Origin of the sequence: Lujinxingia vulgaris (assembly GCF_007997005.1) — a bacterium.
Lineage (GTDB): Bacteria > Myxococcota_A > Bradymonadia > Bradymonadales > Bradymonadaceae > Lujinxingia.
On record NZ_VOSL01000014.1, the window covers coordinates 1 to 57,671 of the forward strand.

Here is a 57,671-nt window from a genome sequence, read left to right on the forward strand (position 1 = left end):
CACGCCCCCCAGCGCCCTCACGAACCTCCCCACCCCCGCAAACCCCAACGCCCCACAACCACACAACCCCACAACCACACAACCACAACCCGCACACCCGAATCGCTCCAAAGCCCCCACCCAACACCGCGCGCCCCCAAAAAACCATGCCCCACCCCACCTGCCGCCCCATCTTCCTGATGAGCCCCCCCACCCGCGCCTGGCATCTTAAAGGTCGCGCCAACTTCCGCTCCGCCTCCGCCACCGAGGTCGACGCCTCACAGGCCCGCGCCGAATGGAGCGCCCTGGCCGACGCCATCGTCGAGGCCGGTGGCGAGGTCGTGGTGATGCCGCCACAAGACGACGCACTCACCGGGCTGATTTACACCGCCGAGAGCGGCGAGCTCTTTCGCGATGAGCAGGGCGACCTGCGCTTTTTGTTGCCGACGATGGCCTCGCCGCACCGCCGGCCCGAGGCGGATCTCATTGAGCGTTTTATCCACGATACCTTTGATCTTCAGACCCACCGCGTCCAGCACACCTGGGAGGCCCAGGGCGACGCCATCCGCGCCGCCCACGGCGACCAGATCGTGCACACCTATGGCGAGGGCCCCTACCAGCGCACCACCCAGGCGGCCTACGCCGAGGTCGCCCCCCGGCTTAGCCCCCAGCACATCCAGGTGGGCTTTAAGGCCGACCCCTGGTTCCACGGCAACACCTTTCTGCAGTTCTTCCGCCGCCGCACCGACACCATCGGGCTTGTCTGCCCCGACGCCCTGCTCGATGGCGAGCTGGAGCGTCTTGAAGCCTTCCTCGGCCCCGACATCGAGCTTGTCTTCATCAGCCCCGAGGAGAGCCGCGGCTACGACACCAACGCCCTCCAGGTCTGCGACACCGTCATCGCCCCCACCTCCTTCTCCCCAACCGCTCGCCGGGCCACTGACGCCCTCGACCTGCAGGTCAAGACGCTTCCCCTCGACGAGCTCTTTGCCAAGGGCGGCGGCGCCCCAGTCTGCCTCACCAACCGCCTCTGGGGCCTGGACATCGCCGAGGTCCCCCACGAGGTGCGCTGGTCGCTTCACCCCTCGATTGAGGCGCATACCGAGCTCTGAGCTTCGCGATGTGAGGTGCGTTGTGCGGAGCGTGGGGGTTCGCGCTCTGTGGTTAGGTGGTTAAGGGGTTGGGTGGTTGTGGGGCGCTTCGCTTCGCGGCGATGGTCGATTCGTGAGGGCGTTGGGGGGCACGCTTCTGTGGTTGGGTGGTTGGGTGGTTGGGTGGTTATGGGGCGCTTCGCTTCGCGACGATGGTCGATTCGTGAGGGCGTTGGGGGGCACGAGATCGAGCCCGAGATCGAGATCGAGCCCGAGATCGAGATCGAGCCCGAGATCGAGATCGAGCCCGAGATCGAGATCGAGCCCGAGATCGAGATCGAGCCCGAGATCGAGATCGAGCCCGAGCACAACCACCAGCCCCCGCCACGCCATCATCCCCCCCCTCAACCCGCGCCCCTCCCAACGCCCACACGAACCTCCCCACTCCGCAAACCCCAACGCCCCACAACCACACAACCACACAACCACCTAACCACAAACCGCACGCCCCCCAACCCGAGTCGCCCCGGCACGCTCCGCACCTCCCGCTTGAAGCCCTCCTCTCCGCGCCAACAATTTGGCATCTGGCCCGCACACAAGGCGTCAAAGCCCGAGTTGTGCCCGCGCCGCTCCGCCCAGGTCGTCTCGTCGTCGTAGGAAGTCCCGTGACCCCACACACCGCCCCCGATCCCCGCTTTCCTCTCTACCATCCGGGCAACGAGCGCGACGGCTGCGGCGTGGGTTTTATCGCCGACACCCGCGGCGCCCCCCGCCACGATCTGCTGCGCATGGCCACCGACGCCCTGGCCAACCTCACCCACCGCGGGGCGGTGGATGCCGACACGCGCACCGGCGACGGCGCCGGCGTGCTCTTTGCGCTGCCCACCACCTTCTTCGCCAACCTGAGCGACGAGCTCCGGCTGCCCCGCAAGGGTGGCCCCATCGGCGTGGGTGTGTTTTTTCTGCCTCGCCACGCTCCGGATGAGCAGCACCAGATCCGCAGGCTTATCGCCGGCATCCTCCACGAGCGCGGTTTTTCAGACCACGCCTGGCGCCCCCTCCCCACGCGCCCCGCCGTACTCGGCCTGAAAGCTGCGGCGACCATGCCCCGCATCGAGCAGCTGATCGTGCCCTTCGACGCCGACATCGCACCGCGGGTCGCTGATCAGAGGCTCTACGCCCTGCGCCGCACCATCGAGTCGCGTCTGCACCGCGCGCGCCTCACCGCTTACATCGCGTCGATGTCGGCGAGTACCATTGTCTACAAAGGCCTGATGATGGGCGACGCCCTGGCCGACTTTTACCCCGATCTTCAGCGCGATCTGCCCACCAATTTTGCGCTTTTTCACCAGCGTTTTTCGACCAACACCTTTCCCTCCTGGTCGCTGGCGCAGCCCTTTCGGATGCTCGCGCATAATGGCGAGATCAACACGATTCTGGGCAACGCCAACGGCACGCGACTGCGCCAGGCCGACCTGCAAGCCGAGCTCTGGGACGAGGTCATCGACGATCTCAAACCGGTGTTGCAGCCCGGTTTTAGCGACTCGGCGCACCTCGACAACGTCGCCGAGCTCTTGACCCTCTCGGGCCGCTCGCCATTGCACACGCTCACCATGCTCGTGCCCCAGGCCTGGGAGCACGATGCAAACCTCAGCCCCGAGGTGCGCGCCTTTTTCGACTACCACGCAAGCCTCAACGAACCCTGGGACGGCCCGGCGGCCATCGCCTACGCCGACGGCCGCTTTGTGGGCGCGCACCTCGACCGCAACGGCCTGCGCCCGCTGCGCGTTTTGCGCACCCACGACGAGCTCCTCTACGCCTGCAGCGAGGTCGGCGTGCTCAACCTCCCCGAAGAGCGCATCGCCCGGCGATCGCGCCTGGGCCCCGGCCATATGATCGCCGTCGACCTCCAGGAGGGCCGCGTGCTCACCGGCGACACCATCAAACCCGCACTCGCCAGCCAACGGCCCTACCAGCGGTGGCTCGACGAAAACCTCGTGCGCATCCCCCACCGGCCCGTGGCCAGCGACATCGCCCCGGAGCTCGACGACGAGCGACGCCTGCGCCTGCAGACCTGCTTCGCCTACAGCCGCGAAGAGTTGAAATTTACGCTGGAGCCCATGGCCACCGAGGGCAAAGAGGCCATCACCTCGATGGGCGACGACACCCCCATCGCCGCGCTCTCGCTGCAGCAACGCCCGCTGGCGCATTTCTTCAAACAGCGCTTTGCCCAGGTCACCAACCCGCCGATTGACCCCATCCGCGAGCGCCACAACATGTCGCTGAGCGTGCACCTGGGCCGCCGCCGAAACTGGCTCACCGAGACCCCCGAGCACGCGCGCCAGGTCGCCCTCGACGCCCCGGTGCTGACCGCCGCCGAGATGCGGGCGCTCCACGACGCGCTGCCGCCTGAGCGCATCGCCACCCTCGACGCCACCTTCCCGGTCACGCAAGGCCCCGCGGGCCTCAAAAGCGCGCTGGACCGCCTCTCCGAGGAGGCCCTCAAAGCCATCGAGGCCGGCGCCGAGATCCTCATCGTCTCCGACCGCCAGGTCTCCCCCGAGCGCGCCCCCATTCCCATGCTGCTGGCCGTCGGCGCGCTGGGCACCGATCTGCTCAAAACGCACCTTCGCCTGCGCGCCTCGCTCATCGTCGAGAGCGCCGAGCCCCGCGACTCCCACTTCATCGCCACCCTGCTCGGCTTTGGCGCCAGCGCCGTCTTTCCCTACCTGGCCCTCGACACCCTGCTGGCCGACCTGGAGCTCGAAACCTCCCCGGCCGAGCGCATCGAGAACTTTCTAAAGTCTCAGCATAAGGGCCTTTTGAAGATCATGAGCAAGATGGGCATCAGCGTGCTCGGAAGCTACCGCGGCGCCCAGATCTTTGAGGCCATCGGCCTTGGCCCCGACGTCATCGAGCGCGCCTTCCCCAACACCCCCTCCCCCGTCGGCGGCCTCACCCTCGAGGATCTGGCCGAAGACGCGCTCATCCGCCACGCCCGCGCATTTGAGCCCGATGAGCCCGACACCCTGGTCGACCTGGGCCTTCTGCGCTTTCGCCGCAGCGGCGAAACCCACGCCTGGAGCCCGCAGCATCTGGGCGCGATGAACCGCCTGCGCAAACACAAACCCGGCGCCTACCCGAAATTCTCAGCCGCCTCCGCCGACCTCGCCCCTCTGCAGCTTCGCGACCTGCTGCAACCCTCCGCCCTGCGCCCGGCCGTCCCCCTTGATGAGGTCGAACCCACCGACGCCATCTGCCGCCGCTTTACCACCGCGGCCATGTCGCTCGGCTCCCTCTCGCCAGAGGCCCACCGCGCCCTGGCCATCGCCATGAACCGCCTCGGCGCCCGCAGCAACACCGGCGAAGGCGGCGAAGACCCCGAGCGCTACACCCTGGATGCGCGGGGCGACGACGCCAACGCCCGCATCAAGCAGATCGCCTCGGGCCGCTTCGGCGTCACCCCCCTTTATCTGGTCAAAGCCCGTGAGCTCGAGATCAAGATGGCCCAGGGCGCCAAACCCGGCGAGGGCGGCCAGCTCCCCGGCCACAAGGTCACCGACTACATCGCGTTTTTGCGCCACGCCACCCCCGGCGTCACGCTGATCTCTCCGCCGCCCCACCACGATATCTACTCCATCGAAGACCTGGCGCAGCTCATCTACGACCTCAAAGCCATCAACCCCGAGGCCGAGGTCTGCGTCAAACTCGTCGCCACCTCCGGCGTGGGCACCATCGCCGCCGGCGTCGCCAAGGCCCGGGCCGACACCATCCTCATCAGCGGCCACGACGGCGGCACCGGCGCCTCCCCCATCACGTCTGTGAAAAACGCCGGCATCCCCTGGGAGATTGGCCTGGCCGAAACCCAGCAGACCCTGCGCCTGAACGGCCTGCGCGAGCGCGTCAAACTCCGCGTCGACGGCGGCCTCAAAACCGGCCGCGACATCATTATCGCCGCCATGCTCGGCGCCGAGGAGTTCAACTTCGGCACCGCCGCGCTCGTCGCGCTGGGCTGCCGCTACGTCCGCCAATGCCACCTCGACACCTGCCCGGTCGGCATCGCCACCCAGCGCGAAGACCTGCGCGAAAAATTCGAGGGCGACCCCGACATGATCGTCACCTACTTCCAGAGCGTGGCCCGGGAAGTCCGCGAGCTCTTAAGCCAGCTCGGCGCCCCGAGCCTCGACGCCATCATCGGCCGCAGCGACCTCCTCAAACACCTCCCCCACCCCGAGCACCCCCGCGCCCACCGCCTCGATCTCTCGCCGCTGATGGTCGCCCCCGCCCCCCGCCACGGCGCCACCTTCCACACCTGGCCCGGCCCCACCCGGCTCCCCTCGCCGCTCAACGAGCGCATCGCCCGCGACTGCGCCGAAGCGCTCTCCACCGGCCAATCCCTGCGCCTCGACTACCCCATCGCCAACACCGACCGCACCACCGGCGCCCGAATAAGCGGACTCATCGCCCTGCAGGAGCGCGACGCGCCACTCCCCGAAGCCACCTTCGATCTTCATTTCAAAGGCACCGCCGGCCAGTCTTTTGGCGCCTTCCTCAACCACGGCGTCGCGCTGACCCTGCGCGGCGCCGCCAACGACTATGTGGCCAAAGGCATGGGCGGCGGCCGCATCGTCATCACCCCCGACGCCGACCTCACCCCCGAGACATGCCACCACACCCTGGCCGGCAACACCCTGCTCTACGGCGCCACCGCCGGAGAACTCTTCATCGCCGGCGTCACCGGCGAACGCTTCGCCGTCCGCAACAGCGGCGCCTTAAGCGTCACCCACGGCGCCGGCGACTACGCCTGCGAATACATGACCGGCGGCATCTGCGTCTTCCTCGGCCCCGTCGGCCACCACTTCGCCGCCGGCATGACCGGCGGTTTAGCGTTCGTCCACGACCCCCACGACCGCCTCCCCACCCGCACCCAGGCCTCCGACGTGGAGTTGTCGCGACCCGCCGTGGAAGATCACGACACCACCGAGCTGCACCGCCTGATCACGCGCCACTTTGAGCTCACAAAAAGCCCGATCGCCGAGGCGATCCTCGACAATTGGCCGGAGAAGGTTGGGGAGTTTTATAAGGTCACACCACGGGCCCTGTTGGCGCTCCGAAAAGGCTCGAAGTCGGCATGATCGCTTCGATCGCCGGGCCATATGAGGTGCGCGTTTTGTGGTTAGGTGGTTGTGGGGTCAGGTGGTTGTGGGGCGCCGGGGTTCACGAAGTTGGTCGATTCGTGTGGACGGCTGGAGTGGCGCAGGTTTGTTTTTTTGCGAGCCCCCAAACCCGAGCGCATCCAGGGCGGGGATAGCAAGGAGGCTGGGATGAAGCTGTAGCAGCGCTACCGCGAATCCCTGACGACGCAGCCAGCGTCGTCCTGGGGCGCTCGGCGAGGAGGCCACTACTTCGCCGCCGGATATGACCGGCGGTTTAGCGTTCGTCCACGACCCCCACGACCGCCTCCCCACCCGCACGCAGGCCTCCGACGTGGAGCTCTCGCGACCCGCCGTGGAAGATCACGACACCACCGAGCTGCACCGCCTGATCGCGCGCCACTTTGAGCTCACAAAAAGCCCGATCGCCGAGGCGATCCTCGACAATTGGCCCGAGAAGGTTGGGGAGTTTTATAAGGTCACGCCACGGGCCCTGTTGGCGCTCCGAAAAGGCTCGAAGTCGGCATGATCGCTTCGATCGCCGGGCCATATGAGGTGCGCGTTTTGTGGTTAGGTGGTTGTGGGGTCAGGTGGTTGTGGGGCGCCGGGGTTCACGAAGTTGGTCGATTCGTGTGGACGGCTGGAGTGGCGCAGGTTTGTTTTTTTGCGAGCCCCCAAACCCGAGCGCATCCAGGGCGGGGATAGCAAGGAGGCTGGGATGAAGCTGTAGCAGCGCTACCGCGAATCCCTGACGACGCAGCTAGCGTCGTCCTGGGGCGCTCGGCGAGGAGGCCACTACTTCGCCGCCGGATATGACCGGCGGTTTAGCGTTCGTCCACGACCCCCACGACCGCCTCCCCACCCGCACCCAGGCCTCCGACGTGGAGCTGTCCCGCGCCGCCGTGGAAGATCACGACACCTCCGAGCTGCACCGCCTGATCACGCGCCACTTTGAGCTCACAAAAAGCCCGATCGCCGAGGCGATCCTGGCCGATTGGCCCGAGAAGATTGGGGAGTTTTATAAGGTCACACCACGGGCCCTGTTGGCGCTCAAGAAGGCGGAGGGGGTGGCGTAAAAGGGGCTTGCGGGCGTTGGGGGGCGCGCGTTTTGTGGTTAGGTGGTTGGGTGGTTAGGTGGTTGTGGGGCGCTGTGGTTCACCACGTCTCTCAATTCGTGTGAGCGGCTGGAGTTGCGCAGGTCGGCCCCCCGCGAGCCACCCAACCCGAGCGCATCCAGGGCGGCGATTGGCAAGGAGCCAGGAGGAGCGTGTAGCAGCGCTACCGCGACGACGCAGCGACGCAGCCAGCGTCGTCCTGGGGCGCTTGGCGAGGAGGCCACCACTTCGCCGCCGGATATAACCGGCGGTTTAGCGTTCGTCTACGACCCCCACGACCGCCTACCCACCCGCACGCAGTCCTCCGACGTCGAGCTCACTCGACCCGGCGTTGATGACCACGACACCACCGAGCTGCACCGCCTGATCACGCGCCACTTTGAGCTCACAAAAAGCCCGATCGCCGAGGCGATCCTGGCCGATTGGCCGGAGAAGGTTGGGGAGTTTTATAAGGTGACGCCACGGGCCCTGTTGGCGCTCCGAAAAGGCTCGAAGTCGGCATGATCGCTTCGATCGCCGGGCCATATGAGGTGCGCGTTTTGTGGTTAGGTGGTTGTGGGGTCAGGTGGTTGTGGGGCGCCGGGGTTCACGAAGTTGGTCGATTCGTGTGGACGGCTGGAGTAGCACAAGGCAGCGCAGCTCCAGGATGCCTGGTATTGACGAAGCCCGGGCGCTCACGGAAGCTGCCAGTGAATCCATTTCGAGGCCGTCACCACCATCGACCCTCCCCCCTCTACCGCTCGCCCTCGTTAAACAGGTGATCTCGTGAGCTTCGCAAGCCCCATAAAACAACTCAGGATTGCGGGTTTCAAGTCCATCCAACTCATGGACGATTTGAACCTCCGATCTATTAATATCCTCATCGGCGCGAACGGCGCCGGAAAAAGCAATCTTGTGAGCTTCTTTCACATGCTTACCGAAATGATGGAAGGGCGCCTTCAATCCTGGACGCGTAAGCAAGGCTCTGCGGACCGCATTGTTACCTTCGGCGTGAAAGAAACGGCGCACATTTTCGCCTCTGTCAGGTTCGACAGAAACGGCTATGACTTCACGCTGGCACCGACGGTCGATGGTGGGTTTGTCATTCAGGAAGAGAAGACATTTTTCGATGGTAATCTGGGCCCAATTAAAAAATCACTTGGCTCAGGACACAACGAAGTGTGGCTCCCAAAACACTATAAAAAACTCTCCGAACAGCAGAACATTGTAACTCACTGCTACGAATCCATCTCCAACTGGAAAATCTTCCACTTCCACGACACCAGCGACACCGCCGGCGTCAAGCGTCTGGGCTCGCTGCACGACAACGAATACCTGCGCCCGGACGCCTCCAACCTCGCGGCATTCCTCTACCGGCTCAAACACGAACATGAGGCGACCTACGAGCAGATCCGCAAGACGGTGAGCCTGGCGATCCCCTTCTTCGACGATTTCGTGCTCAAGCCCCAGGCCCTCCCCACCGAGGAGGAGCAGATTCGGCTGCTCTGGCGCCAGAAAGACAGCGACTACCCCTTCTGGCCCAGCCAGCTCTCGGATGGCTCCATTCGTTTCATCTGCCTGGCCACCGCGCTGCTGCAGCCCGAGCCGCCCTCGACAATTATCATCGATGAACCGGAGTTGGGGCTTCATCCCTACGCCATCACCCTCCTGGGCTCGCTGATCCGCTCAGCCTCAAAGCGCATGCAGCTCATCGTGTCGACGCAGTCGGTACCGCTCGTTAACGAGTTCTCCATCGAAGACCTGATCATCGTGGAGCGCGAGAATGGCGCATCGGTCTTTCGCCGCCACGACGAAAAAGACTTTGAACTCTGGCTGGAGGAGTACACGGTCGGCGAGTTGTGGGAGAAGAATGTGCTTGGGGGTAGGCCGGGGCCTAATAAAAAGGCAGGTCAATGATACGAGTCTGTGTGATCTGTGAAGGGCCGACCGAAGAGACTTTCGTCAACGAAGTCTTGGACGCTCATTTTACACCTCGAGAAATCTACCTGTCCGCCCGTATTATCGGGAAACCCGGTCACAAAGGCGGTCGCGTCGGTATCCAACGCCTCATAAACGATGTTCGAGCCGTCCTTGGTGATCCCTCCATCTATTGTACAACCCTCTTCGACTTCTACGGTCTCACCGCCGACTTTCCTGGCAAACAGTACGCAAGCACCTTGCCTACCCCAGCTGGCCGCTCGGCGCGCCTTCTCGACGCGCTAACACAATCATTGCGCGCGCAGTTTAGCGATCAGGCGCTACGACGTTTCATCCCCTATGTGCAAATGCACGAGTTTGAAGGGCTTCTCTTCAGCGACCCCGTCGCGCTTGCCCGTGGAATCCACCAGCCCCAACTCGCCAACGCCTTCCACGGCATTCGAGACGCCTTCGCCACTCCCGAAGACATCAACGACTCACCACAGACTGCCCCCTCCAAACGTCTGGCCGACCTCTACCCCCCCTACGACAAAGTCTTGTTCGGCTCTCTTGCCGCGCTAGAAATTGGTCTGCACGCCATTCGCGCCGAGTGCCCGCTCTTCGATGGTTGGCTCAGCACGCTCGAAGCACTGGGCCCCTCCGAAGCGTGAGTGGCGAGTATTGCCAACAGATCGGCGACTCAGACCCCTTACCTCTCGTTTTACCCAGGTAAATCGGCGACTCAGACCCCTTACCTCCCAATTTACTCAGGTAAATCGGCGACTCAGACCCCTTACCTCTCGTTCTACTCAGGTAAATCGGCGACTCAGACCCCTTACCTCTCGTTCTACTCAGGTAAATCGGCGACTCAGACCCCTTACCTCCCGATTTACTCAGGTAAATCGGCGACTCAGACCCCTTACCTCCCAATTTGCTCAGGTAAATCGGCGACTCAGACCCCTTACCTCTCGTTTTACCCGAACAAATCGCCAACATGTCTCCCCGCACGCCCCCCAACGCACTCACGAATCGCCCCACCCCGCGTCCCTCCCACGCCCCACAACCACACAACCACACAACCACCTAACCACAACCCGCACACCCCCCAACGCGCTCAAAAAAAGAGCCCTCCGAACTCACCGAAGGGCTTCAATCTACACGCAGCTTTTCAACACCTTACTCGCCAACCGGCTCTACCACCGGCGTCGGCTGCACCGGCGGCGCATCGTTCAAGATCACGTCGCCCGACTCAGGCGCCTCGGTATCCGTGCTATCCGAGCCACCCGGGCGCCCCGGACCTTTGTAAATCGCGGTGACCGGCAACATCAGCTGCCGCAGGCTCTCATTCTCATTGAGCGAGAGCGCCCCCTCCACAAACTGGCGCGCGGCGACATAGGCGCGGCGAGCCTCGTCGCGGGCCGCGAAGAGCTTCTGCATGGCGAGCACCGCGTCGGAGTTCTCGGCGTTGGCGGCCTTGCGGGCCTGCACGAACCCGTCATAGGCCGCCTGCGCATCGACCACCACCGCGTGGTCCGCGCCCAGGGCGTCGTTGGCGTAGGTCAGCGCCCCCTCCATCACCGCCCGCGAGCGGTCCAGGCCCAGGGCCCGAAAGCCCGAGGGCGGAAGCGGCATCCCCCGATCCAGCCGATCCTTCAGGCGCGCGGCGTTCACCGACACGTCGGCCACCGCCCCGTAGTAGTTCGACTGCGCCGTGGCGTAGAGACGCTCATACGCCCCATCCATCGCTACATCGGCCTCCGCCACGGCCTCGGCCGCCCGCGCCGCCTCCTCGCCCTCCGCCAGCGCCTCAGCCACCGCCGCGCTGTAGGGCAAAAGCGCCTCGTCGAGCAGATCCGCCGCCAGCACCAGCGCCTGCTGCCCGCGCGCATGCGCGGTCTTGGGCGCCATCGCCCGAATCTGGTCCGCAGCCCGCTCCATCCACGCCTTCAACGTCACATCAAAATGGGTCTCCGACATCGTTTAACTCCTTCTTCAGAAGCTCCGCCCATCCCCCGAGCGCGCCACGCAAGCCTCGCTGCACCATTGCAGACGTCCGCCAGTCGCGCGCCGGATTACCAGCAGCGGTGTCTCCCCCCGGGGGAGACGGTGTGTTTACGAATGTCTTGGTTTTGCCACGATCGGAGTGGGTGGGCAAGGGGTGGGGAGCGCGTAAGGGTTATTCGGGAGGCAGGATCACGCGGGTGACCTGGATGTCGATCGCGCCTTTACCCGTGCTCGGGTCTTTATTAAAGAATTTTAATATACAAAATCGTTCCAAAACCCATCATTCACCACCAAAACCTAACGCATACTTACACTTATACAACGAAGAAACCTCCTTCTTTGACAACACACCTTCAATTTCACACAGAGGAACGACAACATAATCATACAACCAACGACGAAAACATTCACTCATCATCTTCTCCCAATCCTCCAAAACACATACATTCCATTGCGCATGTCCCACAGCAATTCTAAAACCATTATCTGCCAAGTCTACGACAACAACGCGAGCCCCTACCAAACTGACCGATGATGGCCACGATAATACTTCGGCCGCCCATGTCGAAGACAAAGCTCGTGCCACCATAGGAAAGCCAGTCGCCGCATTAGGATGTCTATGCAATTCCATCTCTTCACTATCCAAAACCTTCATCAACTCAGTTTCTAACAAGTCTTTTGCTTCAGACATTCGCTCAAATTCCTCCATAAAATGGTAACTATTCATAAGTGCTATTAAAGATGACGCCCATGTAAAAAACCATTCAGGACGCTGAAGTTCAGCAGTCAACAACACATCCAAGCATGCTTCACCTTCATTCTGACCAAAAGACTTCTCCTTCTTCCATATCCAACCGCCCATTAAATCATATGAAGGCATCACCCTCCCACCATTCCAGCCCAAGTCAACCTCTCGGTCTAAATAATCACAAAAAGCAAACACTTCAACAGAAAACGGAAGCCCTCTTTTATCTAAACCACTATCAACTTTCGCCAAGAAAATACCAAGGCGCCGTTTTAGATCTTTTGCCACACCTTCCCTAGCTTTCACAAAATCCACAAAAACAAACCTTGAGCCTTTTAAATCGTCTTTTGGATTAGCCTTAATATCATCAATAAGACTCAAAAACTCAATTTCCTTAACCATATTCAACGGGACACTCAAAGAGAAATAGCGATCAAAGTATGCAGGTTCAGACACAGAGTTAAATGGCTTAATAACGTTAAGGGTTACGAAGTTTTCGGATATTCTTGGCCATGGAAATAGCGTTCGCAACAACCTTCCTTCACGTGGAGAAAACCTCTCATCAACATCTTCACACTCTTTTTTCCAAACGTCCATTATATCCTTCCTTTCTTTTCCAGAATGTTGAGCGCAATTAAAATTTATATACTCGCCTATTCCTGAAACATATTGATAAAAGTCAGGGGTTAGAAGCCGTAGGGATTCAATTACCCACAAATCGATACAATCTACCTCTCCTTTCATAATTTCCAGTGAAAATATCAATGAATTGTATACTCTTTTAATTGTACGAATATCGCGAAGAAGGGAAGACATACCTGCCTGCCAAAACACCTCGAACCTTTCTTCCGAATAACCAATCGACACTAGTGACAAGTCTAAACCCCACAAAAGTTGTTTCATATATTGCTTTCTTCCATCTTCTAACGGCTTGGGAACTCTAAATGCAACTTGAACAATCTTTTCAAGAAAGTTTTCCGCCTTTGCCCCATGTAAGCTAGCAATAGCGTGCTGAACCTGCTTTTCATCACAAGACAACACAAATATAGTGTATGGAAAATCAGCAACAGCCTTAACCATTTGCAAGATGGCGACAATCTCACCTGGCATTAATCTATCCAGATCATCAATTATTATAATAAGTCGCATGCGGCGAAAAATAATTTCATTTTTTATTTCATGTTTTACATCAACCAAGCTAGCATTACTATGACGACCTAACATACCTCCAAACAAGTTAAGCAAACCTGTTGCAATTTTCGGGTAGCCCGCAAGTCCGAACATTGAATCAGCAGGACTTAACAGCTTGGCATACTGCTCGAGGCGATTTGCAAACGTACGACTTACACTCCATGAGTGAGCAGCACGAATCTCGGAAGCCAATGTTTCAAAAAATGCGACGATCAAATCTTGCCGTTCCGAAAAAAGCCATGGCTTAAACTCAAATATAATTGGATCATTGTAATAATCTGGAAGATAAGGGTTTTCTATTTTCCTGTTGCGGTTTTCATTAAGAAAAAAATTTATGTCATCGCGAACAAAATTTAACAGCGTCGACTTACCAACCCCCCATTCGCCATAAATACCAACTACAAAAGATTTTTTCGCGTGAACATTTAATAATCGCCGCGCAATTTCTCTTGCAAGCGGACGGCGATTTAATAAATCTTTGTTCGCAACCTCATCCTCTTCAAACATTAACTGGCGAGTCTCCACATTACACTCCTAAATCAGGCTAAAACCAAACCTTAGCAACATAAACTTACAAATGACCACACAACCATTGGCCCGCTGTTTCGAAAAAATCCCCTTACCAAAACTACACTTTATTGTCTTATACAACCCAACTCTTCCTATTTACCTCATCCACTCCATCCACCACCACCCCGGCCGCCGCCAACGCTTCCAACGACGCCTCGATCGAGGCGTTCCGGGACTTCACATGGCCGCCTTTGGTGAAGTGCTCTTAAAACGCCCCGGTGCTCAGGCCCGGCTTCTCTTTGACCAGCGATTTGATAACCTCGTGCCTGGCGAGCTCGGCTTTGGGCCAGGTGCGCTCGTGGAGCACCACCACGCTCTCGGCCTCGTCCGCGTCGTCGTCGATCTTCGTGTCCATCGCATTCTGCATGGCGGAGCCCGTGCCCTCCGGGTTCTGATACTCCGGACGCAACCAACGGATCAGGCCGCGCGCCTCCTCTTCGGCCCGCTCACGGTTGAGATCGACCAGGCGCTGCAAAATCTCTTCGTCGTCCAGATCGTGCGGCCAGCCATACGCGTCGGCCACGGCCCGGTCGAGTGCCTCGCTATGATCTGGGAGATGCTGAAGGTTGTACGGCATGGTGCTCCCCGGGTACGGCGCGTGGGTGACAGTTACGTACGTTTACCATAGCACCCCCGCCCTTTCGATTCGCTTTTGTTCGGGAGCACGATCAAAAGCCCTCATCCCACCCTGCCCGGAGCAGCCCTCGGAAGGCCGCGTTCACGCTTTTACTCAGGTAAGTCGACGGCTCAGCCCACTTATCCCCGGTTTTACGCGAGTAAATCGACGACTCAGCCTCCCCCCGCACACTAAAAAACCCGAGCGCATCCAGGGCGGCGACTGGCAAGGAGGCTGGGATGAAGCTGTAGCAGCGCTACCGCGAATCCCAGACGACACAGCCAGCGTCGTCCCGGGGCGCTCGGCTCTCACTTCGCCTCAACCGGCAAATGCAACCTCAAGCCCACATGATGCGCCGGCATCCAGGCCGGCCGGTCGTGTTGCAGCACGGCCTGGTAGAAATACCCGATCTCAAAGTGTTCGCCGGCATAGTACGCGCCGAGGGTGGCGCCGGGCACCACCCCGCGGCGCTCCACCCCGACGCCCAGGCCCAGCTCCAGGGTCAGCCCCCCGAAGGGGCCCATCCCCGAGAGGCGGCCGCGTCCGTAGAGCGTGCCCCCCTCGATCCGCTCCCAGTTTGAGGGCACCACGAGGGTAACATCGACGCCGACGCCAGCCCGAACCATGGCGTTCATGCGGGCGAAGGGAAAGCGCGACTCACGGGCATACATATACCCCGCGCCCAGCCCGATGCGGTCATTGAGGCCGTACTCCAGGCGCAAGCCGGGGACATGCACCCGCGTGTTGACCGTGGTCTCGCGCAACGCCGAGGGCGCCAGAAACTGCTCCTGGGCGCTCGCCAGGGTCGTCGTCATCATCACCGACCCCATCACCACCAGCGCCACCGCCACGTTCGAACTGCTTGCCATGCCATACTCCTCAATCACAAACACCACGGGCACCCACAAGGGGTGCCCCTACGATTGCGCACACGCAGCCGCGCCCCCCCAACGTGCTCACGAATCGACCCACACCGCAAACCCCGGCGTCCCACAACCACCTGACCACACAACCACATAACCACAAAGCACACCCCCAAACGCCCTCACGAACCGCACGCCCCCCAACCCGAGCGCATCCAGGGCGGCGACTGGCAAGGAGGCTGGGATGAAGCTGTAGCAGCGCTACCGCGAATCCCAGACGACACAGCCAGCGTCGTCCTGGGGCGATCGGCACCCCCGAGCGCATCCAGGGCGACGATTGGCAAGGAGGCTGGGATGAAGCTGTAGCAGCGCTACCGCGAATCCCAGACGACACAGCCAGCGTCGTCCTGGGGCGCTCGGCATCAGAAGAACAGAGTAAACTCCGTCACCTCCCGAATCTCTACCCCCTGACTTCCCGCCACGTTCCCAAAGGTGCCTTCGACCATGTAGATCCGGCCCTCCTCCACGTTGAACACCGTCGTCGCGTCCACCTCGGATTTCATCGTCGGCGAGGCGGCGCCAACCATGGCCATGTCCTGGTCAAACTCGTCGTCGAAGAAGTCGTCGTCGCCGCCGAAGTCATCGCCGAAATCATCGCCAAAGCCATCGTCGCTCTCGTCGAGGGCCCGGCCGGTGGCGACGGTGCCGTCGATCATCTGCTGGCTGTCGACGGCGAGCTTGATGCGCAGGGTGCCACACGAGCTCATCTCGCACTGCTGTTTGGGACCGGCGGTGGTCTTGACGGTGCCGGCGGGGAAGTCGGTCTCAAACACATCGCCGGCGGCGACGGCGCCCTGGGGAAGCTCCAGGAGGCTGAGCACCTGAACGGGCAGCACGTCGAGGTGCTGCACCGGGCGCTCCTGCTCCTCGGTACGGGTGCGCCGGGTGGGCGCGACCTGGCGGGTGCCCCCCTGCAGGCTCACGCGGCCGGTTCTGGGGTCGATGCTGGCCGACGCGCTCACCTCCTCGCCGCCGGCGCTGGCCGAAGAACTCATCGAGATGCCGTTTTCGCCCACCTCGTAGCGCAGCACCGCGGTCGGGCCCTCTTCGGTGATCTCGACCACCACGCGCTCAAAGAACTCCAGGCGACCGCTGCGATCCATATACGCCCGCAGGGTGCGCACCTCGGCGGGCAGGTCGTCGAGGCTCGTCGCCCCGCCCCACTGGCCGCGCATCTCCATCGCGTCCACATGAAACGCCAGCTCGTAGCGCCCATCCGGCGCCATGCCCACCACCTCCATGCGGATGGTGGTGCTCATCTCAACGCGATCTTTGAAGAGCGACGAGTCGCCCCCGCCCATCATCTGGCCCATCATGGCGCCCATCTGGCCGCCCACCTTCATCTCAATATCGCTCGTGGCGTTGTACTGAAGCTCCAGCTCCTCGCCGGCCTCAAGCTCCCACTCCCAACGCTCGGCCTGCCCGCGGGCCTGGTCGGGTGCGGGCTCCGAGCGCTCTTCCATAGCATCGACGTCAACCTCTTCGACCTCGACCTCCGCCGCGACCTGCTGCTCCTCGGCCTCCACCGGGGCCGTCGAGGCCTGCTGCGCCTCGCCAGTCGCTTCGGCCTGCGCCGGGCGCTCCTGGGGCGCTTCGGTGACGTAGACATAGGTGGGGGTGCAGCCGCTCACTCCAAAAATTGCAGCGAGGATCAGGGTCTTCTTCCAGCTCATAAAACGCTCTCTTGGATTAGGTGCAACATTGTCGTGACGCGTCGTTGGCGACGCATTGCATTTGGGTGGCTCTTGTACGGAGGCTCCCCCACCAACATTCAAAATGGGGCGGGCTCGGGGTTGTATGGGTGGCTCGTACTCACACTCAGGCACAAGCCTGACCCCGGGTTTGATCTTGAACCAGCCCCCCCCGAACCCAACCGCATCCAGGGCGGCGCCTGGCAAGGAGCCAGGACGAAGCTGTAGCAGCGCTACTGCGAGGACGCAGCGACGCAGCCAGCGTCGTCCCGGGGCGGTCGGCACCGGCTCAATGCGGAAACAGCGGGATATGCAAACGCAAGCCAACGTTGTGCGTACTCATCCACCCCGGCCGATAACTCTGCAGCACCGCCTGATAAAAATACCCGATCTCAAACTGCTTCCCGGCGTAATACGCCCCGATGGTCGCGCCCGGCACCACCCCCCGGCTCTCGATGCCCCCGCCCAGCCCCAGCTCCAGGGTCACGCCCCCGGAGGGCCCCACGCCGGACACGCGTCCGCGGCCGTAGAGGGTGATGGCCTCCAGTCCCCCCCAGTCCGAGGGCACCACAAAGCTTAAGTCAGCCCCGCCGCCCGCCCGAAAGAGGGTCTCCACGCCGGCGAACGCAAAGGTCGTCTCGTAGGCGTACATATAGCCCACACCCAGCCCCAGCACCTCCGAAAAGCCGTAATCAAAACGCAGCCCGGGCATATGCACCCGCTGGCTGGTCTTGGTCAGCTCAAACTCCTCCTTATTGACCACGCTCCCCTGTGCACTCGCCAGGCTCGCCAGCCCCATCACCGCACACATCGCCACCAGGGCCACTGCTGCTTTCGAATGACTCTTCATCCTTCCCTCCTGCACATCCTGTTCATCCACCACATCACGAATCCCTATCCCCAGACGCATACCACCCCACGCCCTCACAAATCGACCCACACCATCAACCCCAGCGCCCCACAACCACACAACCACCCAACCACCTAACCACAACCCGCATCCCCCCCAACGCCCGCACAAACCTCCCCACAACGCGCCCCTCCTAGTCCACCGAACTCCTCCCCACCGCCCCCCCACCATCCGGCTCTTCCTCAGACGTTGAAGCGTCGTCGCCAACATCCATCCTCTGCACCAGCCACCCCACCGGCCGTCCGTCCTGGGTGGCCAGCAGACGAATCTCCACATTCACCCCCTCAAACTGCGCCTCGATCACCGCCGGCTCATGGGTCTGGCGAAAATCCTCTAAAATCTCGCGGCGGCGCTCCCGCACCCAGCTTAAGGTCGCTTCGACCACCTCGTGATGCTCGACCGTCCAGGTCGAGGCGATCAGGTGGCTGTCCAGCCCCACGAGCATGCGCTCGCCAGGCAGACCCCAGATCAACCCGAGCACCAGCTGCTTTTGCTGGTTGATGCGCCCGCGCATCTCCGCCTGCAGCTCATCGCGGGCATCGAGCGCGGCGTTGAGCTGACGCGACACCACCCCCAGCTCATCGTTCTCCCGCATATCAAAACGCCTCCAGTGCTCGCCGACCAGGATCGCCTCGGCCACCTCGTTGAGCTCCTCCAGACGAAGCAGGATTTTCGACTGCAGCGCCCGCGCCAGAAAGACCATCGAGACCAGGGCGACGGTCACCAGCAGGCCCAGCCAGCCGGCGGTCTGCAGAGCGGTCATGCGCGCGTTGCGGTCGGCCTCGATGATCGCCTGGTGGTTGCGATCCAGAAGCTCAAAGGTCTGCTGACGGGCTTGAATGTAGGAGGGAAAGATCGCTTCGCTGAACGCGCGCAGCGGCTGCGCGTGGCGCTGCGAAAGCGTGGCGTTGCGCACCTCGACATAGCCGGCGTAGTTCGCGCGGACCTCTTCCAGAAGCTCCGCCTCCCCCTCGATGGTGGCGTTGGCCTCCGCCCGTCCCAGCGCCGCATAAAAGGTCTGATCGCTGAGCAGCAGCCCCTCCTCGATGTTCTCCCGGGTCAGCAGCGCGCTCATCGTCATCGTGTTCTGATGCTCCAGCGCCTCCATCATCTCGACCGAGGCGGTCACGCTGCGGAAGTTCTCGCTCAGGATGCGGTCGATGGCCTCGCTGATGCTGAAGAAGCCAAACGCCGCCCCCCCGGCGGTCAAGAGCACCAGCACGGCCATGTAGCCATAGCCCAGCAACAAACGTGTACGAAGTTTCATCATGGCATCAGCCCACTGCTCAAAAGGACCTTCGGGGGGAGGTGGCGCAGGCCGGCGTTTCCACCGGCGCGGCGCCCCCTGGGAGACGGGCTTACGCCAGCGACGCCAGGTTGCGAATCGAGTTCACCGAGCCCACCACCACCAGCACATCGCCGCTCTGCAGCGACTCGCCACCCATGGGGTTGGCAATCACCTGATCGCCGCGCTGAATCGCCATGATCGAGACGGCGTAGCGGTTGCGAATGTCGAGATCAGCGAGCGTCTTGCCCACAAAGGCTTCGGGGGCCTCGACCTCGGCCAGGTTGCTGTCGCCGAGCTCCACCTGCTCCAGGATGCTGGGCTGGCTTAAGCGCGCGGCCAGCCGGCGACCCATCTCTTCCTCGGGGTTAACGACCTCATCGGCGCCGATGGCCCGCAACACCCGCGCGTGCAGATCGCTCATGGCGCGCGCCACAATGCGCGGCACCCCGACCTGTTTGAGGAGCGCGGTGGTGAGCACAGACGCCTCGATCGAATGCGCGCCGATGGCGACCACCACACAGCTCATCGTCTCAAGCTGCAGCTCTTGCAAGGTGCGCTCATCGGTGGCGTCGGCGCGAATGGCCACGTCGGCATCCTGCGAGGCGTTCTCCACCAGCTCCGCGTCCAGGTCGATGGCCATCACCGACTCGCCCTGATGCGCCAGGTTGCGCGCCACGCTCATGCCAAACTGCCCCAGACCAATCACCGCAAACTGACTCATAACTGCTCACGTCTCCGCGCCCTCCATCGAGCGCGACCTCTCAAAAGTTGAACCCCTGCCACATCATGCGCATCCACCCGATCAACCCACCATGATGCGGGCCTCCGGGTACGAGAGACGGCTGGGCTGACCGCGCCCCAGCACCAGCGCCAGCGCCAGCGGACCGACGCGACCGATGAAAATCACCAGCACGATCAAGAGCTTACCGATGTCGTTGAGCTGGCTTGTCGCTCCCACCGAGAGCCCCACCGTCCCCAGCGCGCTGGCCGCCTCAAAGGCCAACATGTCGAAGGGGATCGACTGGGTCAACAGGAGCAAAAAGAGCAGCGTAAAGCCCAGCACCAGGCTGATCACGGTGATGCCCGCCGAGCGGTAGACGATCTCCTGGGGGATCTCGCGCCGAAAGAGCACCACCCGCGGCGTGCCGCTGGCGATGCCGCGCACCGCAAAGAGCAGCACCACAAGGGTGGTGAGCTTGATGCCCCCGGCGGTCGAGCCTGGCGCGCCGCCGATGAACATAAAGAAGATCATAAACCACTGCGTCGCCGGACTCAGGATCGTGGTGTCCACCGAGTTAAAGCCCGAGGAGCGCAGGGTCACGCTCTGCATCAGCGCGTTGAAGAAACGCTCGCGCCAGCTCATATCGGCCAGCACCCCGTTCCACTCGCAGACGAAGAAGAGCACCATCCCGGCCAGGATCAGCGCCACGGTGCCGATGCCGATCAGCCGGGCCTGCACATTGACTTTGCGGCGCTCCCCGCGCAGCCACTGCCAGGCCACCGCCAGCACCAGAAAGCCCACGCTCCCCAGGGTCACCAGCACCGAAAAGATCGTCAGCGCCAGCGGGTCGTCCTGGAACATCATCAAAGAGTCCGACTGCAGCGCAAACCCCGCATGGCAGAAGGCCGAGACCGCATGAAAGACGCCCATCCACAACGCTTCATCAAAGAGGTAGCCGTGGCGCATATACACCACGGTGAGCCCCGCCGCGCCCAGCCCCTCAATGGCCAGGGTCGAGCCCACAATAAACTTCGCCAGGCTGTACGCGCTCTGCGAGCCCGGCAGATCGAGCACCTCTTCCAGCGCCCGCTCCGCGCGCATCCCCAGCCGACTTCCCAGCAGAAGCGTCGCGAAGGTCGAGAGCACAAGAATGCCGATGCCCCCCATCTGAAAGAGCACCAGGATGACCACGTGCCCGAAGAAGGTGAACGCCTCCGGCGTATCCAGCACGATCAGCCCGGTGATGCAGGAGGCGCTCGTCGCTGTAAATAATGCATCGATCGGGCTCACCGGCACCCCGGTGGCCGAGGCCGCCGGCAGGCTCAACAAGAGCGTCCCGATGGCGGTAAGCGTGGCGAAGGTCGTCAGTACCAGCAGCGCCGGATACTCATAGAAGTAGTCGAGCACGTCGTTGAAGATCGGCTCGCGCGCCGAGAGCACAAAGAGCATCGCGAACTGATAAAGACCCAACAACAGCAGCAGCACCTGGGGGCTTCCCAGGAAAAACGCCATCAGGAAAAGGGGCACGAGAATCAGCAGTGTCCACAGCCGGCGCTCGCGCACCATCGTGCCCACCGCCGGCGCGGTCAGCGCGCTGACCACCAGCGCAAAAGCCATCGTGGCGATCACCACAAAGTCCTGCCCGCTGAGCTCAAAGCCCACCACCCCCACGTTGAGAATAAGCGAGACCCAGAGCAGGTGACGCACCCCGGCGCCGTTTTTGCGACTCCAGCGATCCAGCCGGCTCTCGCGCTGCTCCATCCCCACCGTCGCCCGCGAGCGCGGGCCGCTCAGCCGCAGCGGAAAGAGCGTCCAGGCCAACACCACCAGGTTCCAGATCATCGCCCCGGCCGGGATGATCGGGCTGACGGCCAGCGCCGCCATAAACACCCCGATGGAGAGCGAGCAGGTCAGCCCCACCAGCCACACCACCCGCGGGTGGTTACGCCCGTAGCCCCACAGCGCCAACAGCGTCGAGCCCAGGAGCACCATCGCGTAGAGCTGCCCCCACTCGGTGACCTCATCGGCCCCGCCGAAGTAGCCATTGGGCATATGCACAGCCAGCTGCGCAAAGGCCGAGAAGATGTTCGCCCCCATGAACCTCGCCGCAGCCAACCGCCGCTCAGCGCTCGTACCCAGATCCGCCATACGTCAAAACCACATGCAATAGACATCATCCCCGGCCCTCAGCCGGCCGGCTCCGGCCGCATAGTCATCCCCCCACCACCTAAATGCAACTTTTCCCGACGCCGCGCGGTTGGTATGAGTCTTGGTAAAGCTTGTCGCTGCCCGCGCCACGCAACGCTTCCAACCAGGGACCCCGCATGCAGGCCCTCGCCAACGCTCAAAAAGGCGACCTCCCGGCGCTCAAACCCGGCGATCTGGTCGCCGGCCGCTTCCGCATCGTCGAGATCATCGGCTCCGGGGGCTTCTCCGTCGTTTACCGCGCCCACCAGGAGGGCATGAACCGCTTTGTGGCGCTCAAGGTGCTCAAGCCGCGGGCCTCAGCCGACGCCAAGATCGTGGAGCGCTTTCGCCGCGAGGCTCTCTTCGCAAGCCAGCTTACCCACGCCAACACCATCACCCTCTTTGACTACGGCCAGACCGAAGAGGGCTTGTGCTACATCGCCATGGAGTTTCTGCGCGGGCGCGACTTAAGCGACGAGGTCCAGCACGGCCGCCCGATGGATCTCAAGCGGGTCTGGTCGATCCTCACCCAGGTCTGCCGCAGCCTGGCCGAAGCCCACCGCATGGGGCTGATCCACCGCGACTTAAAACCCGAAAACATCTTCCTGGTCGATCGCGACGGCCACGACCACGTCAAGGTCCTGGATTTTGGCGTCTCCAAAGCCTTGAGCGACTTTGGCGACGCCCGCGCAAGCTCGCTGGCCCCCCTCACCCAGGAGGGCACGGTCTTCGGCACGCCCCTCTACATGGCCCCCGAGCAGGCCATGGCCGAAGACATCAGCCCGGCGGTCGATGTCTACGCCCTGGGCCACATCGCCTTTGAAATGATCACCGGGCGCGCGGCCTACGACGGGCAATTGAGCCCGATGGACGTGATGCTCAAGCAGATCAACGATCCCCCCCTGGCGCTCCCCGCCCCCTTTGCCGATCTGCCCTTCTTTGAGCTGATCAAGAGCTGCACCCACAAAGATCCCTACCGACGCATCCGCAACGCCGGCGAGCTCTTAGCGGCGCTGATGGATGAGGCGTTTCTACCCTACATGGATCTTCGGGAGGTGCCGCCCGGGCTGCGTCAGTCCAGCCAGCCTCGCCCCCTGGTCGCGCTTCCGGCGGCCGGCGAGGAGCTGGAGCAACCGGGCCTGGCCGAAGAGGTCTACCGCTGGGAGCTCTCGGTTCTCTCCGAGATGTTGCGCGAGGTCCAGGAGAGCGCTCAGCTCCGCCTGGCGGTCATCCGCGGCAACCCCGGCACCGGGCGCAGCAACCTGCTGCGGGCCTTTCTGCGCCAGCAAAAAAACCAGCTCGGCGTGCGCCTGATCCACCGCGAGTCCAACCCCTCGGCCACCCACGCCACCGCCGGGCTGGAGACTGATCTGGCGCAGGTCTCCGGGCTGCGCCTGCGCGGCGAGGGCATCAAAGAGGTCAACCGCCTGCTGCGCGAACTTCACGGGGAGCAGGACGACGCCACCCTCACCGAGCTGATGCCGGTGCGCATCGACTCCAACCCCTTGAGCGAGCTCACCTCACTGCGCGACGCCTTCTTAAGCCGCATGGTCGAGCCCTTTCGGCGCGCCTCGCGCGTCGGCTCGCTGATCTGGGGCATCGAGAACTTAGAGACCCTCGATACCCTCACGCTGGCCTTTCTCGACCGCTTTCTACGCGAACTTCAGGTGCACCCGGCCCCCATCCTGGTGGTGGTCACCGTGCACCCCGACGCGTTGAGCCGCCGCCCGGGGATGATGCGCTACACCGACGCCATCGTGGAGGCCCCGGCGACCTATGCGCGCCAGCTGCGCCTGCTGGAGCCCGGTGCCCGCAAAGAAGGTCACGCCGAGTCGAGCGAGGTCTTGCAAGAGCTGGCCGACATCAGCTCCGGCGCCACCGTCGACGGCTCGTACCTGGGGAGCTCTCCGAGCCCCCTGCGAGCCTCCGAGGCCCGGGAGGCCACCGAGGCGCCCGCGCGCGGGACGGTGCCCACCGCCGATCCCACCGATGAGGAGATCGCCCGCTGGGCAGCGATGGCCGACGGTGCCCAGCCCCTGCTCCCCGAGCCGGATGCGCCCACCGACCCAACCTCCGACGCCTCGCCCCGCACCGAGTCCGACTCGCCCTTCACCGCCCCCGACGCCCCCGCCACCGGCTCACCCTCCAGCCAGGCCCCGGCCGAGATCCACCAGGCCTTCGACAGCGTGCTCGGCTACCTGGCGCAGCTCGACGAGCGCGCTGTCGAGCGTCCCCTCTGGGAGTTCATCTACCACCGGGTGCTCCCCTTTGAGACCACCCGCGTGATGGGCGTGATCCTGGAGCAGGCCGAGCGTTTTGGCATCATCCGGCTGAGCGACGACGCCATCGCGTTCAGCGACCAGGAGTACGCCCACAACCTGCGCCAGCTCTTCGCCGAGCGCGAAGACGCCATCGAGGCCCATCTCAACCTGGCAAAGCTCCTGCACGAGTTCGCGCCCCGGCCCACCCCGCGCGATCTTCGCCGCATTGTGCACCACGCCATCAAGGGCCACGACTTTGAGCGCGCCATCAGCCTTCTGGTCGAAGCTGGCGAGTCGGCCTACGAGGAGCTCGACCTGGACTCGGCGCGCGAGCACTTTTTGCAGTTCAAAGCCCTGCTCGACGACCTGGCCATGCGCTCCCCCACCCCGGCGGCGGCCTACGTGCCCCACCCCGGCGTGTGGCTGCGCCTTGGCGAGGTCCAGGGCGCGCTTGGCGAGCACGGCGCAGCCGAAGACGCGCTTCTGCGCGCGATCCGCGAGGCCCGCGATGAGGATCACACCCTGCGCGCCAACGCCCACAAACTGCTGGCAGACCTGGCCATGAGCCAGACCCGCTATGAAGACGCGTTGCATCACTACGAGGCGGCCCGCGACCTCTTTAAGAAGACCGCGCTGGCCCGCCCCTACGTCGCGACGCTTGCTGAGATCGGCCGCTGCGCCGTGCTGCTCGGGCGCCCCCGCCAGGCCGAGGGCATCCTGCTGCAGAGCATCGACAAGGCCGAGACGTTGCAGGACGACGCCCTGCGCGCCCGCCAGCACCGCTACATGGGTGATGTGCTCACCCGCCAGGGGCGTTTCTTAGAGGCCGTCGACCATCTCAAACGCGCCATGGAGATCTTCGACGACGACGATCACCCCCGCGACGTCGTCGCCTGCCTCCAGGAGCTCGGCCGCGCCCACTTCGCCGCCGGCCTCTTCGAGGCCTCCCGCGACAACTTCACGCGCGCGCTCGCCCTGACCTCCACGCATCACTTGCACGACGAGCACACCCCGCACGTCGGCCTGGCGCGCGCCCTTGCGGCCCTTGAGAGCCTGCAGCAAGCCGAGCTTCACCTGGTCGAAGCGATGAGCTTCTACGGCACCCGCAACGACGCGCTGCGCCGCGCCCGGGTGCAGTTTCACCTGGGCGATCTCTACCTGGCGATGGGCCGCCCCCAGATCGCCCACGAGCACTACGAGCACGTCTTCTACGTCGGCGAGGAGACCGGCCAGCGCGAGCTCGCGTTCAACGCGCTCGTGCGTCAGGCCTACGCCTGCTTCGATCAGGACGAAGACGCCGCGGCCTTCGAGGCCCTCTCCGACGCGGTCACCTTCGCCGACGAGGTCGTCGACGCCGAGCAGACCGCGGTGGCCCGCGCCCACATCATCTACCTGCAACTTCTGGCGAGCGGCTTTAACGCGCGCGGCGAGTTCTTCTCCTCGCTGCTGGTCGCCGGGCCCGGGGAGCGGGTGCGCGCCTCCAACGTGCTCTGCGACCTCTTCCGCGCCGACGTCGCGCTGGCCCGCGACGAGCTCAGCGAGGCCGCCACCCTCCTGGCTCGCGCTCGCCTCAACGCCGCCAGCCTCGGCAGCTACGGCGTCTTCATCGCCCTGGCCCGCCGCGAACACGAGCTCGGCCAGGTCCGCGGCCGCCTGGCCAACCCGCACATCGGCACGGGCTACGCCATCGGCTCCATCTTACCCCCCGAGGTCGGCCGCCGCCGCTTCACATCGACCCGCATCGGCGCCAGCAAGACCTGAGGCGTTCCGCCCAACCCACACGCCAACTCCCAACATCGCGAACCACCGGCGCCCCACCACAACACGCACACCCCCCAACGCCCTCACGAATCGACCCACATCGCGAACCTCGGTGCCCCACAACCACCCAACCACACAACCACCTGACCACAACACGCGCCCCCCCCAACCCACACGCCAACTCCCAACATCGCGAACCACCGGCGCCCCACCACAACACGCACACCCCCCAACGCCCTCACGAATCGACCCTCATCGCGAACTTCGGCGCCCCACAACCACCCAACCACACAACCACCTAACCACAACCCGCACACCCCCCAACGCCCTCACGAATCGACCCTCATCGCGAACTTCGGCGCCCCACAACCACCCAACCACACAACCACCTAACCACAACCCGCACACCCCCCAACGCCCGGAACAACTCCCAACATCGCGAACCCCCGGCGCCCCCCCTCACAAGATCCGCCGCGCCCCGGTGATCGCCCGAAAAATCGCCACCTCATTCATCACCGCCTCCTCCCCCACCGCCGCGATAAAAAGTCGTCGACCGCCGGCGCGAAACGCGCACACCGCCAGCTCCTCGCTCTCCAGAAGCGGGTTCTGGCGGCGCAGGGTTTCCAGGTGCGCCTGGCGATGCTCGGGCACCACCGCCATCGTCGGCGCCAGCCCGGCCAACGCCTGCATAAATGGCGTGGGGCAATCAGGAGAGGCCGCCACCATCATCCCCTGCTCATCAACCAGCACGCAGCAGCGAAGCGCGAAGTCGCGCACCACCTGGTCGAGCTGATAGCCCAGCGCCAGCTCCGGACGCTCGGCGCGCCGCCGGCGTCGCTCCGGCTGCTCGGCGGTCGAGATGTCGGGGCGATCGAGTTCTTCGAGGTTCATCATTGCGTCCTTCCCTGGTCGCAGGTTGGCCATCCACAGTCACGATCAAACGTGGGCCAAGCCTAGCAAGGGAAGAAAGGGACGCAATTTTTTGGGGCGTGGCAGGTAAGGTGACCGTCCCACAGACGGACATCAGCCAGTGTTCATGCGCTCTTCGTCCATCCCCGGGTCAGACATGAACGCGACGTCCACAAGCGGCGAAGACGTCGTGGCTGACGTGCCCCCCCTCAACGACCGCCGCAGCTCGGCGGCGACTCACGACGGGTTAACGCCCAAACGCCATCGCAACCCTGGACATCAACAACTTCCCCATAAACTTGAGCGAGTACGACGAAACGCTCGGTACATCGTCCGGGATCACCACCTCTTCAGACGCGAACTTCGTGCACATCCGCACATCCAGTGGCGGCGCATCGTCTTCAAAACGCGCGCGATAAAGTGACACCCAATGCCTCGAATCCGAGAAGTTCAGATACATCGGCGAGTTGCAACAACTCGCCACCATGCGCGACGTCGCGGAGTCGTCGCGAAGTTTGTAGTCCGTTAAATGAGGCGCTCCCTGACCTACCTCCATACGATCGTTGCGGTACATCACGTACTCGGTGCCCCCACCGTCCCTGGTGACCTTCCCGGCGCCGGGCAACGTCTCGATCTGGCGAGCGCCGGCCTGGCAGTCGTCGCAATAGCAAGACAAGCAGGCGATCGCCTTGCCGGTTAACTTCAACGTCACGCTCCCGCACGTGCACGAAACCTGGTTCACATCACTCTCCATCATCTCCACTCCTTCGACCCCATCTTCAAAACGCCGGGCGTCACAACCGACGCAACAGGCGTCGCTTCATACCACGGTCGTTTCACAACACGCGGGATCGACATCCGCCGCGCAAAAATATTGCCCCTCCCCCCAGAACCTGGCGCTCTCGTCAGGTTGACACTCAACACCCGCCAACACTGACCCGAGACACAGGAGAAGGCTCGACCCGAGGTTGAACACCCCCGTGGTTGTCCCTCGCTCTCAACACATCTCACATAAAAAAGAGCGCCGGCCCTCTTCGGACCGGCGCTCTTCTCACAACCTCACTTCGACGTTACACGCTCAGAAGTACCACCGCGCGTGCCCACCGAAGTTCACAAGGTGAATGTCTACATCCGGCACCACGTAGAGCCCCGGCCGCCACTCCAGCACCAGATCGATCGGCACCGGCTGGAAATGAAACTCCAGCCCCGCCACAAAGGCCGCACCCACTCCCAGCCCACCATCGCCAACGCCCAGCGCTCCGCCACCGCCGAAGTTCCACGCCAGCGTCAGCGCATCGGCCGACGCGATCGCCGGCATGTTGAACAAGAGATCCAACGAGGCGGCCACCCCGTCACATCCGCCCCAGCACCCCGCCGTCAGCTGGAAGGCCGTCGGCCCCGCGGGCAACTTCAGCGAGAGGCCGGAGGCCACCGTCGCCGAGCCAATCCCCACGCCCAGCCCGGTGTTGCGCTGCGCCCAGGCTTCCTGCTCTCCAAGCAGCGAGAAGGTCAACACCACCGCCGCAAACAAACCCATCCATCGCTTCATCATCTACTCCTTTACGTCAAACACATCGATACATCATCGACGAGCAAACCTCGTCCATTACCGCACAAAGTCAAACCGCACGTCGGACCCCGGGGTGAGCATCACCCTGCAAACATGCGGACTTCGCACGTCCCAGGGTCGAACATCAACCCGCGTTGATGCGCTCTTCCGACGACCGAGGGTCGGGCAACGTCCCGCTCCGATCAGCATCCAACGCCCGGCTCAGGAACGAAAAAGCCCGGGCGGACGCCCGGGCTTTTTTACAAACTTCGCCACGCTCTTCTACGCGCGACCTCGATGTGCCGACCTCCGCACAACATCGGCACATCAACCGTGTTGCATGCGCCTCAATGCACCGGCGTCGCCCCATCCCCCGCACCGGTGGGCGGGTTGAGCATGATATCCGGCGGCAAGAGCGGCTGCTTGAGCGCCTCCTGGAAGGCATCGCGATCATCGAGTCGCAGCGCGTGCGCGAGCACCTCGTCCATATGCTCCACCCAGACCACCTCAAGCTGCTTACGCACCTTCTTGGGCACCTCGGGCCAGTCGCGCTTGTTCTCCATCGGCGCGATGACTTTGCGGATGCCCCCGCGATGCGCGGCGATCACCTTCTCTTTGAGCCCGCCAATCGGCAGCACCCGACCGCGGAGCGTGATCTCACCGGTCATCGCCACATCATGCTGCACCGGGATGCGGGTCAGCGCGCTCACAATGCTCGTCGCCATCGTGATACCCGCCGAAGGGCCGTCTTTGGGCAGCGCACCTTCGGGGAAGTGAATGTGCAGGTCGACCTTCTGATGGAAGTCCGGGCTCAAACCTAAGTTCATCGCGCGGGAGCGCACGTAACTCATCGCCGCCTGCGCCGACTCCTGCATCACATCGCCGAGCTTACCGGTGATGATGAACTTGCCCTTACCGGGCATCACGGTGACCTCGCTGACCAGCATCACGCCGCCGTACTGCGTCCAGGCCACGCCGTTGGTCATGCCGACCTCGTCGCGCTCCTCGATCCGCCCCTGGGTGAACTTATGATGCCCCAGGTAATGCGTGACCGCGCGCGCGTTAACGTTAAAGGACTGGTCCTTGCCGCCCTCGACCACCTTGCGCGCGATCTTGCGGCAGACCGTGCCGATCTCCCGCTCCAGGTTACGAACCCCGGCCTCTCGCGTGTAATGGTTGATGATCTGGCTGATCGCGCTCTCGGTGAAGTGCACGTCGACATCGTCGATGCCGTTATTTTCCAGCTGCTTGGGCACCAGATAATGCCGCGAGATCTGCAACTTCTCGTAATCGGTGTAACCCGGGATCTGAATGATCTCCATACGGTCGCGAAGCGGCGCCGGGATCTGCCCCAGGTTGTTGGCCGTGCACAAAAACATGACGTCCGAAAGATCGTAGTCCAGATCCAGGTAGTGATCGTTGAAGGTCGCGTTCTGCTCCGGATCCAGCACCTCCAGCAGCGCGCTGGAAGGATCGCCGCGGAAGTCGGTCGACATCTTGTCGACCTCATCGAGCAAGAGCACCGGGTTGGAGCTTCCCGCCTTACGCAACGACTGAATGATCTTGCCCGGCAGCGCTCCGATGTAGGTGCGGCGGTGGCCGCGGATCTCGGCCTCATCGCGCACGCCACCCAGGCTCAGGCGCACAAACTTGCGGTTGATGGCCCTGGCGATCGAGCGCCCCAGCGAGGTCTTACCCACACCGGGCGGCCCCACCAGACACAGGATCGGACCGCGTGGCTTGCGGATCAGCGCCTTGACCGCCAGGTACTCCAGGATGCGGTCTTTGGGCTTCTCCAGCCCGTAGTGGTCCGCCTCCAGGGTCTCCTCGGCCACCTTCACGTCCAGGCGATCCTCAGTGTATTCGCCCCAGGGAAGGCTGAGCACCCAGTCGATGTAGTTGCGCACCACCGTGGCTTCGGCGCTCATCGGGCTCATCATCTTGAGCTTTTTGAGCTCCCGCTCCAACTTCTCCTGGGCCTCCTCGGAGATGTCTTTTTGCTGAATGCGCTCTTCGAGTTCATCGATCTCGTTTTTGAACTCGTTCTGATCGTTGGGATCTTTAGGCATCGCACCCTGCATGTCGTTGAGGTAGTAGTCGTTCTGCGTGCGCTCCATCTGCTTCTTCACACGCGAGCGGATCTTCTTTTCAACCTTCAACAGCTCAATTTCTTCCTGCATCAGCTCGTAGAGCTGGCGCAGACGCTCCGATACATCGAGCATCTCCAGGATGGACTGTTTGTCGCTGAGCTTCAGCGCCAGCTGCGCGGCGATGGTGTCCGCCAGCAGCGAGGGGTCTTTAACCCGCGCGATCTCCTCGATCATCTCCGAGGGGATGCGCTTGTTCAAATCCACGTACTCCGCAAAGGACGTACGCAAGGTCTGCAAGAGCGTCTGCAGCTCATCATCGAGTGGCGAGGTCTGATCGTCGAGCAGCGAGAAACGCACCTCAAAGAAGTCCTCATTCTCCAGATACGTCTCCAGCCGCACGCGCTGCTGACCGATCACCCGCACCTTCACCGTGCCATCGGGCAGGCGAAAGAGCTGGTCGATCGTCGCCAGCGTCGCCACCTCGTAGATGTCATCGGAGGTCGGCTCGTTGGTCTTGGCCTTCTTCTGCGCGGCGAGCACGATCTGACGATCGCGCTTCATCGCCTCATCGAGCGCGGCGATGCTCTTGTCGCGCCCCACAAAGAGCGGCACCTTCATCGCCGGAAACACCAGGATGTCGCGCAGGGGCAAAAGCGGAAGCGTGGCCTGAGACTCCTCGCCGGAACGCTGCTCATTGGAAGACGCCATATCGCTCTCGTGTGTGGTGCGTCAGTGCGGCCCGACCTCGGGCCCGACCGCTGCTTCTCTACATCCTACCCGCCCTCAACCCATGCCCACTCCGGCATGAGGTGCCGCCCTCTCAGGCGGACTCGGCCGTGGTGGGGTCGAGTTGAATCTGTGCGCCGCTGGCCCGGTTGACCATCTCATCGGTGATCTTGAGCTCTTTGATGTCTTCGCGATCGGGAAGATCGTACATCAGATCCATCATCAAGGTCTCGAGGATCGAGCGCAGCCCTCGCGCCCCGGTCTTATGCGCCAGAGCTGCTCGCGCCACCGAGCGCAGCGCGTCGGGCTCAAACTCCACCTGCACCCCGTCGATGCGGAAGAGCTTACGGTACTGCTTGACCAGCGCGTTCTTCGGCGAGGTGAGGATCTCGACGAGGGCCTCCTCATCGAGCTCTTCCAGGGTGGCGATCACCGGCACGCGTCCCACAAACTCGGGGATCAGGCCAAAGCGCATCAGATCTTCGGGCTGCAGCGTGGCGAAGAGCTCGCTGGCCGAGCGATCGTCGACCTTGCTGATATCGCCGCCAAAGCCCATGCGCTTGTCGCCCACACGCTGCGCGATGATCTGCTCCAGCCCCGAGAAAGCGCCGCCGCAGATAAAGAGAATGTTGGTGGTGTCGATCTGCAAAAAGTCTTGCTGCGGATGCTTGCGCCCACCCTTGGGCGGCACAGACGCCACCGTGCCCTCAATGATTTTCAAGAGCGCCTGCTGCACACCTTCGCCCGAGACATCCCGCGTGATCGAGGGGTTCTCGCCCTTGCGCGAGATTTTGTCGATCTCGTCGATGTAGATGATCCCGCGGCTGGCCTTCTCCACGTCGCCATCGGCGGCCTGAAGCAGGTTCACGATGATGTTCTCCACGTCCTCGCCAACATAGCCGGCCTCGGTGAGGCTGGTGGCGTCGGCGATGGTGAAGGGCACATCGAGGATGCGCGCCAGGGTCTGGGCCAGAAGCGTCTTACCGCTGCCGGTGGGGCCAATCAGCAGAATGTTCGACTTCTGCAGCTCCACCCCGTCGCTATCGACCACGCTGTCGATGCGCTTGTAGTGGTTGTGCACGGCCACCGCCAGGTTGCGCTTGGCCTTCTCCTGGCCGATCACATACTGATCGAGGATCTCCTTGATCTCGATGGGCTTGGGCACGTTGGCAATGCCACTGGTGCGGCTCTCTCGCTCGACCTCCTGGTCGATGATGTCGCCACATAGCCCGATGCACTCATCGCAGATGTAGACGGTGGGTCCGGCAATCAGCTTCTGCACGTCGCGCTGACTCTTCCCGCAGAACGAACAGCACAAGTTGGCGTGACCGCCGCTGCCTTTCTTCGCCATAGAGATATCCTGGTGTCACTGGTCATGCTGCGCCCTCTGGCTGTGAAGACCTTGTGCCTTCACGCTCGGGCCGCTTCTACCCTCGAAAAACGGTGGGTTTCAGGGAGTCATTCCCCGAAACCCACCGGGGCACGTCACGCATCCTATCGGGCGCGCCGTGCCAACTTCAACTTCTGCTCGCTGCCGCAGACGCCACCGCCTTACTTCTCGGGCTGGTCCTGCTTGGCCCGCGGGCTGATCACCTCATCGACCAATCCGTACTCCCGGGCGTCTTCGGCGCTCATGAAGAAGTCGCGATCGGTGTCCCGCTCAATATTCTCCAGGCTCTGGCCGGTGTGGCGAGCCAGGATGCCGTTGAGCGTCTCACGCAACTTCAAGATCTCACGGGCCTGGATGTCGATATCGGTGGCCTGACCACTCAAGCCGCCCATCAGCGGCTGGTGAATCAAGATCCGCGAGTTGGGCAGGCTAAAGCGCCGCCCCGGCTCGCCGGCCGCCAGCAGCACCGCCCCCATTGAGGCGGCCTGCCCCAGACAGATCGTGGTCACCGGCGCTTTGACGTACTGCATCGTATCATAGATCGCCAACCCCGCCGTCACACTCCCGCCCGGAGAGTTGATGTAGAGCGAGATCTCCTTGTCGGGATCATCGCTCTCCAGAAAGAGCAGCTGGGCGATGATGGAGTTGGCGATCTGATCGTTGACCTGAGTACCCAGAAAGATAATCCGGTCTTTGAGCAGTCGACTGAAGATGTCCCAACCGCGCTCTCCGCGGTGGGTTTGTTCGACGACGTTGGGGATAAAGGCCATGGCTCGCTCCTCGTGGTGTTGCTTAACGTTTCGACGCACACATCATTCGACAGCTCAACCGACAGGGGGCGCCGCCTATTCGCGACGCCCGCTGGCGACGCTTATTCGGAGGCTTCCGCGTCGTCGTCTTTCTTGGTGCTCTTCTTCTTGGTCGCCTTCTTCTTGGGCTTGGCCTCGGCCTCACCCTCTTCGGCGCCCTCATCATCCTTCTTGGTGCTCTTCTTCTTGGTCGCCTTCTTCTTGGGCTTGGCCTCGACCTCTTCGGCCGGCGCCGCCTCGGCGTCTTCCGCCTCTTCGGTGGGCCACTCCACGTCGACGATCTCGGCGTCAGCCAGCAACTTCGCGCGCACCTTCTCGAGCAGCGCGGAGGCCTGGGCCTGGCGGAAGCGATCCTGGTTCTGCATCACAAAGGCCCGGTACTGCTGGGCGTTGGCTCCAACCTCAGCACCGCGGCGCTCAAAGTAAGCGGAGAGATCCTCTTCTTCGACCTTGAGGTTCTCTTTGCGGGCGATCTCCATGAGCAAGAACTCACGCTTGATCTGCTCGACGACGTCTTCGCGGATGCTCTCGGCGATCGCCTCCACGCTCAGCCCGAACTGCGCCGGGTCGATGCCCTGCTGGGCGAACATCTGCAGACGCTGGCGCGCCGCCTGGGTGACCTGCTCGTCGAGGAAGCTCGGCGGCAGCTCAAAGGTGTTCTGCTCCAGAAGCGTCGTCATCATCGAGTCGATCGCCAGCTGCTCCGCTTCTTTCTGACGCTGCTCTTCAAGACGCGTGCGGATCGCCGAGCGCACCTCCAGCAGCGTCTCGCCCTGGCCGGTGGTCTTGGCAAACTCATCGTCGAGCTCCGGGAGCACCTTGCGCTCGACCTTGGTCACGGTCAGGCGGATCGGCAACTTCTGGCCGCGCAGCTCTTCGACCGGGAAGTCGTCCTGCGCGTCGATCTCCGAGTCGACCACCGCGTCAAAGCCCTGACCGGTGAGCGCATCTTCGATGCCCGGGAGGGTCTGACCCGAGCCGATCTCCACCTGCACGCCGCTGGAGCGCATGTCTTTAAGCTCAGGATGCTCGCCCACCGCCTCGAAGTCGACGGTGACGATATCACCGGTCTCAATGACCTCGCGGGTGACCACAGGCTCAAGCTTCGAGTTGTTCTGGCGCAGGTTCTCAAGCTCGGCGTCGACGGCCTCGTTGGCGATCTCCGCTTTGGGCTTCTCGACCTTCACACCCATATAACCGATCGGATCGATCTCGGGGCGCAGCTCGTAATCCACCGTGAACTTCAGCTCACCGCCTTCGTCCAGGGGAATGTCGGTGACCTGGGGCACGCCCACATGCAGGACGTTCTCGGTCTCTTTGAGCATCTTGTTGACGTTGTCGCTGACGAGATCTTCGATCACATCGCGCATCACCGCCTGCCCGTAGCGCTGCTTCATCACCGAGAGCGGGATCTTGCCTTTGCGGAAGCCCGAAATTTTGACGCGATTCGAGAGCTGACGCAGGGCCTTATTGACCTGACGATTGTACTCTTCCGCCTCTACCGTGATCGTCGCGCTACGCGTCAACTCGCCAGTCTCTTCGACCTGATGTGCCATCGGCTTGCTCTCCTTAAGCAGTGCTGCCGTCCTCGTTTACGCCCCGGTCCGGGGGGTGGGGATCGGCCTGATCATCGGCGCCTTTAGCCCCGAGCATGCGGGGCCAAAACGCCTGGTGTTTGTGGTGGCGACTCGCCACTGCGAGCGCCGGTGATGCTGCGGACTGCCGCCCCTTTCTACTGCGGCAATCCTCCATACGAGAGGGGGGACTCGAACCCCCACGGGTTACCCCACTGGAACCTAAATCCAGCGCGTCTACCAATTCCGCCACTCTCGCGTGCGGTGCCTGTCGTGCAAACGATAAAAGCCGAGCCGGGCAGACGCCTCGACCCGGCTTTGGCCGTCATCGCAGGCGACGTCGGCGCGCCGCCTTACTCTCATTATGGGCCAGGAAGGAATCGAACCTTCAACCTGCGGATTAAGAGTCCGTTGCTCTACCGATTGAGCTACTGGCCCCGACCGGTCCGCGCGCTGGGCCGGCGCGTCCCGTCATGTCGAACGCGCCCGGCAGGATTCGAACCTGCGACCTACGGATTCGAAGTCCGGCGCTCTATCCAGCTGAGCTACGGGCGCGGATTTCGCGGCCAAAACCGCGAAACGAAGCGTCTTATGCCACCCCCACCCCTATCGTTCAAGTGTTTTTTTCCCCTTTTTGGGCCCGCCCCACCGCCTCCGCCCCCCTCGCCCTGGTCGCCTTCCGGCGAGCGCTTCGCTTTCAACGACGCCCATAAAAAAAACGCCTCACCGCGACTGCGATAAGGCGTTCTTTTTCGAGGGTGGATAACGGGATTTGAACCCGTGACCTCTGGCACCACAAGCCAGCGCTCTAACCGACTGAGCTATACCCACCGTGCCGACGCCGTTCCAAAAAGGTTGAGCGTCGAACAGGCCGGGAAGTTAATGAGCGTTGAGGTATGTGTCAAGCCTTTCCTGAGCCCCTCCCGGCGATTTTTTTTCGCCGCCGGCGAACTCCCGCGCCCCGGACGTTGACTTTACCTTGAGCGCGCTACGTTTAGAGCCGTCGGCCGGCCGCTGCGATCCGCCTGCCCGCTTCTGGTACACTTTAAGGGGAGATGCCACTGCAACCGGTGCAACTCGCGCCGGTGATGTGCGCAGGGCGTCGCGCCTGCTTCCTTTCCGGTCCATTCGCCCTTATGCGACCTCTGTCGAGAGCCACAGCTTATGTCCGAACCTCCCAACCCCGCCCCCCGCTCCTCGGCGCCCGGATTCTTAATCGCCTCCCCTCGCCTCGACGGCTCCCCCTTTGAGCGCGCGGTGGTCGCCATGGTGCATCATGACGAAGAGGGCGCGATGGGCTTTATCATCAACAAGCCCCTGGAGATCGACTTCGGCTCCCTGATCCAGAGCGTCAACGAGGAGATCACCCCGAAGCTGAGTCCCTCGAGCTTCGAGATGCCGGTCTACTTCGGGGGACCGGTGCGCATCGAGCAGCTCTGGGTGATGTACCGCCGGCTGGAGGTCGACGACAGCGAGGAGGCCGAGCAGCGGCGCCGTCTTCGCCGCATGCGCCAGCGGGGCGACGACGAGGAGCTCACCTTCAACCAGGGCTGGTACCTGGCGGCCAGCGGCGAGATCATTGAGGGCTTTGCTCAGGGGATGCAGGCCGGTGAGTACCGGCCCTTTATCGGCTATGCCGGCTGGGGCCCGGGGCAGCTGGAGCAGGAGATCGAGGAGGGAAGCTGGCTGCTCGATGACTTTCACGCCGAGAGCTTCTTTCAGACCCGCTACGACGCCCAGTGGGACGAGGCGCTGGCGCGCATCGGGGTCAACCCCACGGCCTTCATGATGATGGCGCGCTCGGGCTCGGCCTGAGATCGCGCAGCGCCATGACGGCACGGCGCTTTTCCCCAGAGTTTTCCACAGGTCTTTCACAGGGCGATCGCCCCGCGATCCACAGGGGGCGATCGTGATCACCCGCTGATCCTCGACACGATCGTCTCACATCACCCCTGTTTCAACAGCCTATCTCTTTGAAATCATTCCTGTTTTAAGAACGTGCAAATTTTTCCGACGATCGCCGCGATCGCCAGCATGCGCTTCAACCCCTTTTTTTCCACACCCCTGTGGAAAAATACCTGCGGATTGAATCCCCACCGCTTCTTCGCTGGCCGCAGCGCGTCAAAGTGGCCATACTGAGGCATCGGCACATCCGAAATTGTCTTCCCTTTACCCGGCCCATCCCCCATAACCTGAAGGGCCCGGGCAACGCCGAAGACGCGCGCCCTGTGGCAACACCCCATCGACGGGTCGAGGGCCTCGCGCACGCCGCGGGCCCCGTACCAACCAACTCACGGACGAGTTGGCGCCCCGCCTCGATGAGACTCTCGAGATGTTGTTATTGATGAGCTCCTCCCAGCCCCAAGCGATGTTGCATATGCAAGAAATCTGGAACGCCGCCCTGCTCGAACTCAAGACCAAGGTCAATGAGCATAACTTCACGAACTGGTTCGAGAAGCTGCGCTTTCTTGAATGCAGTGATGAGACGCTCGTGCTCGGGGTCGACGATCCCTTCGTGCAGGTCTGGGTCAACGACAACTACATGGATCTGATCGAGCAGGCCGTGGCCCACGCCGCCGGTCAGCCCCTGAAGATCGCGATCGTGGAGAGCGGCCAGGACGAGCCCATTGAGGTGGAGAACATCGACCTGGACGCCGAGCCGATGGCCGCGCGCTCCGCGCGCCTCGATGGCGAACACGGTCAGGCGGCCCTCTTCGACTTCGGCATCATCGAGCCGGCCTCCCCGGCCGACCTCGACGCCCTGGTGAGCGCGGCGGGCATGAACCCGCGCTATACCTTCGATGAGTTTGTGGTCGGGCCCTCCAACCAGTTTACGCACGCGGCCTGTCAGGCGGTGGCCTCGGGCAGCGGCCAGACCTACAACCCCCTCTTCATCTTCGGCGGGGTGGGCCTGGGCAAGACGCACCTGTTGCAGGCGATCGGCGTGGAGATGCTCCGCCGCGATCCCCGCACCCGCGTGCGCTACCTCTCGGCCGAAGTCTTCATGAACGAGCTGATCGGCAGCCTGCGCCAGAAGACGATGGCCGAGTTCCGCAACCAGTTTCGAAACGACTGCGATCTGCTCCTGATCGATGACATCCAGTTCATCGGCGGCAAGGACTCCACGCAGGAGGAGTTCTTCCACACGTTCAACGCCCTCTATCAGAGCGGCAAACAGATCGTGATGACCTCCGATAAGACCCCGCAGGAGCTGCCCGGCATCGAAGAGCGCCTGGCCAGCCGTTTTGCCTGGGGGTTGATCGCCGATGTGCAGGCCCCCGAGATCGAGACCCGGGTGGCGATCCTGGAGAAGAAGGCCGAGGACAGCCAGATCGCGCTGAGCAAAGAGGTCGTACTGCTTCTGGCCACCGCGATCCGCAGCAACGTGCGCGAGCTCGAAGGCACCCTGGTGCGCATGGTCGCCCAGGCCAAGCTGATGGGCGTGCCGCTCAACACCGATCTGGCCCGCCAGCTGCTCAAGCGCATGAACATCCAGCATGAGCGCAGCCTGGGCGTCGAGCAGATCATCCGCATGGTCGCCTCCCACTTCGACATCAAGCCCTCCGATATCAAAGGCAGCCGACGCACCCGCGCCATTAGCGAGCCGCGTCAGATGGCGATGTACTTAAGCCGCAAGCACACCGGCGAGAGCTACCCGGAGCTGGGGCGTAAGTTTGGGGGCAAGGATCACACCACCGTGCTCACCGCCTTCCGCAAGATCGAAGACCTGGTGGAGATGGGCAATAACGAGTTCGCCACCGCCATCGCGGAGCTTGAGACGCTGCTCCTGCGCTGAAGATCCCCCACAAGCTTCCACGATCGCCCGGGCCCAGCTTGACTTTACGCCATGGGTGATGTTTATTTGCCGCGCTCTGGTCCCCGGCCAAAAATGGGGACCGACGCTGCGCACGCGCCCCACCCCGAAATCCGAGCATTGAAGCGGGGTTAAGGCGCCTTCATTCACGTAGCATTGAGACTCACTGCAACGCATACATTGAACTTCAGAGGTTTAAGATGACCAAGCGTACCTACCAACCGAGCAAAGTGAAGCGCCGCCGCACCCACGGATTCCGCAAGCGCATGAAGACCGTCGGCGGCCGTCTGACCGTCAAGCGTCGCCGCTCCCGCGGCCGCAAGCAGCTCGCTGTGACCAAGCACAAGAAGTAAGACTTGAGCGTCCCACGCCTGGACGAAGAATGGGTCTTTCGCTTCGACGCCTCTCGCCACAAACCGCCGGTGCCGCTCTCGCGCGCAGGTGGAATGAACGCGGGCTCCAAGCAAACCCGTCACTCCCACTCCAGGCCGGCCAGTGAGTGCATTGATCACACCCTCGAATCAAGGTGAACCCGCTCCCGGGGCGGAGGGACACGATCAGCGACTGCGAAAGTCGGAGCGTCTTTTGAAGCGCTCCGACTTTTTGCGCACTCGCCGCAAGGGACGCCGCTATGAAGGGCGGTGGACGGTGGTCTACTGCAACGCCAACTCGCTTGGTCATCCCCGCCTGGGGGTGACGGTAAGCAAGAAGGTTGGCAACGCCGTCTGTCGCAACCGCTGGAAGCGACGCCTGCGCGAAATATTTCGGCGCAACAAGGCGCTCTTTGGCCAGAGCCACGATACGGTGGTGATCGTCAAAGCGGGCAGCGAGCATCCGGCGTATGAGGAGCTGGTCGCCGACCTGCTCCAATCGGTGGCGCGAGCTCAAAGGCCGCGCCGCCCCCGCGCGGAGCGTCGCTGATGTGCCAGGAGCACGCCACACACGACCAGGGGAACCTCACCGGACCTGAGGATCTTGAGCTTGCCAGCGACGGTACGCTTCAAGATGCGCAGGTGCTGGTGCGCCCGGGTCTGCTGGCGGCCTGGGGCATCGCGATGGTGCGTTTTTACCAGCGCGCCCTCTCCCCCCTGCTCCCTCCGATGTGCCGTTATCGCCCGACCTGCTCCTCGTATATGGTCGAGGCGCTGCGGCGTTATGGCTTCTTTAAAGGCGGCTTTCTCGGGCTCAAACGCCTGCTGCGCTGCCATCCCTTACGCCCGGGCGGCTACGATCCCGTCCCCTGATCGGACGGGCTTCTCAGAGCCCCCCGGACCTCAAACTGCGAACGCGTCATGGAACAAAAACGCTTCATTCTGGCGATGAGCCTGATCACCGTCGTCTTCATTGTCTGGCAGGCCGTCATGGGCCCCGATCCCGGCCAGCTGGCCCCGGAGGATGGCGAAGCCGTCACCGAGCAGAGCGCGGAGAGCGGCGGCGATGCCGCCACGCCGCCGGCCGAGGGCGATGGTGAGGGGACCGAGGTGGCTCAGGCGATGCCCGCCGCTGAGCCCGATGACGCCCCGATCGAAGCGCCGGAGATCGAAGAGCGCTCCGATGTGCTCGCCAGCGATAAGGTTAGCGTGACCCTGAACAACCAGGGCGCGGTCGCCACCGACATTCAGGTCACCTCCCCGGATCAGTACGCCGGCGAGGGCGGCGATCTGCTGCGTTCCTTTGAGGAAGACGCCCCGGCCTACCCCTTCACCACGCGCTTTCGCGCACAGAATATTCAGGTGGCCCCGGACGCCGGCTACGAGCTCATTGAGGACTTAAGCGAGCTCAACGCCGACGGTGAGACCTTCAACAAGATCACCTACCGCTACACCGATCCGCGCGGGCGCTTCAGCGTCGATAAGATCTACGCCATCAACGGTGAGAAGCCCTACGTGGTGGACTTCGACGTGGTGGTGCACAACCGCCTCACCGATGTGCGTCTGGTCGACACGCTGCTCGTCGACGTGATCGGCAAAGACGATCCCAACCGCAAGTCCAACTTCCTGGACTTCCGCCCCGATCAGCTGGAGGCGGTCTGCCGCAACAGCGACGACATCGAGCGCACCCTCTTTGAGCAGCTCGAAGAGACGACGACCTTTAGCCAGTATCCGGTGATCTGGGCCGGCGCCGACACCCGCTACTTTTTGATGGCGGCGATCCCGGAGTCGGGCGCTGAGTCCTGTGTCTTTGAGCGCCTCGACGGCGACTACCTGCGCACCAACCTGACCTACGAAGGCTTCTCGATCGCGCCGAACGAGCGCTACACCGAGAGCCACCTGCTCTACCTGGGCCCCAAAGATTACGGTGTGCTCAAAGACGTGGGCTACCGCATCGAAGAGGCCGTCGATTACGGACTTCTCACCGTGCTGGCGCGTCCGCTGCGCGCGCTCCTGGTGTTCTTCTTCGGCTTCACCGGCAACTGGGGCATCGCGATCATTTTGCTCACCCTGCTCATCAAACTTTTGAGCTGGCCGCTGACCCAGAAGGCCTACGTGAGCGCCGAGCGCATGAAGCAGATTCAGCCCATCATCAAAGAGATCCGCGAGAAGTACGAGAACGACCAGCAGCGCATGACCGAAGAGACCATGAAGGTCTTCAAGGAGCATAACGTCAGCCCGCTGGGGTGCTTGCCGATGCTCCTGCAGATGCCGATCCTCTACGGGCTCTTCGTGATGATCTACAACTCGGTGGAGCTCTATCAGGCCGACTTCCTGTGGTACACCGACCTCTCGGCGCCCGATCCGATCTTCCTTCTCCCGATCATCATGGGAGCGGTGATGGTGATTCAGCAGCGCCTGACGATGGTCGACCAGAGCAACCCGCAGATGGCGATGATGATGAAGATCATGCCCATCATGTTCACCGCCTTCATGCTCTTTTTGCCCGCCGGCCTGGTGCTCTACTACCTGCTCAACCTGGTGCTGGGGCTTCTGCAGCAGTACATGATCAAGCGGCAGTTCGCGGCGACCGACGAAGGCGCCACCACCACCTGAGCGTCCCCCTCATTGACTCGACGTTGCGGCCGCATCGGGCGGCCACCTTCCAAGGATGAATGCTATGGCTGACGATAAAAAGACGAAGGAAGCCTCCGGCGGACGCCGCTCGGCCCGTGGCCGCCGCGCCACCAAACTCGACGAAGATAAGAAGGTGGCCGTGAGCGACGAGGCGGCCGCACCGGTCAAGAAACCGTCGTCGAAGAAGACATCGGCCAAAAAAGAGGAGCCCGCCGAGAAGCCCGCTGCGGAAAAAGCCGAGACCACCGAGAAGAAACCCCGGCGCACACGCTCCAAAAAGAAGGACGAGGCCACGGTCGACGCCAGCGCCGAGACGGCGGCCGACGAAAGCCCTGCGGCCGAGAAGAAGCCCCGACGCACACGCTCCAAAAAGAAGGAGGAGGTGAGCGAGGCGACCGACGAGGCCCCGAAAGCCAGGAAGTCCAAGAAGGACGACGACAAAGACGAGAAGAAGTCCAAGTCCAAGAAGTCCAAAAAGTCCGAGAACGACGACGACAAGGACGACAAAAAGTCCAAGAAGTCCAAGAAGTCTGAGAAGGACGACGACAAGGACGACAAGAAGTCCAAGTCCAAGAAGTCCAAGAAGGACGACGACAAGGACGAGAAGAAGTCCAAGAAGGACGACGACAAGGACGAGAAGAAGTCCAAGAAGTCCAAGAAGGACGACGACAAGGACGAGAAGAAGTCCAAATCCAAGTCCAAGAAGTCTAAAAAAGACGACGACAAGGACGACAAAAAGTCCAGGAAATCTAAAAAGGACGACGAGCCTACGGCCACGCGTCGGGGTGACGTCGAAGATCCGATCGTGGCGCGCGGTGAGGCCTGGCTCGGGGAGTTGTTTGAGAAGATGCAGCTCGAGCTGAGCGCCTCCGGGAGCTTTGACGGCGACAACTACATCTTCAATATCAGCGGCGCGGACACCGAGCTGATGGTGGGACGCTCCAGCCAGTCGCCGCGGGTGCTGACCGGCATGCAAACTCTGCTCTCGGAGTACCTGGGGCGCGAGGCGCGCGGCAACGTCGTGGTGGACATTGGCGGGTTCAAACAGAAGCGCCAGTCGCACTTAAGCCACGTGGGCGCTCGCCTGGGCGAGGCGGCCCAAAAGGTCGGGCGGCCGCTGCTGGTGGCGGGGCTCAGCGCCTTTGATCGCCGCGTGATCCACAAGCGCATCGACGATATGGACGGTGTGAAGAGCGAGAGCACCGATCACGGGATCTTCCGCAAGCTGAAGATCGACCCGAGCTGACCGAAGGACCTGATGAGCGCCCCCTGCGGGGGGCGCTTTTTGCTTTGAGGGACATGATGACGGGCAACGCGCCGACCATCGCCGCGATCGCCACCCCCGCGGGCAGCGGGGGCGTGGGGATCGTGCGCATCAGCGGGGGAGACGCTGAGACCATTCTGGAGCGGATGGTGCCGGGCTGGCCCCGGGCCCACCCCACCCACCTGATGCGCTTAAGCCGCCTTGTCGACGAGGATGGCGAGCTGATCGATGAGGCGCTGGCGGTGATCATGCGCGGGCCGCGCAGCTACACCGGCGAGGACGTGGTGGAGCTGCAGTGCCACGGGGGGCCGATTGTGCTGCGGCGCGTGCTCGATCGGGCGCTGGAGCTGGGCGCGCGCATCGCCGAGCCCGGGGAGTTTACGCGGCGCGCGTTTCTGAACGGGCGCCTCGATCTCACGCAGGCCGAGGCGGTGGCCGACCTGGTCAACGCCACCACGGACGCAGCCCATCGCCTGGCGCTGGAGCACCTTCAGGGGTCGCTTGGCGAGGAGATCCGCGCCATCGTCGAGAGCCTCACCGTGGCGGCGGTGCTCATTGAGGCCGCCCTCGACTTCAGCCACGAAGAGCACGTCTACCAGATCGAGCGCGATGAGATCGGCCAGCGCATCGACGGGGCCAGCGCACGACTTCGGCAGCTGCGCGCGAAGTTCGACCAGGGACGCCGCCAGCGCGAGGGCGTGCGGGTGGTGATCCTGGGCGCCACCAACGCCGGAAAATCCACACTTTTCAACACCTTACACGGCACCGAGCGCGCCATCGTCACCGAGATCGAGGGCACCACGCGCGACTTCCTCGAAGAGGAGATCCAGCTCGAAGGCGTGGCGCTTCGGCTGATCGACACCGCCGGGCTGCGCGAGACCGAAGATCGCGTGGAGGCCATCGGCATTGAGCGAAGCCGCGAGCTTGGCGAGCGGGCCGATCTTCTGCTGCGCGTCATCGATCGCAGCCGCCCGCTGCGCGCCGAGGAGCGCGAGGCGCTTCACGAGGATCTTCGCTCGGGGCGGCCCACTCTGCTGATCGGCAACAAGAGCGATCTCGACGACGGGCGCAGCGACGAGGATCGCGCGCTCTGCGCCCGCTTTCCCCACCGCGTCGACTGCGCCCTGGGTGCCTCGCCGCCCCTGGGCACCGACGCGCTCATCGACAGCCTGGCGAGCCTGGCCCGCGAGCTGACCTCTGGCGAAGGCGTGCTGCTCAGCCGCGCGCGCCATCTTCAGGGGGTCGTCTCCGCCATCGACGCCCTGGCCCGCGCCCGTCAGGCGCTGGAGATGGAGATGGAGCACGAGCTCATCGCCATCGATCTTCGCGAGGCCCTCGACGCCCTGGGCGATATCACCGGCAAGGTGCGCACCGACGATATCTTGCAGCGCATTTTTTCGGAGTTTTGTGTGGGGAAATAAGGGGGGTGGGGGTGTGCGACGTAGGGAGCTTCGGGTGGGGGGATGAAGGTGCGCGGGGTGTGGTTGGGTGGTTATGGGGTTGGGTGGTTGTGGGGCCCGGGCAGCGTGCGGGGTGGGTCGATTCGTGTGTGCGGATGGGGGAGCGCGTGGCGCCGCGTCTTGATCAACGGCCCGGATCGCCGCAGATCCCACAGCTATTTTCGTCATCAAAAAGCCGCCCTGAATAAAAAATGCACAAAAACTTCGCGCGTTCGCGACTAAGTTCCCGACATTCACTGATGAATGACGACCGGGAGGTTTTTGATGCGAACACGATTGTTGCGCAGGGCACGACACGTTGTCTTTCTTGGACTCGCCATCGGCGGCCTGGCGCTGCCTTCACTGGCGAGCGCCGACCACGGGCATTCGTCGTCCACGTCCGTGGTCTTCATACCGGGCCCCTTTATGACGCTGACCTCGTCGACCTCGACGACCGGGGCGGCGTTCTTCGCGCCGATGTTCACCACGGTGAAGCTCTTTGCCGACAGCGGTGAGGCCTCCGAGGAGATGGTGGCCTTTCTCAGCAACCATCAACGCGATCTTCAGCAGGATCTAGCCCTGGGAGGCGGCGCCACGCTTGATGCGCTGGCCAGCATGATGGCGGTGCCTGCCGAGGAGCGCCGCGCCTTCTCGCGCTCGCTTTTTGAAGAACGCCACGCGCTGATGAGCGCGCTCGCTCACGATCAGGTGGGGGTGGAAGAAGCCACCCGCTTTCTCAGCGTGTTACGCGACGCCGGGCTCATTGAGGGCGCGTGATTCGCCCGGTCATTGCGACCCGTCGCGGGGTAGGTGCACGACCCGGGGTTGAACCTCAGCCGCATGGCATAAGGGTGAGGCGCCTCTCCCGCTCACACACCGCGGGGTATGCGCAGACCTTGCTCGCGCGGATGCGTCATCGGCCTCGATGCGCGTCCAACGCAGCGGTGGCCGCCGCCTGACTCCGGTGCTAAGGTGCCGCCGAATTTCGAACTCGTACCGGGAATGTGGCGACGTGACGTACAGGTCGTGGTGGATGGGATGTGGATTGAGTCCGGCTCGTAGCTGCTGCGCGCTGGTCATGATGGCGGCTGTGAGCATGCTGGCGTCGCCTGCCAGCGCCGTCGAAGCGCTCGAACAAGCCGCCGCGAGCGCGCAGCACGCCGTCGCTCGGTCGCATCACGCTCACGTCGCGGTCAGCCGGGCCTCACGGCTTGCGCAGCGAGCCAATCAGCGTGCCAGCGCCTTGAGCGAGGAGTTGTTGCGACGCGCTGGCGAGCGCGATGTGCTGGCGGCGCAGACGGAGGCCCGCGTCGCGGAGCTTCGCCGAAGGTACGGGCTGATCGTCGATAGGCCCGCGCGCTGGCAGCCCACAGAGATCGCCGCCATCCACAACGGCGCCCGCGCCCTGCCCGATCCGCTCTTTGAGCGTCTTCGACGCCAGCCGGTGCGACTTGTGCGAGAGCAGCAGGCCTGCCTCTTTGGGATGGGGCGCTACAGCGAGGCCTGCCCGACCTTCAGCGACGACGCGCGCGCGTTCTACATCTACGAGAGCCCGCCCCTGCTGGGGGAAGGGCCGGTTCAGGAGTACGCCGTGCTGCGCGCCGAAGAGCAGCGTGAGCTGCAACTTCGGCGCGCGGTGGTGCACCTGGTGATGGCGCTCGAAGATCGCGCGCGGGGCTGGTCGAACACCTTTGACTGGCAGCAGGTCAACGGCTGGCATGTGGCCATGCGCGGGCCTCATAACCAGGACGTCTGGGGTTACGCGCGGCCGATGGGCATGCGCAGCGCGCACCTGGATTTTGTGACCTTTGCGGAGTCCTATTTTGTCCGCCCCGAAGATCTTCTGCTGGAGCGCCAGGATCAGCCCGAGGTTGCGCGCCGCCTGGAAGATCTCGACCCAAACGCCACGCTGGGCTGTCAGTTCTTTACCGCCTCGCGCGCGCTCCGGGGCGTGATGGACGAGCGCGCTCCGGGGTGGGAAGAACCCGAGCGGGTGTTGCCGCGCGCGGCGATGGCCGGCGCGCGTTGTCCGGCCTTTGAAGCCTGGGCGCGCCTCGATGATCTCGATGGTTTTGATGTGCTGCTGGCCGCTGCGACCTCCCGCCCCCAATCCCTCTATGGCCATCTTCTTTTGCACGTGAAGTATCGCGGCGGCGGGCTTGTGCGCGGGATGGGGTTTGAGCCCGTCTACCAGTTCGGCGCGCTCACCGACAGCAATGTCGATCCCGTCGACTACCTGATCAAAGGCGTCGTCGGGGGCTTTCCGACCGTGCTTGAGCTCAACTCCTTTCGGGGCGTCGACCGCCTCTTTTTGCAGTACGAGAAGCGCAACCTTCGCCGCTTCACGCTGCAACTTAACCCGCAGCAATCCCACCGCCTGCTGGAGCGCCTCTGGGAGAGCGAGCGGCGAACGCTCTATCCGTACCGCTTCCTCAACGCGAACTGTGCGTCCTTTCTGGTCGACCTGATGGAGCCGGCTCTGGGGCTGGATCTTCCCGAGCGCGACGGGGCGATCATCATGCCGACCGATGTGCTCGACCTGTTGGCCTCGGTCGACAATGGCGACGAGGGGCGACTTCTTATCAAGCGCCCCGACACCCTGCGCAGCGGGCGCGAGGTTGCACAGGAGGCCGCGCGCAAACGACGCGCGCTGCTGCTCAGCCTGGCGGACGCCATCGACGCCGACCGCCGCACCCGCGCCCACTTTGACGCGCTGCTTGAGGCGCTCGAAGATCCCGAACCGGCCACCCGCGAGCGCGCCTACGCCAACGTCGAAGCGCTCTTCACCACCCTGGCCACCGAGCACCCCGAGCAGGCGCAGCTGCTGGTCGACACGCTCTACAACAGCGTGCTCGTCGAGCGCTTCTTTATGGACAACGCCCACTATGCCCGGCGCGCGCTGCTCTTTGCCGCCCAGGGCCCGCGCCCTCAGCTGAGCGCGCAGGAGCTGATCGCGCGCCGCCGCGAGCTCTACCGCGACGAAGATCTCGTCGCCCGCGCCGAGGCCCAGGCGCACTGGGCCGCCCACACCACCATCGACATCGATCCCTCCACCGTCTCGTGGAGCCCCGACGAACAGGCCGTGCTCGATCATGAGGCGAAGACGCGCGCGAGCTACCTGCGCGCGCTCCAGGCCCAGTCCAGGCTCATTGAAGCCCACCTCCCCGATTGGGACGGCGTGGCCTACCTCGACGCGCGCGCGCAGCGTTACCTGGAGCGGATGCAGGCCCTCGACGCGCGCTCCAAAGCCCCCTCCGGCCGCCACCGCCTCACCTTAGGGGGCGGCGCCACCGACGCGCTCCGCACGCACCTGGAGCTCTCCTACTCGCCCATCGAAGATCGCCTGGGCGAAGTTCGCCAGCGCGGCTACCGGGGCGATATCGAGTCGCGGGTCTTCGGGCTGGACCTGGCCGCCGAGCTCGGTCCCGATCTTCAGCAGACCGCCGAGACGCTGCAGGCCGATCTGGTGATCTTCCGCTACGCCAGCCTCCAGCGCACCTACGGGGCGGTGCGACGCGGCTTTTTGGACGCGGCCGGCTGGGCGCTCGATCTTCGGGCGAGCCACGACGGCCGCCGCGATCTGTATTTCGGGCTCAGCGCCACCCCTTCCCTCTTGATGCCGCTGTGGCGGGCCCGCGATGACGTCAACCACCTGGTCGTGGGGCTGGGCGCCTACGTGGGCTTTGACGCCCACCGCGAGAGCAGCGCGCTGCTCGGCGCCGACTTGCAACTTCGGGGGCAGCTGCACCTTTTTGGAAGCTACGCCAACGTGCTGCGCCTGTGGGCCTCCAGCGCGCAGCTGGCGAGCCTGCCCGGGGGGTGGCGCTATGAGGTGCGCGCCGGGCTGGCCGCCGAGCTCCTGCTCGCCACCTTCGACGAGTCGCCGCTGGTGGTCGGGCCCTTTATCGACGCCCTCTACACCACCCGCGACTACCGCCCCCTGGACGATGGCCAGAGCCCCTTCTTCGGCACCTGGCGCGCGGGGCTTCGCGTAGAGCTCCCCTTCTAAACTGCGATCCTTTGCCGGCCTCAGCGCGCTCGGCTGTCGATCATGATCGTGACCGGCCCGGCGTTGGTCAGCGAGACGTTCATCATCGCCCCGAACTTCCCGGTGCCCGTGGTGATGCCGCGGGCCCGGGCGCGGGCCACAAAATCCTCGTACATCGCCTCGGCCGGCTGTGGCTTCATCGCGTCGACAAAGCTCGGGCGCCGCCCGCGGCGAGTGTCGGCGTAGAGCGTAAACTGGCTCACGACCAGCAGCTCGCCAGCGATATCGAGCAGGGAGAGGTTCATCTTGCCGGCCTCATCCTCAAAAATGCGCAGGTTGATGACCTTCTCAAAGACGTAGTCGAGGTCCTCCTCGGTGTCGCCCTCTCCGCAGCCCAGAAGCACGAGAAGTCCGCTCCCACACTGGCCGATCGTCTCGTCGTCGACCTCGACCCGGGCCTGATGAACGCGTTGAATCAATGCTCGCATACCGCTCCTTATGATGGAGGCAAAGGTGATCGTCGGGGCCCTCGTGCGGCTACTTTTGCGCCGGGGCCTGTGTTATTACGCCGTAAGCTATCGTTGACCTCGTATCTGCTGCGTTGAGAACACCTCGGGCAGCGTTGCAAAGCCTCGACGATGCGAAAGCATCGCCTGTGTTTTGCGCCTTGCCCGAGAAGCTCTCAATTTCGCAGCTATCGACGTCAACTTCTGCTCACGGCGTCGTACCTTTCGCGCGTTTTCCCTCCGTGGGTCCACCCCCGATTTACCCCTCCCCCGCACGGTTTCTATGCTCACCCTCGATACACTCAACGCCATCTCCCTCACTCGCCGACCGATGGGCCAGGTGATCTTTGCGTCAGGTGTGCTCACGCCGAACTTCAAAAACCCTCTGACGCGCACCGACATCCGCATTGAGGGCATGGAGAAGTTGCCGCGCGATCGGCCGGTGATTTTTGCGATGAACCATACCGACCGCTACAACTACTGGCCCTTCCAGTGGCGGCTCTGGCGCGATGAGGGGATGTTTACCACGACCTGGGTCAAGGGGAAGTACTACAACAACCCGGCGATCCAGACCTTCATGATCAAGATGAACAACCTGGCGGTGCCCTCGCGCGGCTATCTGATCACCGCCGACGCGGTGCGCCTGCTGGGGAGGCCGCCGGCCGAGCGCGCCTACCGCATGGTGCGCAAAGCGGTGGACAGCGGCAGCACCGACACCCGCGCGCTGCGCGAGCAGGCCGCCGAGGAGGGCGTGCTCTCCGATGTGGTGGCCCTGCTCGATACCCCCCGCGACCTGCTCGGGCTGAACTTCGATCCGCAGACCCACAACTACCTGGAGCGTATCAGCGAGCTCTTTAAGAAGATGATGGATCGCTTTGTGGAGCTGAACGAAGAGGCCTTCGACATCGGTCTGCACGTGCTGGTCTTCCCCGAGGGCACCCGCTCGGTGCGGCTGCAGGAGGGGCGCACCGGGCTTGCGCAGATGGCGCTGCGCATGAAGGCCACCGTGGTGCCGGTGGGCTGCAACGGCTCAGATCTGGCCTACCCGGGCAACAGCCCCCTCTCCAGCGGTGGCACGATCGTGTATCGCCTGGGCGAGCCGATGACGCCCGAGGGCGACCTCGCTCCTTTTGCGATCGTGGAGGATTACACACCCTTCACCCTGGAGGCCGAGCGCGACCACGCCGAGGCGTTCCGGGGGATGACCGACCTTGTGATGGATCGCATCAACGACCTGCTCGACGAACGCCACCAGCGCCTGGAAGGCCACGAGGGCAAGGTCAAAGGGGCCAACCGCTTCATCTGAGCGCGGGGAGGTCCGACCCTCGGTCGTGCATTTTGCCCACGCTGTGCGGCGATGATGGCCGACCCTCGGTCGTGCAGCTCGGCGCGATGTGTGGCGATGATGACCGACCCTCGGTTGTGCATCTGCCGCGTCGCGCCTCGATATTCTACCCGTACATCGCGTCGATCTGGGTCGCGTAACGCTCGGAGATCACCCGACGTTTTAACTTCCGCGTCGGCGTCAGCTCGCCGCGGGCCTCATCGAAATCCTCGGGCAAGAGCGTGAAGCGTTTGATGGTCTCCACGCGGGCGACCTTGCGGTTGATGCGGTCGATATGACCCTGGATGTGGGCCTGAAACTCCGGGTCGTCGGCGAGCTGGCGAAGGTCGGTGGGGAGGTCATGCTTTTTTGCAAAGGCCGGCGCCAGATCGGGGTCCAGGGTCAGAAGAGCGCTTAGATACTTGCGCTGGTCGCCGATCACGACCGCCTGGCTGATCACATCGAGCTCTTTGAGCCGGGCCTCCAGGGGGGCCGGGGCGATGTTCTTGCCGCCGGAGGTGATGATGATGTTCTTCTTGCGGTCGGTGACTTTCAAAAAGCCGTCGGCGTCCAGGCTGCCGATGTCGCCGGAGTGCAGCCAGCCATCGACGAGGGTCTCGGCGGTGTTTTCGGGATCTTCGAAATAGCCCATGAAGACGTTGGGGCCGCGAAAGAGGATCTCGCCATCGTCGGCGATCGCGATGTCGACCCGGGGCATCGCGCGCCCCACGGTGCCGAGCTTGCTCAGGCCGGCGCGGGGGTAGTTCATGGTGGTGGGGCCGGAGCCCTCGGACTGCCCGTAGATCTCGCGGATGACGATGCCCAGGCTCATAAAGAACTCCAGCACATCGGCGCCGATGGGGGCCGCCGCGCTGATCGCCAGGCGGAGGCGGTCAAGCCCGATGGGCTCGGCGACCTTGTCGAAGAAGAGCTTTTTGGCCACGGCGTAACGCAGCGCGGTGACGCCGCGGGGGGCGCCATGCTCGACGATGTCGTGGCCGGCCTCCACGCCCGCCTCGCGCGACCAGCGCACGATGGAGGCTTTGAGCCCGGTGGCCTCATTGAGGCGGCTCTCCAGCACGGCGCGGAACTTCTCCCAGACCCGCGGCACGGCAAAAAAGAGCGTGGGGCGAGCCTCCACCAGCGCGTCGCGCAGCTTCTCGACGCTCTCGGCAAAGTAGACCGGGTAGCCCAGGGTGATCGCCAGGTGAATGGTGAACATCTGCTCGGCGATGTGCGAGAGCGGAAGGTAGGAGACGACGCAGTCGCCCGGGCCGGCGCCGGTCTCACCGATGAGCGCGTCGCCCACGACCTCGAAGGCCATGTTGGCGGTGATGGCCAGGTTGTCGTGGCTGAGCATCACCCCCTTGGGAGCTCCGGTTGTGCCGCTGGTGTAGATCAACGTCGCCAGCTCCTGGCCGACCAGGGCCTCAATGCGGCGATCGACCTCGTCCTGAAAGTCGCGGCCGCGCTTCAAAAAGGCGTCGAAGCTGATCACACGACCATCGTCAACCAACTCGGCGTCGCGGATCATCACGACCTGGAGAAGGTGTTCCAGCCCATCGAGGATCGTCGCGGCTTTCTCCCACTGCACGCGATCTTCGAGCACGAGCACCCGCGCGCGGCAGTGGCCGGCGATATACGCCATCTGCTCGGCGCTGTCGGTGTGGTAGATGCCGGCGGGGACCGCCCCGGCGATCATCGCGCCGACGTCGGCAAAGACCCACTCCGGACAGTTATAGCCGCAGATGTTGATGCGCTCGCCAGGCTCCACCCCGAGCGCGACCAGCGCGCCGGCAAAGGCCCGGGCGCGCCGTCCGTACTCCGCCCACGAGATCGCCTGCCAGACGCCCCCCTCGTTGTGGTGCATCGCCGGCGCGTCGCCTCGCCGGTCGGCTTGCTCAAGAAAGCGATCGATCACCGTGTCGCGCATCTTCGTCCTCCGAGTGGGGCGGGTGTTGCCAACGAGGCGGGCTGTGGTGCGTGTCGTATGGGAGGAGTGTAAATCGCGCGCCTCGCGCGCGCCAGCGTCCTTGATTGTGACCGACCCTCGGTCGGACATGTTCGTGTCATTCCGCGATGTTGCGCGACCCTCGGTTGTGCATTCTGTCGCGATGCTGCAGCGAAGATGACCCACCCTCGGTCGTGCTACATCTTTGAAAAACCAACAAAAAACCCCGGAGCGGCGAGCCGCTCCGGGGTTCTTTCATCACATCCTATTCATGGTCTCTCAGCGCACGATCGTCAGGTCCCAGCCCAGCAACGTGCCGGTGTCGGCGCCGAACCCGTCGATGACCTGCAAGGACCAGCTTCCCTCGGCTTCGAGCCCGACGAACGCGTCGGCCTGGTAGCTCTCGAAGAAGTCTTCGCCGGCTACACCGTCAGCCTCGCGCAGCACGATCGAGTCGCCGTTGGGGTGAATCAGGCGAACTTCAAGGTCGCCGATGAAGCTGTGGGCCACCAGCACATCGACGCTCACCTCAAGGGCGGGGCCCTGACCGGTGATCTCGATGGTGCTGAGGATGCCGTCGGCATCGTTGTCGGGGATCGCAATCTCCTCGTCGCTGGAGAAGGTCGCAGGCTCCCCTTCGCAGAGCGGCGAGTCGATGCAGGCGTCGTCGGCGCAGCTGAGGGTGTCGCCGCAGACGGGCTCGGGCTCCGGCTCCGGCTCTTCAAAGACGGGGATGTCGGTGGCGCGGGCGCTCAAGAACTCTTCGACGTAGCGGTAGGAGATGTAGCCGTAGCCATCGGGCACGCGCTCATCGGCGTGGTCGGTGCCCCAGCTGCCGGTGCCCCAGCTGTTTTTGAAGATGAAGAAGCCCGACTCGGTCATCGGCTCGCCGTTCTCGTCGAGCATCACCTCGCCATTCTCATCGAGGCGCTCGACGGTCAGGGTGTCGTCCCAGCCCACCAGCAGGAAGGCGTGACCGGCTCGACGCGCGCGGCTGTCGGCCTTATCGGCCTCATTGGGGTAGAGGACGTAACCCTTGCGGGCGTACTCGCTGTTGGTAGGCAGCGAGGAGGCGCCGTGGTTCCACGACTGGTAGTAGAAGTCCCCGCCGGCGACCACCGCAGTGCCCTTATTCTTCATGATGGCTTTGATGTCGCGCTCGCGCGTGGAGATCCAGCGGCTCGAGGGGAGCTTCCACTTCTCGGCGTCGACGGCTTCCTGGGGCGGGTGCCCGTTGGTGTGGCACTCGGTGGGGCGTTCGGCCTCATCACCCACGCAGCGCTCGTCGTCGGAGGCGCCCCAGGGACGCGACTCGTAGGGCCAGAAAGCCTCCTCCACGATCCCGAAGTTGCTGATCGCGCGCAGGTTGTAGGTGGAGCTGGAGCCGGAGGTGTTCGGGAAGGAGTTGACCTCGAACTTCGCCGACCACTGCAGGTACTGCTCCGAGAAGTCTTTGTCGGGGAAGGTGCCTTCCTTGATGTAGAGGTGCTCCATCAGGGCGACCGCCGCAAAGATCGAGCAGACCCCGCGGCTTCCCTGGTTGGCGGTGGGCGACTGCAGTGCCAGCAGCTCGTAGTTGGTCGGCTCAAAGACCTCATCGCCCTTGGCTTCGTTTTGAAGCGAGGCGTTCTCGGGCGCGCCATCAAGAAGGGTGTCGAGGTTTTCAAGCGGCGGCGCAAAGACGGCGCTGTTATCGGTGTTGGGCTCTTCAACCCCGGTGCCTTCACCGCAGCTCGCGAGCACAAGGCTCGCGCCGATCGCCAGCAACCACCACTGTTTGGTGTTCATCGCCATAAAGAGTCTCTCAAAGGAAGATGCAAAAAACGCAGGGTTATCGTGGAACGCGCAGCATCGTCAGCATGCCATGACGCCGCGCGTCGATGTCCATCGAAGTGCCGGGCACCATAATCAAATGCCCGCTGAAATTGCAACATGTTACCTACATCAGCCTACCCCCTGCCCCGAGCGGGTGAGGGCGGTCGGAAGCCGGCTGAAACAGACCTGTTTCAAGCGTCCCGGAGAAGCTCCCAAACGTCGCAAAATTGTTTCAGGTCTGCGACGGATGTTTCAGAACTGCGCACCACTGCTGTGGCTCTCGGGCCCTCGCTCTTCTACCTCTTCTGCCCACGAGGAGGTTCCATCACGAGCCTGTACTCTTAGTATCGTGAGCATTGACGGGATCTTGCGTCCCGCGCGCGATGTTTCTCTTTCGGAGAGGTCTTCGCCCCTCGCTGTCGAAGGGTCGACGAAAAGGCGTCGTGGTATGAAGTTTGCTCAAACCTCTCCCTGAGTTCCCCCGTAGTGCCCTTCAACCCCGCTAAAACGAGTACGCTATGACGGTTAAAGATTTGACGACGCAGGCCGAGGTAGAGGCGATCATGGCACCGGACGGTCCGGCCGCGCTGATCGATTTCTGGGCCGGATGGTGTGGCCCCTGCAAGATGATGGCGCCGCAGTTTGAGGCGGCGGCCGAGGAGATGGCCGACCAGCCGGTGGCCTTCTACAAGCTGGACACCGAGAACTACCCGGCGCTTGCCCGGGCGTTTAACGTGCGCAGCCTTCCGACCCTGATCGCAGTGCGAGAGGGGCAGATTCAGGAGGTTGCGATCGGGGCGAAGAGCGCCGCGCAGATCGTGTCGCTGGCGCAGCGCATCAACCCGGATCGTCCGCCGGGGTTTTTCAAAAAGCTCTTTGGCGGGTGAGCTCAGCGCGGTGACCAGGGATGTTTCGGTAGTTCGGATGCGGGCGCGTTCTCCCCGGGGTCGTGGCGAGTTGAAGTGCACCGCGGACGTGGGTGCAGAACTCCGTGTTCTGGTTGTTCTGGCCATGGACGCATGGGCCACCGCCTCGCGTGGCCGGTGATGTCAACGCGACATGTTTACGTGATGCTTTGTCTTTCTTTTTTGAGGAGATGCCCATGACGCGTGTGGGTTCAGCAGGTTCGGATCGTGCCGATCATTTTCCTCGCACCCAGCGAAAAGGGCCGAGATGGGGGGTTGTGTTGCTGGCTGCTGCCCTGCTTCTTTGGGCCTGCGAGCGAGGCACGGACGCGAGCGATGCGAGGGCCGTGGCGCCAGACAACGCGAGGGAGGCCGAAGCGCCGGGCGATGAGGCTCCCCGCGCTGCGTCTTCGGAGCTGGCGAGTCAGGAGAACGCGGCGCTGCCTGCGGGGTGGAGCCTTGTGCAGGCGGAGCGTCTGAGCGCAGAGCAGAACGCGCAGCTACAACGGGCGGAAGAGGCACGTCAGGACCTGGCGAGCACGTTGATGGGCCGGGTGATGGGGGTGGTGCAGGAGAAGGGGGCGCCGGCGGCGGTGGAGGTCTGTCATGGGGAGGCCGGAGTGCTCACCGCGGAGGTTGGCGAGGAGCACGGGGTGCGGATCGGGCGTTTCTCCGAGAAGTTGCGAAACGCCGACAACAATCCACCGCAGTGGGCCGAGGCGATGGCCAATGAGGCAGGCGATCGGCGGTTAAGCGTGGGGCCGCAGCAGGAGCTTGCGGTGCTCAGCCCGATTCGCATCGCCGCGCCCTGCCTTACCTGCCACGGCGATCGCCAGTCGCTGGAGCCGCAGGTCGCCCGGGTGATCGCGGAGTATTATCCCGAAGACCGGGCCACCGGCTATGCGGAGGGCGATCTGCGGGGGTGGTTCTGGGTGGAGGTGCCGGGACGTTGACGTTGGGATGCACAACCCTCGGTCGAACGTTTTTCAACGACCATGCGGCTGACGGCCGGAGGATACACGACCCTCGGTCGGACAATCTTCAGCGTTTATGCGGTGGATGCACGACCCTCGGTCGGACAATCTCCAGCGTTTATGCGGCAAACGATCTTCAGCGTTTTTATGGTGGATGTCCGACCCTCGGTTGAACGATCTTCAGCGTTTATGCGGGGGATGCACAACCCTCGGTCGGACGATCTTCTGCGTTTATGCGGCAGATGAGAACATCGCCTGTCGGACCAGGGGTCGTGCTGTTATGCCAGCGCTAGACGCAGACCGCGCCATTCGCTACTTCTGAGAGAGGTTTTTGAACACTGCATCTCCTGGAGGAAGGGTATGGGTCGACATGTCTCGCTGTCTTCGCGCCTGGCGACAAGTGCGCTCTCGTTGCTGGTGGCGCTGGGCGCCACGGCCTGTTCGGGTTGTGATGATGAAAGCCTCAGCGGTCCGCGCGTCTGTGCGGCCGACGAGGACTGCGCCGGGGCGGGACGTTGTGTGGCGGATCGCTGTGTGGAGGACGACGCCGGGGGCGACACGGACACCGGCGCGTTTGATGGCGGTGACGACAGCGGTCTCGATGCGCAGGACGACGCTGATGCGCCCCTGGTGTGCGGCGACGAGGAGAGCGCGTGTGCCGGGGTCTGCTGCACTGCGGCGCAGGTCTGCCTTGGCGAGGCGTGCGTCGACACCCGAGGGGAGTGCGAGCGCACCGAGGAGTGCGCACTCGACGAGATCTGCGAGCCCTCCATCGGGCAGTGCCTGCCGCGCGATCAGATTGCCGTCTGTGAGTACCGCCCCCCGGTCGGTGAGTTGGAGCCTCTGCCGGGCTGCACCTGGGTGCCCGACGGGCTGGAGCATGAAAACCGGGGTGATGTTGTGGCGGTACCGGTCGTCGCGAACCTCAGCGATGACAACGGCGACGGCGTGACCGACACCGACGACATCCCCGACATTGTGTTTCCCTCGTTCAACCGCAACAGCCAGGGCTGCTGCAACGTCGACGCCACGGTGCGTGTGGTGGAGGGACGCTGTGCCGAAGACGGCACGATGCGTACGATCGCCTCGATCAGCGAGCCGCCAGTCAACAACGACTCCGGCCTGGCGCTGGCGGACCTGGACGGTGACGGCGTCGCCGAGATCATCGGCGTGACGCGCAACGCCGCCGGTCGCCCCCAGGGCACCGTGGCGTTTCGGCGTATCAGCGACGACGCCAGCCAGTGGGAGCCGATGTGGCATAATGAGGACTATCCCACCTGGGATGTTCACACCCGCGGAGGTGCCAACACCTCGGTGGCCGATCTCGATGCCGACGGCCAGCCGGAGGTCATCATCGGCAATGTGGTGCTCAACGGTCAGAGTGGCGTGCTCAAATGGGACGGCGTGGTCACAAGCGCCGATCACGCAGGCGGTCCCGGCGGCATTGGCAACAACGCCTTTCTGGGGCCGGCTTCCACGGTGGCCGATGTGACCCTCGACGGCACCCAGGAGGTCATCGCCGGCAACACCCTCT

Annotated in this window: 43 protein-coding genes and 4 tRNA genes (1 of these 47 running past the window's edge); 23 read left to right on the top strand and 24 right to left on the bottom strand. The window is 63.4% G+C overall.

What is annotated here, in order from left to right:
• The first annotated feature begins 146 nt into the window (after window positions 1–146).
• The 8 genes from FRC96_RS02900 (at window position 147) to FRC96_RS02935 (ending at window position 9,905) form a co-directional block, all read left to right on the top strand.
• The gene (locus tag FRC96_RS02900; protein WP_146972546.1) at window positions 147–1,091 is read left to right on the top strand and encodes a dimethylarginine dimethylaminohydrolase family protein; all 945 of its coding nucleotides are present in this window, start codon (window positions 147–149) and stop codon (window positions 1,089–1,091) included.
• A 168-nt stretch (window positions 1,092–1,259) separates the two neighbouring features.
• Complete coding sequence (locus FRC96_RS02905) at window positions 1,260–1,727, top strand: hypothetical protein (protein WP_146972548.1); 468 nt, start codon at window positions 1,260–1,262, stop codon at window positions 1,725–1,727.
• Window positions 1,728–1,735: 8 nt separating this feature from the next.
• Window positions 1,736–6,205, top strand: coding sequence for a glutamate synthase large subunit (gltB, locus tag FRC96_RS02910; RefSeq protein WP_146972549.1), 4,470 nt, complete (start codon window positions 1,736–1,738; stop codon window positions 6,203–6,205).
• A 283-nt stretch (window positions 6,206–6,488) separates the two neighbouring features.
• Window positions 6,489–6,752 (top strand): hypothetical protein, encoded by a 264-nt coding sequence (locus FRC96_RS02915; RefSeq protein ID WP_146972551.1) that lies wholly within the window; start codon window positions 6,489–6,491, stop codon window positions 6,750–6,752.
• Between the two features lie 283 nt (window positions 6,753–7,035).
• Window positions 7,036–7,299: a hypothetical protein gene (locus FRC96_RS02920; RefSeq protein ID WP_146972552.1), complete on the top strand. Its 264-nt coding sequence runs from the start codon at window positions 7,036–7,038 to the stop codon at window positions 7,297–7,299.
• 114 nt (window positions 7,300–7,413) lie between these two features.
• Window positions 7,414–7,842, top strand: a complete 429-nt coding sequence (locus FRC96_RS02925) for a hypothetical protein (protein WP_146972554.1) — start codon at window positions 7,414–7,416, stop codon at window positions 7,840–7,842.
• Between the two features lie 261 nt (window positions 7,843–8,103).
• A complete protein-coding gene (locus FRC96_RS02930; protein WP_146972556.1) occupies window positions 8,104–9,234 on the top strand; it encodes an AAA family ATPase in 1,131 nt (376 codons plus the stop codon).
• 11 nt (window positions 9,235–9,245) lie between these two features.
• The gene (locus FRC96_RS02935; protein WP_230469808.1) at window positions 9,246–9,905 is read left to right on the top strand and encodes a DUF4276 family protein; all 660 of its coding nucleotides are present in this window, start codon (window positions 9,246–9,248) and stop codon (window positions 9,903–9,905) included.
• A 505-nt stretch (window positions 9,906–10,410) separates the two neighbouring features.
• Here FRC96_RS02935 and FRC96_RS21715 read toward each other — a convergent pair.
• The 9 genes from FRC96_RS21715 to FRC96_RS02985 all read right to left on the bottom strand — a co-directional run bounded on the left by FRC96_RS21715 (window position 10,411) and on the right by FRC96_RS02985 (window position 21,990).
• The gene (locus FRC96_RS21715) at window positions 10,411–11,211 is read right to left on the bottom strand and encodes a hypothetical protein (RefSeq protein ID WP_230469809.1); all 801 of its coding nucleotides are present in this window, start codon (window positions 11,209–11,211) and stop codon (window positions 10,411–10,413) included.
• A 307-nt stretch (window positions 11,212–11,518) separates the two neighbouring features.
• Window positions 11,519–13,699: a KAP family P-loop NTPase fold protein gene (locus tag FRC96_RS02945; protein ID WP_146972559.1), complete on the bottom strand. Its 2,181-nt coding sequence runs from the start codon at window positions 13,697–13,699 to the stop codon at window positions 11,519–11,521.
• Window positions 13,700–13,949: 250 nt separating this feature from the next.
• Window positions 13,950–14,321, bottom strand: a complete 372-nt coding sequence (locus FRC96_RS02950; protein WP_146972560.1) for a hypothetical protein — start codon at window positions 14,319–14,321, stop codon at window positions 13,950–13,952.
• Window positions 14,322–14,668: 347 nt separating this feature from the next.
• On the bottom strand, window positions 14,669–15,229 hold the full coding sequence (locus FRC96_RS02955; protein WP_146972562.1) for a hypothetical protein: 561 nt from the start codon (window positions 15,227–15,229) through the stop codon (window positions 14,669–14,671).
• Window positions 15,230–15,645: 416 nt separating this feature from the next.
• Entirely contained in the window at window positions 15,646–16,956 is a 1,311-nt protein-coding gene (locus tag FRC96_RS02960; RefSeq protein ID WP_230469810.1) for a hypothetical protein, read from the bottom strand.
• Window positions 16,957–17,263: 307 nt separating this feature from the next.
• Window positions 17,264–17,824, bottom strand: a complete 561-nt coding sequence (locus FRC96_RS02970; protein ID WP_146972567.1) for a hypothetical protein — start codon at window positions 17,822–17,824, stop codon at window positions 17,264–17,266.
• 193 nt (window positions 17,825–18,017) lie between these two features.
• Entirely contained in the window at window positions 18,018–19,151 is a 1,134-nt protein-coding gene (locus tag FRC96_RS02975) for a hypothetical protein (protein ID WP_146972569.1), read from the bottom strand.
• A gap of 91 nt (window positions 19,152–19,242) precedes the next feature.
• Entirely contained in the window at window positions 19,243–19,893 is a 651-nt protein-coding gene (locus tag FRC96_RS02980) for a potassium channel family protein (protein WP_115606132.1), read from the bottom strand.
• A gap of 81 nt (window positions 19,894–19,974) precedes the next feature.
• Window positions 19,975–21,990: a TrkH family potassium uptake protein gene (locus FRC96_RS02985; RefSeq protein WP_230469811.1), complete on the bottom strand. Its 2,016-nt coding sequence runs from the start codon at window positions 21,988–21,990 to the stop codon at window positions 19,975–19,977.
• Window positions 21,991–22,217: 227 nt separating this feature from the next.
• On the opposite strand from FRC96_RS02985, the gene FRC96_RS02990 reads away from it, so the two are divergent.
• Window positions 22,218–26,102: a serine/threonine-protein kinase gene (locus FRC96_RS02990; protein ID WP_146972573.1), complete on the top strand. Its 3,885-nt coding sequence runs from the start codon at window positions 22,218–22,220 to the stop codon at window positions 26,100–26,102.
• Between the two features lie 459 nt (window positions 26,103–26,561).
• Here the strand turns inward: FRC96_RS02990 and FRC96_RS02995 are convergent, their stop codons facing one another.
• From FRC96_RS02995 to FRC96_RS03045, 11 genes are all read right to left on the bottom strand, one after another.
• Window positions 26,562–26,993 carry a hypothetical protein gene (locus FRC96_RS02995; protein WP_146972574.1) on the bottom strand — a complete coding sequence of 144 codons (432 nt, stop codon included), beginning with the start codon at window positions 26,991–26,993 and terminating at the stop codon, window positions 26,562–26,564.
• A gap of 265 nt (window positions 26,994–27,258) precedes the next feature.
• Window positions 27,259–27,768, bottom strand: a complete 510-nt coding sequence (locus tag FRC96_RS03000; RefSeq protein WP_146972576.1) for a GFA family protein — start codon at window positions 27,766–27,768, stop codon at window positions 27,259–27,261.
• Window positions 27,769–28,089: 321 nt separating this feature from the next.
• On the bottom strand, window positions 28,090–28,560 hold the full coding sequence (locus FRC96_RS03005; RefSeq protein ID WP_146972578.1) for a hypothetical protein: 471 nt from the start codon (window positions 28,558–28,560) through the stop codon (window positions 28,090–28,092).
• Window positions 28,561–28,907: 347 nt separating this feature from the next.
• A complete protein-coding gene (gene lon, locus FRC96_RS03010; RefSeq protein WP_146972580.1) occupies window positions 28,908–31,358 on the bottom strand; it encodes an endopeptidase La in 2,451 nt (816 codons plus the stop codon).
• Between the two features lie 112 nt (window positions 31,359–31,470).
• Window positions 31,471–32,727 (bottom strand): ATP-dependent Clp protease ATP-binding subunit ClpX, encoded by a 1,257-nt coding sequence (clpX, locus tag FRC96_RS03015; protein WP_146972582.1) that lies wholly within the window; start codon window positions 32,725–32,727, stop codon window positions 31,471–31,473.
• A 200-nt stretch (window positions 32,728–32,927) separates the two neighbouring features.
• A complete protein-coding gene (clpP, locus tag FRC96_RS03020; protein ID WP_283808880.1) occupies window positions 32,928–33,575 on the bottom strand; it encodes an ATP-dependent Clp endopeptidase proteolytic subunit ClpP in 648 nt (215 codons plus the stop codon).
• Between the two features lie 62 nt (window positions 33,576–33,637).
• The gene (gene tig / locus FRC96_RS03025) at window positions 33,638–35,131 is read right to left on the bottom strand and encodes a trigger factor (protein WP_146972585.1); all 1,494 of its coding nucleotides are present in this window, start codon (window positions 35,129–35,131) and stop codon (window positions 33,638–33,640) included.
• A 195-nt stretch (window positions 35,132–35,326) separates the two neighbouring features.
• Window positions 35,327–35,408 (bottom strand) — tRNA-Leu (locus tag FRC96_RS03030).
• Window positions 35,409–35,514: 106 nt separating this feature from the next.
• Window positions 35,515–35,587 (bottom strand) — tRNA-Lys (locus tag FRC96_RS03035).
• A gap of 43 nt (window positions 35,588–35,630) precedes the next feature.
• Window positions 35,631–35,704 (bottom strand) — tRNA-Arg (locus tag FRC96_RS03040).
• A 202-nt stretch (window positions 35,705–35,906) separates the two neighbouring features.
• Window positions 35,907–35,980: transfer RNA gene (locus FRC96_RS03045), tRNA-His, on the bottom strand.
• Window positions 35,981–36,313: 333 nt separating this feature from the next.
• On the opposite strand from FRC96_RS03045, the gene FRC96_RS03050 reads away from it, so the two are divergent.
• Complete coding sequence (locus FRC96_RS03050; protein WP_146972587.1) at window positions 36,314–36,964, top strand: YqgE/AlgH family protein; 651 nt, start codon at window positions 36,314–36,316, stop codon at window positions 36,962–36,964.
• A 164-nt stretch (window positions 36,965–37,128) separates the two neighbouring features.
• Here the strand turns inward: FRC96_RS03050 and FRC96_RS03055 are convergent, their stop codons facing one another.
• A complete protein-coding gene (locus tag FRC96_RS03055) occupies window positions 37,129–37,416 on the bottom strand; it encodes a hypothetical protein (protein ID WP_146972589.1) in 288 nt (95 codons plus the stop codon).
• Between the two features lie 65 nt (window positions 37,417–37,481).
• Here FRC96_RS03055 and dnaA point away from each other — a divergent pair, with 65 nt between their 5' ends.
• The 9 genes from dnaA (at window position 37,482) to FRC96_RS03100 (ending at window position 48,683) form a co-directional block, all read left to right on the top strand.
• The gene (gene dnaA / locus FRC96_RS03060; RefSeq protein ID WP_146972591.1) at window positions 37,482–38,945 is read left to right on the top strand and encodes a chromosomal replication initiator protein DnaA; all 1,464 of its coding nucleotides are present in this window, start codon (window positions 37,482–37,484) and stop codon (window positions 38,943–38,945) included.
• A gap of 218 nt (window positions 38,946–39,163) precedes the next feature.
• Complete coding sequence (gene rpmH / locus FRC96_RS03065; protein ID WP_146972593.1) at window positions 39,164–39,316, top strand: 50S ribosomal protein L34; 153 nt, start codon at window positions 39,164–39,166, stop codon at window positions 39,314–39,316.
• A gap of 232 nt (window positions 39,317–39,548) precedes the next feature.
• On the top strand, window positions 39,549–39,884 hold the full coding sequence (gene rnpA, locus FRC96_RS03070; RefSeq protein ID WP_249776211.1) for a ribonuclease P protein component: 336 nt from the start codon (window positions 39,549–39,551) through the stop codon (window positions 39,882–39,884).
• Between the two features lie 134 nt (window positions 39,885–40,018).
• A complete protein-coding gene (yidD, locus tag FRC96_RS22720; protein WP_230469826.1) occupies window positions 40,019–40,207 on the top strand; it encodes a membrane protein insertion efficiency factor YidD in 189 nt (62 codons plus the stop codon).
• A gap of 48 nt (window positions 40,208–40,255) precedes the next feature.
• Window positions 40,256–41,950 carry a membrane protein insertase YidC gene (gene yidC, locus FRC96_RS03080; RefSeq protein ID WP_146972599.1) on the top strand — a complete coding sequence of 565 codons (1,695 nt, stop codon included), beginning with the start codon at window positions 40,256–40,258 and terminating at the stop codon, window positions 41,948–41,950.
• Between the two features lie 64 nt (window positions 41,951–42,014).
• Window positions 42,015–43,217 carry a hypothetical protein gene (locus tag FRC96_RS03085; protein WP_146972601.1) on the top strand — a complete coding sequence of 401 codons (1,203 nt, stop codon included), beginning with the start codon at window positions 42,015–42,017 and terminating at the stop codon, window positions 43,215–43,217.
• Between the two features lie 53 nt (window positions 43,218–43,270).
• Complete coding sequence (gene mnmE / locus FRC96_RS03090) at window positions 43,271–44,656, top strand: tRNA uridine-5-carboxymethylaminomethyl(34) synthesis GTPase MnmE (protein ID WP_146972602.1); 1,386 nt, start codon at window positions 43,271–43,273, stop codon at window positions 44,654–44,656.
• A gap of 303 nt (window positions 44,657–44,959) precedes the next feature.
• Window positions 44,960–45,451 carry a DUF3015 family protein gene (locus FRC96_RS03095; RefSeq protein WP_230469812.1) on the top strand — a complete coding sequence of 164 codons (492 nt, stop codon included), beginning with the start codon at window positions 44,960–44,962 and terminating at the stop codon, window positions 45,449–45,451.
• Window positions 45,452–45,770: 319 nt separating this feature from the next.
• On the top strand, window positions 45,771–48,683 hold the full coding sequence (locus FRC96_RS03100; protein WP_230469813.1) for a DUF4105 domain-containing protein: 2,913 nt from the start codon (window positions 45,771–45,773) through the stop codon (window positions 48,681–48,683).
• A gap of 20 nt (window positions 48,684–48,703) precedes the next feature.
• On the opposite strand, the gene dtd is transcribed toward FRC96_RS03100, so the two are convergent.
• Window positions 48,704–49,150, bottom strand: coding sequence for a D-aminoacyl-tRNA deacylase (gene dtd, locus FRC96_RS03105; protein WP_146972607.1), 447 nt, complete (start codon window positions 49,148–49,150; stop codon window positions 48,704–48,706).
• Between the two features lie 301 nt (window positions 49,151–49,451).
• On the opposite strand from dtd, the gene FRC96_RS03110 reads away from it, so the two are divergent.
• The gene (locus FRC96_RS03110; RefSeq protein WP_146972608.1) at window positions 49,452–50,474 is read left to right on the top strand and encodes a lysophospholipid acyltransferase family protein; all 1,023 of its coding nucleotides are present in this window, start codon (window positions 49,452–49,454) and stop codon (window positions 50,472–50,474) included.
• Between the two features lie 145 nt (window positions 50,475–50,619).
• Here the strand turns inward: FRC96_RS03110 and FRC96_RS03115 are convergent, their stop codons facing one another.
• Entirely contained in the window at window positions 50,620–52,425 is a 1,806-nt protein-coding gene (locus tag FRC96_RS03115) for an AMP-dependent synthetase/ligase (RefSeq protein ID WP_230469814.1), read from the bottom strand.
• Window positions 52,426–52,722: 297 nt separating this feature from the next.
• Complete coding sequence (locus tag FRC96_RS03120) at window positions 52,723–54,237, bottom strand: proprotein convertase P-domain-containing protein (protein WP_146972611.1); 1,515 nt, start codon at window positions 54,235–54,237, stop codon at window positions 52,723–52,725.
• A 539-nt stretch (window positions 54,238–54,776) separates the two neighbouring features.
• Here FRC96_RS03120 and FRC96_RS03125 point away from each other — a divergent pair.
• The 3 genes from FRC96_RS03125 to FRC96_RS03135 all read left to right on the top strand — a co-directional run.
• Window positions 54,777–55,145 carry a thioredoxin family protein gene (locus FRC96_RS03125; protein ID WP_146972613.1) on the top strand — a complete coding sequence of 123 codons (369 nt, stop codon included), beginning with the start codon at window positions 54,777–54,779 and terminating at the stop codon, window positions 55,143–55,145.
• Window positions 55,146–55,510: 365 nt separating this feature from the next.
• A complete protein-coding gene (locus FRC96_RS03130; protein ID WP_230469815.1) occupies window positions 55,511–56,116 on the top strand; it encodes a c-type heme family protein in 606 nt (201 codons plus the stop codon).
• Between the two features lie 381 nt (window positions 56,117–56,497).
• On the top strand, window positions 56,498–57,671 hold the 5' portion of the coding sequence (locus tag FRC96_RS03135) for an FG-GAP-like repeat-containing protein (protein WP_146972616.1). The gene runs 1,184 nt beyond the window's last position; the window shows 1,174 of its 2,358 coding nt (coding positions 1–1,174); the start codon lies at window positions 56,498–56,500; its stop codon lies off the right edge, out of view.

Bases quoted from the DNA above. Each gene is read 5' to 3' on its own strand.
- FRC96_RS02900 (WP_146972546.1), top strand. From the start codon at position 147: ATGCCCCACCCCACCTGCCGCCCCATCTTCCTGATGAGCCCCCCCACC.
- FRC96_RS02905 (WP_146972548.1), top strand. From the start codon at position 1,260: ATGGGGCGCTTCGCTTCGCGACGATGGTCGATTCGTGAGGGCGTTGGG.
- FRC96_RS02915 (WP_146972551.1), top strand. From the start codon at position 6,489: ATGACCGGCGGTTTAGCGTTCGTCCACGACCCCCACGACCGCCTCCCC.
- FRC96_RS02920 (WP_146972552.1), top strand. From the start codon at position 7,036: ATGACCGGCGGTTTAGCGTTCGTCCACGACCCCCACGACCGCCTCCCC.
- FRC96_RS21715 (WP_230469809.1), bottom strand. From the start codon at position 11,211: ATGTCGGAGACCCATTTTGATGTGACGTTGAAGGCGTGGATGGAGCGG.
- FRC96_RS02950 (WP_146972560.1), bottom strand. From the start codon at position 14,321: ATGCCGTACAACCTTCAGCATCTCCCAGATCATAGCGAGGCACTCGAC.
- FRC96_RS02955 (WP_146972562.1), bottom strand. From the start codon at position 15,229: ATGGCAAGCAGTTCGAACGTGGCGGTGGCGCTGGTGGTGATGGGGTCG.
- FRC96_RS02960 (WP_230469810.1), bottom strand. From the start codon at position 16,956: ATGAGCTGGAAGAAGACCCTGATCCTCGCTGCAATTTTTGGAGTGAGC.
- FRC96_RS02970 (WP_146972567.1), bottom strand. From the start codon at position 17,824: ATGAAGAGTCATTCGAAAGCAGCAGTGGCCCTGGTGGCGATGTGTGCG.
- FRC96_RS02975 (WP_146972569.1), bottom strand. From the start codon at position 19,151: ATGAAACTTCGTACACGTTTGTTGCTGGGCTATGGCTACATGGCCGTG.
- FRC96_RS02980 (WP_115606132.1), bottom strand. From the start codon at position 19,893: ATGAGTCAGTTTGCGGTGATTGGTCTGGGGCAGTTTGGCATGAGCGTG.
- FRC96_RS02985 (WP_230469811.1), bottom strand. From the start codon at position 21,990: ATGGGGGCGAACATCTTCTCGGCCTTTGCGCAGCTGGCTGTGCATATG.
- FRC96_RS02990 (WP_146972573.1), top strand. From the start codon at position 22,218: ATGCAGGCCCTCGCCAACGCTCAAAAAGGCGACCTCCCGGCGCTCAAA.
- FRC96_RS02995 (WP_146972574.1), bottom strand. From the start codon at position 26,993: ATGAACCTCGAAGAACTCGATCGCCCCGACATCTCGACCGCCGAGCAG.
- FRC96_RS03000 (WP_146972576.1), bottom strand. From the start codon at position 27,768: ATGATGGAGAGTGATGTGAACCAGGTTTCGTGCACGTGCGGGAGCGTG.
- FRC96_RS03005 (WP_146972578.1), bottom strand. From the start codon at position 28,560: ATGAAGCGATGGATGGGTTTGTTTGCGGCGGTGGTGTTGACCTTCTCG.
- lon (WP_146972580.1), bottom strand. From the start codon at position 31,358: ATGGCGTCTTCCAATGAGCAGCGTTCCGGCGAGGAGTCTCAGGCCACG.
- clpX (WP_146972582.1), bottom strand. From the start codon at position 32,727: ATGGCGAAGAAAGGCAGCGGCGGTCACGCCAACTTGTGCTGTTCGTTC.
- tig (WP_146972585.1), bottom strand. From the start codon at position 35,131: ATGGCACATCAGGTCGAAGAGACTGGCGAGTTGACGCGTAGCGCGACG.
- FRC96_RS03050 (WP_146972587.1), top strand. From the start codon at position 36,314: ATGTCCGAACCTCCCAACCCCGCCCCCCGCTCCTCGGCGCCCGGATTC.
- dnaA (WP_146972591.1), top strand. From the start codon at position 37,482: ATGTTGTTATTGATGAGCTCCTCCCAGCCCCAAGCGATGTTGCATATG.
- rpmH (WP_146972593.1), top strand. From the start codon at position 39,164: ATGACCAAGCGTACCTACCAACCGAGCAAAGTGAAGCGCCGCCGCACC.
- yidD (WP_230469826.1), top strand. From the start codon at position 40,019: ATGGTGCGTTTTTACCAGCGCGCCCTCTCCCCCCTGCTCCCTCCGATG.
- yidC (WP_146972599.1), top strand. From the start codon at position 40,256: ATGGAACAAAAACGCTTCATTCTGGCGATGAGCCTGATCACCGTCGTC.
- FRC96_RS03085 (WP_146972601.1), top strand. From the start codon at position 42,015: ATGGCTGACGATAAAAAGACGAAGGAAGCCTCCGGCGGACGCCGCTCG.
- mnmE (WP_146972602.1), top strand. From the start codon at position 43,271: ATGATGACGGGCAACGCGCCGACCATCGCCGCGATCGCCACCCCCGCG.
- FRC96_RS03095 (WP_230469812.1), top strand. From the start codon at position 44,960: ATGCGAACACGATTGTTGCGCAGGGCACGACACGTTGTCTTTCTTGGA.
- FRC96_RS03100 (WP_230469813.1), top strand. From the start codon at position 45,771: ATGCTGGCGTCGCCTGCCAGCGCCGTCGAAGCGCTCGAACAAGCCGCC.
- dtd (WP_146972607.1), bottom strand. From the start codon at position 49,150: ATGCGAGCATTGATTCAACGCGTTCATCAGGCCCGGGTCGAGGTCGAC.
- FRC96_RS03110 (WP_146972608.1), top strand. From the start codon at position 49,452: ATGCTCACCCTCGATACACTCAACGCCATCTCCCTCACTCGCCGACCG.
- FRC96_RS03115 (WP_230469814.1), bottom strand. From the start codon at position 52,425: ATGCGCGACACGGTGATCGATCGCTTTCTTGAGCAAGCCGACCGGCGA.
- FRC96_RS03120 (WP_146972611.1), bottom strand. From the start codon at position 54,237: ATGGCGATGAACACCAAACAGTGGTGGTTGCTGGCGATCGGCGCGAGC.
- FRC96_RS03125 (WP_146972613.1), top strand. From the start codon at position 54,777: ATGACGGTTAAAGATTTGACGACGCAGGCCGAGGTAGAGGCGATCATG.